Raw genomic sequence first — 56086 nt, 5'->3', positions numbered from 1 at the left:
GCTGGCTAGCGGTTACCTGTATATTGGCCGCCCCGCCAAGCAGGTGCGGCCGTTGACCGATGAGGAGCAACTTTATTTCAACTATTCCGCAGAACATTACATGAAACTCGCGCGGGATTATCAGCAGCCCTGATCATCCGGTATGCCCCGGCGGGCTCATACCATTCAGGTTTGCGGGATTTCGATTTTGACTTCAAGTACCTCGAGATTGTCCTGGCGCTCCAGGCTGACTTTGATATCATCCGCGCCGATCTTCACGTATTTCGAGATCACGGCCACCAGCTCTTTTTGCAGCGCCGGCAAATAATCGGCGGGCGCATGGCCGCCGGCACGTTCGTGCGCGATAATCAGTTGCAGGCGTTCCTTGGCGACTGAAGCGGTCTTCTTCTTTTCGCCAAGTAGAAACGAGAGTATGGACATCATGATTACTCCCTTATTTATTGCCGAACAGGCGTTTGAGCAAGCCCGGCTTCTGGTAGTCGGTAAAGCGTAGCGGCCTGTCTTCTCCGAGGAATCGGGCGACCACATCCTGATAGGCCATGGCTACATCGGTACCTTCGAGATGAACCGCCGGCACGCCCTGGTTCGAGCCATGCAGCACCGATTCCGACTCGGGCACGACGCCGATGAGTTGTATGCGCAGGATTTCCTGGATATCGGTCAGTGACAGCATTTCGCCTTCGCTGACCCGTTTCGGGTTGTAACGCGTAATCAGCAAATGCTCCTTGATCGGGTCCTTGCCATCGATCGCGCGTTTGGTTTTGGACGACAGCATGCCGAGTATCCGGTCCGAATCGCGTACCGATGACACTTCCGGATTGGTGACGATCAGGGCCTCATCGGCAAAATGCATCGCCAGCAGCGCGCCCGACTCGATACCCGCGGGTGAATCGCAGACGATGTACTCGAAGTCCATGCCGCGCAGATCGTTGATCACCTTTTCGACGCCTTCATGCGTTAGCGCGTCCTTGTCGCGAGTCTGCGAGGCGGGCAGGATGAACAGGTTTTCGCATTTCTTGTCCTTGATCAGTGCCTGATTGAGGTTGGCCTCTTCCTGGATCACATTGATCAGGTCATATACCACACGGCGCTCGCAACCCATGATCAGATCAAGATTGCGCAGACCCACGTCGAAATCAATCACCGCCGTCTTGTGGCCGCGCAACGCGAGACCTGCAGCGAAACTGGCGCTGGTGGTGGTCTTGCCGACGCCGCCTTTGCCTGAGGTCACCACGATGATTTTTGTCATACCTTGCCTTTAGTTAAATGGTTGGATTGCAGACGGAAACCGTTACGTGCTCAGTTGAGTTTCAACGGTTCGATGATTAATTTTTCCTGATCCAGTCTAACCTGAACCGGTTTGCCCAGCACATTGTCCGGCAAAGGGTTTTCCGCTGTGCGGTAGATGCCCGCAACGGCGATCAGTTCGGGTTCGAAACAGGTGCAGAAAATGCGTGCATCATGGTCGCCGTGGACGCCGGCCAGCGCGCGGCCGCGCAATGGCGCATAGATGTGAATGCTGCCGGCGGCGATAACTTCCGCGCCGAAACTGACTAGGCCCAGCACGACCAGATCGCCGGGTGCGTAAATCTGTTGCCCGGAACGCAACGGCTTGTCGATCACCATTGTGGTAGGCGCTGGCTTGATGATGGTTTCGTTGTCAGGCGGCTGCGGAGCGGGGGGTGGCGAGTCAGGCGCGTCTGGCACAGCGACCGGTTTGCCGGCTTCGCGCCGCTCGCGTAATTCGAGCAAGGGTAAATTCCCCTGCTCGGCCCATTCCTGCTGTGCTTCGTCGGCAACAACGCCGACCGGGTGCAAACGAAACTCGCTTAACAGCGCAGCGAGCCCGGCAACGGGAATGCGCTCGTTTTCCAGGCGGCGCAGGTCGATGGCGACAGCATCGTTGGCGAAAAATCCGGGCGTCGCCTCATAGCGGCGCGCCAACTCGGCGCGAAGCTCCGAGAGATCGGTTGATTTGACGATGAAAAGAAGGGTATCGACGGTGCTGTTGCGCAGTTCAAAATAGGGCAGTTTTTTGTGCGACATAAGCTGTATGCAGTAAGTTTTGCGTATTTTACCGCGTTCGAGCGAAAGAAAAGAACCTCATTTTTGAGAAATGCGGCAGCGCGCCTTCTGTCCAGTTTGTTCCAGGCGGCCGTGCAGGTGAGCCTTGCTAGGGTTGACGTGCGGATGTTCTTTTGTGCAGCTCGTAATAGGCAACCAATAGCAGAATAATGGGTGAGCCGAAACTGATCATAAACGGCGTGAGATTGACCAAGCGATTGATCCAGATTGTGCTCGCAGTCATTGTTGTCCAGATCATATAAATGATGGAAATAACCGTAAACAGCAGAGTTGGCAGGAGAAACCACGCGGAGTTTTTGCCGCCCGCTCTGACCAGATGCGCCGAAAAAAGGAAACCGCTATGACAACGACGGCGGAAACAACACCCCATGCCATGCCGAAAAATCCGGATATCAAGGTGCCGATCTGGAAAACCAGCAGCATGGCGATGACTGAGGCGACAATGTATTTGAGTGTTCTATCTGACATGAATGGTCCCTGATTTCATGAAGAACGCACCGTCTTCGACAGTAGTGCCTGCCTATTGGCTGGTGATGGTCCGGCGGCCATAGATGAAAAATACAAGGACAATCAACGTTACCAGCCATCCCATGACATATATTGCCATTGCATGTTTCGCTTTCTTTTTTTCCCACCAGGTGCGCGGGCGAATGCCTTTGATGAAAAAAACCACCTTGCTGGCCAAATTAACGCACACCAGATTGATAAGCAAAAGCAGGCCCGCGCCGGTAGCGAGGCTGGCATCCCCATGGCCCAGCATGAGACCGAAGGTGACTGCCGGTGGAAGCAATGCGACCGCGACCATCACGCCGACCAGTACGCTCGATAATCCGGTCATCAGCGAGAGCGCTGCCGCCGCGCCAGAAGCGAGCGCCAGGGCTATGGAATCCAGGCCCACTTGGGTACGTGCGATCAATTCCGGGCTGGAAACATCGAATAACACGAACATGCCTATCAGTACCGACAGGCTGATCGCCAACAGAATCCCGACAGAGTTGGTCAGCGCCGATTTACGCATTAATGACGTATCACCCAGGGCCGTACCCAGCCCGAAAGCCAGGTTGGGACCCAGTAATGGCGCAATCACCATTGCGCCGATGACTACTGCCACATTGTTTTCGATTAAGCCGATTGCGGCCACGGTCGTCGACAGGAATACCAGTACGATAAAATTCAGGTCCAGCCGCGCATTTTTTTCGACACCTGCGTATAGGGCTTCACGTGTGGCGGCCGCCTCATTCTCTTCCTTGCGCTCCTCTTCCGATGGTTTGGGCAGCGAAATTTCCACTGGCAACACGACGATGCGTGTGGCCGGGTGAGAACCAAGCAGGTTCTGCAGCGAATCGAGCACTGCCTGGATTTTGTCGTCGGCCACAAGTAGTCGCATCGGCTGCATTCCGTCTTCGCCGACAACACCGAGGCGGAAATCAGAAGCTTCAAGTTTTTCCGCGATGGCTGAAACAGTGTCGGCACTGCCCGCGGCAGTGACCACCTCAACGTATTTCATGTTCGCTCTTTCCGCGCTTCGTGAATATGGCCCGCATTTTCATTCGGGCACATAAGGTTTCAAATAGGCTTACATTGCTGCTTCACTTGTTCGGCCAAATGTAACAGGCTACTCATGGTTAGCGTGGGCTCGATTCCCCACGGATCGAATAAGGCTTCGGATGAACGCTTTATCCAGGCGGCCCGCATGCCTGCCGAGATGGCGCCGATTACATCGAAAGGGTTGCTTGAGATCAGCCAGGTATCAACCCCCGAAGCACCGGCACGGCGTAAAAAATGACTGTATACCCCGGGGTTGGGTTTGTACGATTTCATTTCATCCGTACTGACCACGCCGCTAAAATAGTTCCTGATTCCGGCATGGTCGAGCAATGTTTCCACGGCTTCGGCGCTGCCATTCGAAAACGCGAATAATTTAAAACCGGCATTTTTTGCCTGGGCCAATCCGGCTTCTACATCATCGAATGCAGGTAGGCGTTTATACGCTGCCATCAAGGCTTCCCTGTCCTGCTCGCCAAGGGCTAGTTTGAGGTATGAGCATGCATAATCGAGGGCATTCCGGGTACAGACGGCAAAGTTTTCATAATTCTGCATCAGGCCACGCCGAAACGAATATTCCAGCTGTTTCTCGCGCCAGATCCGCGAAAACGCCGGAGCCATATTGCCGGCATGTTTCTCGAGTGCAATCACGACGCCATGCGTATCAATTAGTGTCCCGTAAACATCAAATGCCAGTGTGATAGCCATTTTTTTCCTTGAGCGCCATGCTTATAGCATTGTATGCGATTGGCAGGGTGCGCATCTTTGTCCGATCGCTGAAGATGGCGATGAGCACAGTATGCAGAGACTTGAATTCATACGAAGTGCAGTCATGATTTTTTTTCGCCCAGCTTCGCAATAAACCGCTCCCTGTTGATGATGAATCGTTCGTGCCGTCCTTTTGAAATTAAATCCACCCCGTCGTGAGCCTCCACGGCAAAAACGAGTTTTCTGCCCTCAACGGCGATCAATTTTACCGTAGCCGTGACCTCCAGGCCGGGCGGTGTCGCTGCTTCATGGCTGACGTCAATGTGTGTTCCCACTGTTTGCTCGTGTGGCCAATCAATATGCGGATTGATTGCCTTGATGCATGCCCATTCCAGAAATCCCACCAGGAAGCCGGTAGCAGAAACCTCTGGCATCACCACAAATTCCGCTGCCTCCGGGTACAGCGCTGGTATGGTTTTCGATACGGGCACGATGAATTTGTGTTCGTAGCAGATACCGGGTTTGAGCGTTTCTTTCAATGGGCTCTCCTATTGTTATCAATCAGGCGGTATTTTTTGTTTTTCAAGAATCACCAGAGCGATGCCGCCGAGAATCGCCAGCGAGGCCAATAGCAGGCGCAGGGAAACAGCTTCGCCGAGGAAAGCAATACCGCCCAGCGCCGCGATCACCGGAACGCTCAACTGTATCGTGGCGGCACTCGTGGCTTTCAGGGCAGGTAATACGCTATACCATAAGGCATATCCTATTCCGGATGCCAGTGCTCCTGACGAAACCGCATACCAGAATCCGGCAATATCCCATGAGGTTCGGTCCAGCATAAGTGCGCCCAGTAAGATCGAGATAGGTGCGGCACGCAGGAAATTGCCCGCCGTTACGCTGACAGGATCGCCTGCCGTTTTCCCGCGCAAGGAATAGATGCCCCATGCCACGCCGGCACCCAGCATCAATATGGAACCAGGCAGTGGCGGCGCAGAGAGACCCGGCAACAGCAGGCCGACAATTCCTGTAAAAGCGAGCGCCAGTCCGAGGAGCTGCAGTCCGCGCAAACGCTCCCCAGACCAGATGCCGTGGCCGATCATCGTCGCTTGCACCGCGCCAAATAACAATAGTGCACCGGTCGCCGCCGGCAGGCTGACGTAAGCAAAAGAAAAACCGGCCGCATAAATAAGCAAGGCAATTGCCGATGGCCAGTTGCCCCGCCCACCGGGTGTGGTACGCCGCATTCGTACCAACAGCCAAAGCATCGCGGCGCCGGAAATCAGCCGAATGGCCGTAAAGCTGGTCGCATCAATGCTGGTATGTTTAAGCGCAGCCCGGCACAGCAGTGAATTGCCGGCAAATGCGATCATGGCGAGCACGGTCAGGGTAATGGTTCGGGTTATAGGCATGGAAAATCTTAAGATCATAAGTCGCCAGTCTGGATGTTCGAATTTTTCAGCATGGGTTCACTCCTTTTTTGCGGAGTCGTGCATCAGCGCAAGCTTAACCACTACCACCAGCCGTTTTCATCCAACACCATTTTCTTGTAGTAATCGATATTCGCGCGCATTGCGAATACAGCACTTACACCGTAGCCAAGCGAGCCTGCGATTTTGCCCAAGCCGAAATAACCAAGTGCGATACTCAGCACAACCACGACTGATACACCCGCCAATAAAATGGCAAGGCCTTTCTTCCACATGCCTTTTGCTATGTAGTAAAGCGGGCCGAAGAGGAACGCGAGTACATTAAAGCTGTACGCGTCGCGGCGCTCGTTCTTCGGCAGGTTTTTCAGGTTTGGAAATTTGGCGCCGCCCGCACGCGCGATTGCCTTGAATCGCGCTTTCCATTTCTCGGATACCGGAAGCGCCTCGATCGATTCATCCGAATACGTTTCCTCAACATCGGCTACATTTGATGCCGGGGGCGCGTAAGGGTTGTGTGACGGCATTAGGCTCTCCTCATAAGAAATATGCTGAATACTTGAATTTAATGGATTATTGATACGCATGCCGATCAGGAAAACGACAAAATCGTCTTCAAGCGTGGCGGTCAGTCGTTCTCGACGAATCATAAGCGATGGCTCCAGGGGTAAGCGACGATAGGCATGACCGGTCGGGAAGCATGAACGACAAAAGTTTAACCGATATGTGGATAGGTACCCGAGCCGTGCGGCGCTGCCTTGAACTCCGGCAGCAGCTCGGCGCGCGATGAAAGCGCACACAGGTTCGGGTAGCTCGCAGCGCTGATGACCTCCGGGAGCGCCATTTGAGTAAAGTGCCATGCGACTGCCGTGCTGATACCTGCCTGGCTGATTGTCTTGCTATTGATCGCCAAGGGCTTGCGATCAAGCTCGGCTTCCAGTGCGTCATACGCTGCCTGGAGCTGGCCTGTGACACGCGATACCCAAGGTTCGTGCTGTTTCTCCACGGGCCGGTGATTGCGCTCATAGATGATCTGGACGCTCTTCTCACAAGCGGCGAGGGCAAGGCCAATCACGCGGAGCGCGTGCTGGAACGCCGATATATCGATGGGCATAAGACTTCTGCGCGGGGTAGCAAGCGCCTCGGCATACTCGAGGATGAGTGTCGAATCCATCAGAACCTCGCCGTCATCACACACGAGCGACGGCGCTTTGACGACAGGGTTGATCTGCTGAAATTGGGCGAACGTGCTGAGCACCGAGATTGATCGGTGCTCGAAACGGAGATCAAGCAGTTGCAGCGAGATGGCTACGCGTCGGACGTAGGGTGAATCGAGCATACCGATGAGTTGCATGGCACCTCCGGATGGGCGTGGAAAGTGGGTGTTATCAGCCCGCCCCGGCAGACGCACGGGACATGGCGGCAAGCGCGATGAATGGAACAAGATTGAGCAGAAAGATCCCGAGCTTGCAGGTTGCCATGCTGGCGTAGTGGACAGTATCGAAAGTTTCGACCGATAGCCTGAACCAGCGCGTATGCAGGCGATACATCCAGTCGTGAGCGAGTACGAAGACCGCAAACCAGACAAACAGGATTGCATAGTTAATGGCCGCACACCAAAGCAGCATCGCCTTAATTTCGCCGATGGCCATGACTAACCTCCTTCGAATCGGGCATGCTCGAATAGCATGAAGTCCGGCAGCGCAAAGTACGAGCCCCGGATTGCCTGAATAGCATATCAGGCATCTGCATAAATTGACGACTGCGCGGAGGGTTACTTTACTACCCATGCACCTTCTACGATCAACCGCTCGTTTTCAAATATTTTTCCTGAAAATGTATCACCAGGATTAATCACGCCGACGCCTTTGGGTGTGCCGGTCATGATTAAATCACCATCCTCAAATGACAGAAAGCCCTTCATCTCGCTCAAGATATTATCCGGCTTGTTTAACATGAGCTCATAGCCGGACTTCTGGGCTAATCTATTGTTGATGTAAAGCGCCATGCGGAGCGCCTGGATATTGCCATTCAAGCTGACAAATTCGCTGAATACCGCAGATTTATCGAACGCCTTCGCCCGTTCCCATGGCAATCCCTCGGCCTTCAGTCTGGATTGCACCTCCCTTTTTGTCAGATCCAGTCCAAACCCGACGCCGCAGAGTTTTCCCGACCAAACCAGAAAGGCTATTTCTCCCTCGAAATGAATCGCATCGTTTTTGTTGTAACAGATATCGTTTGATATGGATGAATTGGGTTTGATAAAGATGACTGGCTCGGTCGGGACTGCGTTATTCAGCTCCTCGATATGATCCACATAATTTCTTCCGAGGCACACGATTTTTGAGGGATGAATCTCTTTGCCATCCCAGCGCACTGATTTCATAAATTAACGTCCAGGCAAGAATTGCCGGTTGGAAATATCGGCTTCGTTATGAAGCGATAGTGCTGTGGCTTCCCTGCGCGCAACGTCCAGCGTCCGAGCGTAATAATTTCAGGACACATGGCGCCGCAAAGTGATGGATCAGCCGTGTGCGGCCTGGCTATCTTCAGGCGCCTCGTTGCGCTCTTCTAATCCGTAGTCCCGCACAACATGTGCGACACGTATCCGGTATTCTGCGAATACGCTGTCCCGTCCTTTTGCCTGAACTTTTCGATGGCCCTCCATGTTTCGCCATGTGCGGATCGATTCCTCGTCTCTCCAGAAAGACAGCGACAGGTACTTCCCTTTTGTTGTCAGGCTCTCAAATCGTTCTATGGAAATGAACCCTTCAATTTCTTCCAGGAGAGGCCTGAGTTCCGCTGCCAGATCGAAATACTCCTTGGCGCTGCCTTCGGCTGGCCAGACTTCAAAGATTACTGCAATCATGATGATCTCCTGTGGAGGTGTACTACTCCGACCTCGTTCGTGTTGATGGATGGGTTGGGCCTCTACTCACTCATAGTGAGTCCACATACGCAGGACGCGAACCGTTTTCTCTTTGGCGAAGACTTCGTACACGATGCGGTGCTGGATATTGATGCGGCGAAAGTATGCGCCGGCCAGATCGCCGACCAACTTCTCGAAGGGGGGTGGATTTTGAAATGGGTCATTGGCAAGAACCGCGAGCAGTTCTTGCGCCTTTGATTTAAGACCGCTTGCAGAGAGCTTCTTTGCATCCTTCATTGCTTGCTTAGCATAAACAAGCGCCCAACTCACCACTTAAGCTCTGTCGAGCTTTTTACCAGGGACTCCGCCATCCCCGTCTTGATGGATTCGCGCATGCCAGGCACGGCCAGTAGGTACAGGGTTTCTTGAATGGCACTCCAATCTTCCGCAGAGAGAAGAACGGCACTGTTGCGCTTTCCGGAAATGATGATCGGCTCGTGTGATTCCACTGTTTGGTCAATAAGCCGGTACAGATTGGCGCGAGCTTCGCTGGCGGTAAGGGTGTTCATTTCGTGCTCCTTTAAGAGGCCTTAACGGTACGTTAACACGTACGTATTGTCAAGAGAAGCGCGCGAAGCGCGGGGTCAGGTCTAGATAAATAGCGCATCACCCACCCCTTCTAACAATTTTTCCTACCGTCGTGAAGTGCATGCCGAAGTGATCAGCGAGTTGTTGGTAAGAATACCCACCCGTTGCGTATGCCGCAACGATAGCCGTATTTCTGTCTAGCGCACGACGCGCTATTTCGGATAATAGCGGCGGCGGAGGACGTCGCTGCGCAAGGGGAATTTGCACATCGTCCTTGCCTGACTGGAGGTGCGCTTGCATGCGCTGCACAAACTGCTCATCCCCGAGGAATACCTGGCCTTTGAGATTCGACCAGGGCGAAGCCACCTGGATGCCCTCTGCGACAAATTGCGCATAACGCTGCTGTGCCAAGCTGCGCCGTTTGGCAAACTGCGCCAGCAAGCCATCAACTGCCAGCCAGGCGGCGATAGGCTCCAGCCCCACACTTGCCCGGTAGCTGCTCCATGGCCAGTCGGCTGGCTTTTTCACCATGCCTGCCCGGACGGGGTTGAGTACGACATAACGCGATAACTCCAGCAGATAGGCATCGCTGTCTACCAGAATGGCTTTGAAGCGGCCTTGAAATAAATGTCCCACGCGCTGGTGGCGCCGATTGCTGGCTTGGGTGTAAACGCCATTGAGTTGACGCATGCCCTTGGACAAATTGCCGTCCGGCGTTTGAATCAGCAAGTGGTAATGGTTATCCATCAGGCACCAGGCATGGCATGCCCAGTTGAACCGGGCAATGACCTGTTCCAGTGCCGATAGGAACATCCGCCTATCCTGGCCGTCCTCAAAAATGTCTTCGCGCCTATCCCCACGCGCGGTGACGTGATAAAGGGCACCTGGAAATTCTATGCGGACGGGGCGGGACATGATGGTGGGAATATAGCATGTAATGCGCTATGTATCTAGACCTGACCCCATTGTTTCAGAGTTATTGATTCGGCCAAGTGAAGTTTGAACTCTGATTAGTCAGCGAAACTTGCGAGTGCGGCAAGGGAGGCGCTGAGCGAGTTCAAACATATTCTGGCCGGATCAATAGGCCAGATAAGCGGCACAATGCTACGAATATAGACCTGACCCCGTATTTCCCGTTTCTTTGGACCCCGTATTTCTTTGGAACTTAAGCGGCTGTTGGCGCGAATGACCTTCTGCAGGATATCGCGAGCGCTCTTGGTCCAGATGAACGGCTTGGGATTGGCATTGTGGCGAGCGATGTATTGCTCAATAGCATATTAAATCGAGTCCGACCCCATTTCCATTTCCATTTCCACGGCTACGCATGACGAAAAAATCGTGTGCGCCTTGTTGATGAACCGCCCGGTGCGGACCCGCATGCCGGGTGGTGTGGGGAGGGCCGGCTAGAAGCCGGTCCTTACCCGATTATGCGGCATTTGTCCATACTGCATTGGTTATCTTGAGGTGCAAGAGGTATTCGAACCATATGTCGTGCAATTGGTTCTTACCGTAGACGTAGATGGAGCAGTGATCTTGTTGATCGATTGAATCGCGTTCATCGTAGCTTGGTCAGCATCTGATTGACGCTTCTGGGCCAACTGAGCTTCCGTCATTTCCTTTTGCGCGGCTACTTCCTGCGCGACCCTTCTATTTGCAAAATATTGCTTTTGCAACTCCAGTAGGCAATTGCCAAATTCGGGCGTATTGGGGACAAACCCAAAGTCTTGCTGGCACATCCGCTTGGAATTCTCGACTTCGGCTCTAACCTGCTGATTTTCCGCTTCAACCATTTTTTGCTGCCTCAGGCCAACATCGGCTGCCGTCATGCATTGGAAACTAATTTCTGCTTTGGCGTATCGAGCAGGGCCGGAAGGCGCACCAGTAATTTTTCCAATAATTGGCGGTGCGCCCTTGTTCTTACAGAACTCGTCAATTTCCTGTCGACAGGCGGCAATAGCACCATTAGGAGAAAAATCGAAGAACCCGCCGGTAGTTTGACATTGGTAGTTCGAATCTCCTTGTGGAAAGATGTCGGCGATTGCTTGCCCAGAAAGAACAATTAAAACGCTCATTGCAAGAAACTTCATTTTTCTCTCCCACAAATAATTGAAAGTTGATAACCATTAGCCGTACTTCGTGCGTGTGCTGCATAACGTAGGTTCGCTTAGCATATGTAACGGCTTCGGAGAATGTTAGAACCATTATGCCGAGGGCGGTCAGTTCTACGCGACTGCCAAGAATGCCACGTGGCTGCGTCTTGGAGTTGCCGTCTCGGGTGACAAGGACCGCTCCCGCGATCTTTGCTGTGAGAACAACTTCAACGTCATTTCGATCTGAGTCCGTGTTTACGCCCAAAGGAAATATCGCCTTCTCAATCTTCGCGCGCCAGTCAACTTCAAGTTCTGATTGCCCAGATAGGCCAGCCCAAGTGTAGTTTTCAGTCTTGGCCTGACGGGCGGAACTGCCGTGACCTGCCTCGATGTACGCAATTTCGGAGTACTCTAGGTCGACTTTTCCAAGAGCATCGAGACGTTCAAGCTCGTTCAGGCTGTCGTCGGCCTGTCGGGCGTTTACGGCATTTGCATCAAGATGGATTAGCATACGAGCCATGGATTGGCGACCCTAACGAATGAAAGGGACTTCCCCGTCCCGAAGCTGCGGCGAAGTTGCCGCGAACGGCATCAAAAGTGCCATGATGGAAATGGCGGTTTTCATCAATCACCAAGAGGGGAAAGTCATGAACATTATCAGCATAGGAATCGATCTCGCCAAGAACATTTTTGCCGTCCACAGCGTAGATGAAAACGAGCGCAAAATGGGGTCAGACTCGATAATTTATCTCCGCATAAGGCCGCCAGACGAGACTGTCGCGCGCGAGCAAACACAGGGCCGGTCGGGATTCTACTTGCGCCCCTGCCCATTCTCCGCCGCCTCAAACACCACATGCCCCTCCACCAGCGTGGCCGTTACCCTCCCCTGCATTTCATAACCCAAAAACGGTGTGTTCTTGCCTTGGCTTTTGAGTACGCTGGATGCGACTATCCACGCGGCTTCAGGGTCGAACACGCAGATGTCTGCGGCATGGCCGATAGCCAGATGCCCAGCGTCGAGGCCGAGGATATGGGCGGGTTGATGGGTGATGCGCGCTAGCGCCTGGCTGAGCGGGATGTCGTTTTCGCGCGCCCATTTCAGCGTCAATGGCAGCAACAGTTCCAGCCCGGTGGCGCCGGGTTGGGATTCGCCGAAGGGCATTTGCTTGCCGTCTTCGTCCACCGGCGTGTGGTCGGAGCACAGCGCGTCCACGGTGCCGTCGGCGAGGGCGGCACGGATCGCGTCGCGGTCGCGCAGGCCGCGCAACGGGGGCACGAGATGGTGGTTGGTGTCGAAATAGCCGATGTCCAGCTCGCTGAGGTGGACGTGGTTGATGCCGACGTCGCAGCTTACGTTGAGGCCTTCGGCCTTGGCGGTGCGTACCATCGCCAGGCTCTCGGCGGCGGAGAGGCGGCACAGATGCACGCGTGCGCCGGTTTCCTTTGCCAGCAGCAGGATGGTGGCGAGCGCGACGGTCTCGGCGCTGGTCGGGATGGCAGCCAGGCCCAGGCGCGTGGCGACAAAGCCGTCGTGCGCCACGCCGCCTTTGGCGAGGTAGGCGTCCTGCGGGCGCAGCCACACGGTGAAGCCGAAGGTGGCGGCGTATTCCAGCGCGCGCACCAGCACCTGGGTGTCGGTGATGGGGGCGTCGGCCTGGGAGAAGCCCACGCAGCCGGCGTCGCGCAGCTCGGCCATTTCGGTGAGGCGCGCACCTTCGAGTTTCTGGGTCAGCGCGCCGATGGGGTAGACGCGCGCCTGGTTGAGATTCTGGGCGCGGAACTTGAGCATTTCCACCAGGCCGGGTTCGTCCAGCGGCGGATCGGTGTCGGGCGGACAGGCCAGGCTGGTGATGCCGCCGGCGCACGCGGCATCCATTTCCGATTCGAGCGTCGCCTTGTATTCAAAGCCCGGTTCGCGCAGGCGCGCGGCGAGATCGACCAGGCCGGGACAGACGATGCAGTTGCTGGCGTCGATCACGCGGTTGGCTTGAAAGTCCTTGGGTGCGCTGCCGATGGCAGCGATTTTTCCGGCTGCGATATAGAGGTCGGCGTGGGTGTCGAGGCCATGCTTGGGGTCGATCAGGCGGCCGTTCTTGATGTGAATTTTCATGATTTTTTCAGCTTATTCATTAACGAGCCTTTGGTATCCGAACCCCAAAAAACTGGAACATGGCAGGGCGCAATAACCAACGGGCATTGCGCCGAATGCATGCGGTGCAATGCGCTGCGCTTATTGCACCCTACCAGGCGGCGCTCAACCAGCCCCCGGCGCAACGCTGAATTATTCAGGGACAATCTTAATTTCCCGCCAGGATGCTCATGACCGCCATGCGCACGGCGATGCCGTAGGTCACCTGCGGCAGGATGACCGATTGCTTGCCGTCGGCCACGGCCGAGTCGATTTCGACGCCGCGGTTCATCGGGCCGGGGTGCATGACGATGGCGTCGGGCCGGGCCAGTGTCAGCTTGTCCGGGGTCAGGCCGTAATATTTGAAGTATTCCTGCGCGCTGGGTAGGAGCGCGCCACGCATGCGCTCGTTTTGAAGGCGCAGCATGATGACCACGTCGACGTCTTTCAGCCCCTTCGCCATTTCGTGGTAGACGTGCACGCCCAGCTGCTCGACGCCGGTGGGCAGCAGCGTCTTGGGGGCGATGACGCGCACTTCGGGCACGCCCAGCGTGGTCAGCGCGTGGATTTGCGAGCGCGCCACGCGCGAGTGCAGTACGTCACCGACGATGGCGACGCGCAGGTTGTGAAATTCGCCCTTGTATTTGCGGATGGTGAACATGTCCAGCAAGCCCTGGGTAGGGTGGGCGTGGCGGCCATCGCCGGCATTGACGACATGGATGTGCGGCGCCACGTGGCGCGCAATCATGTGCGCGGCGCCGCTCTGGGCGTGGCGTACCACGAACATGTCGGCCTGCATGGCGGCGAGGTTGTCCACGGTGTCGAGCAGGGTTTCGCCCTTGCTCTGGCTGGAGGCGTTGATGTTGAGATTGATGACGTCGGCGGACAGGCGCTTGGCGGCGATCTCGAAGGTGGTGCGGGTGCGCGTCGAGGGTTCGAAAAACAGGTTGAAAATCGCCTTGCCGCGCAGCAGCGGCACCTTTTTGACCTCCTGCTCGCTGACTGCGATGAAGCCCTCGGCGGTGTCCAGGATGTGGGTAAGAATGGCGCGCGGCAGGCCGTCTATGGTGAGCAGATGCTTGAGCGCGCCGCCCTGGTTGAGTTGCGGGTTCAGGGTCATTTGAGATCAACCAGTTTGAGCTTGAGACGGCCCGCGTCGTCGCGGACAAGGTGGATATGCTGGTGTGGCGGGACGCTTGCCGTGGCGCCGACAAAATCCGCCATGATCGGCAGTTCGCGGTCGCCCACCCGATCCACTAGCACGGCCAGGCGGATGCGCGCCGGGCGGCCGTAGTCGAACAGCGCGTTCATGGCGGCGCGCACCGAGCGGCCGGTGTAGAGCACGTCGTCCACCAGCAGGATGTCGCGGCCTTCCACCTCGAACGGCAGGCGTGTCGGTTTGACCTGGGCGTGCAGGCCGATGCGGTCGAAGTCGTCGCGGTAAAAGGAGATGTCGAGGTCGCCATGCGGCATGTCCGGGTCAAGCAGCGCGTGCATTTGCTGTGCTGCCCACACGCCGCCGGTGTACATGCCGACCAGCACGGTGTTGGGCGTCAGGGTGGGTTTGATCGCTGCCGCCAGTTGAGCGACGAGCGTTTCTGCGTCAGGCAAGGTAATGATGGGCATGGTCGGGTTCGTCGAAATAATGTTGCAGGATGTGCTGGGCGGCGACCTGATCCAGCATGGTCTTTTGCTGGCGGCCATGAATACCGGATTCGTTCAGTGTGGAGCTGGCCGCAGCGGAACTGTAACTTTCGTCCACCAGCGCCACGTTCAAGCCGAAGCGTCCCTTGAGGCGCTGGGCGAAGCGCAGGCAGGTGGGGGCAAATTCGTGGGCGCTATCGTCGCCGCGGTGCGGAATGCCGACCACGGCCAGTGCCGGCTGCCATTCATCGATGAGTTTGCCGATGCGGGCGAAACGGGCGTCGGTGGTTTCAATGGCGATGGTCTCCAGCGGGTGGGCCAACTTGAGTTCCAGCGTACCGACGGCCACACCGATGCGCTTCAGGCCGAAGTCGAAGCCCAGCACGCTGCCCGAGCCCATCAGGCGTGGCCCGCGTCGTCCGACAGCATGGCAAAGTCGATGCCGAGAATTTTCATCGCGGCATTCAGGCGATCTTCCACCGGCAAGTCGAAAATCACCTGCGGATCGGCCTTGACCGACAGCCAGGCGTTTTGCCCAAGTTCGTCTTCCAGCTGCCCTGGCGACCAGCCAGAATAACCGAGCGACACCATCAGCTTGGCCGGGCCGTGGCCGCGACCGACGGCTTCGAGAATATCCTTGGAGGTGGTCAGCCCAAGGCGCTCGTTTACCGCCATGGTCGATTGCCACTCCCCCGCAGGCTGGTGCAGCACAAAGCCGCGTTCGGTCTGTACCGGGCCACCGTAGTAGACAGCTTGCCCCGCCAGATCGGTGCGTTCCAGCTCGATGCCGATCTGGTCGAACAAGGCCGCCATATCCAGATCGGTAGGCCGGTTCACGATCACACCGAGCGCCCCTTCTTCGTTGTGCTCGCAGATATAGGTCAGGGTTCTGGAAAAATTGGGATCAGCCATGTTGGGCATGGCGATCAGGAAATGGTCAGTGAGGTTAACGGTTTGCATGTGGCATCAATTGTAACGGCCTAACGTATCAATCACAATTTAGCCTGATAAATACTTTTCAAAATAGCATGCCCGAATTTGACACCGCGCTGGTCTGGCTGCGCAGTGACCTGCGTTTGGACGACCATGCTGCCGCGCGGGCACTGACTCTTGCCCTATACAAGGCGGCCGGAAAAAACTGAATGCCCAAATAAAAAAGGGCGCAGCCTGCGCTGCGCCCTTGATGTTTATTGCTGACCTGGAACTTAAGCTTCCTGGTGATAAGAAACCACTTTTTCCACTTCATTTTTCGAGCCGAGGATGACTGGCACGCGCTGGTGCAAACCTTCCGGTTGCAGCTCCAGAATCCGCTCGCGGCCGGTGCTGGACGCACCGCCGGCCTGCTCGACGATGAAGCTCATGGGGTTGGCCTCATACAGCAGGCGCAGTTTGCCGGCCTTGGCGGGGTCTTTGGTGTCCTTGGGGTACATGAAAATGCCGCCGCGTACCAGGATGCGATGCACTTCGGCCACCATGGAAGCGACCCAGCGCATGTTGAAGTCGCGCGCACGCGGCCCGGTCTTGCCTTCCAGGCATTCCTGCACGTAGCGCTTGACCGGGGCTTCCCAGAAGCGCTGGTTGGAGGCGTTGATGGCGAATTCCCTGGTGTCGGCAGGAATTTTCATGTTGGGATTGGTGAGAATGAACTCGCCGATGTCGCGGTCCAGCGTAAAGCCGTTGACGCCGTGGCCGGTGGTCAGCACCAGCATGGTGGAGGAGCCGTACAGCGCGTAACCGGCGGCAACCTGCCTGGTGCCCGGCTGCAGGAACGACTCGGCGGTCGGCGCATCGCCTTCGCCGGGGCAGCGCAGAATGGAGAAAATAGTGCCCACGGAAATGTTCACATCAACGTTGGACGAGCCGTCCAGCGGATCGAACACCAGCAGGTATTTGCCGCGCGGATACTGGCCGGGAATCTGGTAGACGTCGTCCATCTCCTCGGAGGCCATGGCGGCCAGGTGTCCTGCCCACTCGTTGGACTGGATGAAGATTTCGTTGGTGATGACGTCCAGCTTTTTCTGGGTTTCGCCCTGCACGTTTTCCGAATCGAGGCTGCCCATCACGCCGATCAGCGCGCCTTTGTTGACGGCGTTGGAGATGACCTTGCAAGCGGTGACAACGTCGTTCAGCAACGAAGTGAAATCACCCGTTGCGCCTTTGATCTGGCGTTGTTCTTCGATAATGAATTGGGTGATAGTTGTGCCGATATGCATGGCCAAGGCCTTTCCAGAATATTCAAAAGTACTAATTGTATCAGATTGATGGCCAGGCTCAGTCGCTGCTGCTATTGAGTTTGTCACCAGGCAGGAAATTCCAGGTGCGCGTGATGCTCAGGATATCAACCTGATTGCGCATGGCTTCCGGGAAGGGTGAAAAGGGCGCTGCGCGCCGAACAATGGCGACTGCGGCGGCATCCAGGATTTTGGAGCCGGAGCTGCGCGAGACCTCGATGCCATCAAGGCTGCCGTTCGATTTGATCGACACGGTGAGCTGCAGCTTGCCGTAGAGTTTTCGTAAACGTGCCGCCTCCGGGTAATACTGGTTGCCTATGCGTTCCACCTTGATGCGCCAGTCCTCGATATAACGCGCAAACACGTAGCTTTGCGTGCGTGCGCCGACAAACATGCGTTTCGGGCGCTTTTGATAAGCGCTGTATTCACGCGAGATCTGTGCTTCCAGCTTCGCCATTTCCTGATTGCGCGCGACCACGGTGGAGGGGGTGGGGTCTGCCTCAACCGGCTTGGTTTCAGTCGGCACCGGTTCATTTTGCATACTGGGCAGGCTTTGATCGGCCTTGAGCTGGGTCATGATCTGGCGCGCTTGCGCTTCCAGCTGCTTGACGCGTTGTTCCGCCTGCTCTGCGCCGGATTCGTGTTGATCCATTGCTGAAGAGGGCAACGGGCTCTTGGCGCGGAGGTCGAGATCAGTATTGCCGCCGCCATCCAGATTGGCTTGCGCGAGGGCGTCAGCCTTAAGCGGCTTGTGGGCGGACTTGCTATTGACCAGCACGACTTCCAGCGGTGGACTGCGGAAATTGTCAGTGCGTACCGGCGGCAGCATGAAGCTGAAGCCGAGCAGGAACAGGTGGATGCCCAGAGACGCCAGCAGCGCTATGCCGAGCAGCGGTGTAATGCCGAGGCGGGAAGCGATGGAAGGCAAACGGGAGGGTGCGTTCATGGCCGGTATTCTAGCCCGATTGAGCCGCTGGCTCCGTTGTGGCAGGCACAATATCGAGCCTGTGCTGAAAACTGCACAGCAACTCCACGTCGAACAGGTCTACGCCCTCCACTTTCAGGCTGACGCGGCTGCCCGGCGGCAATTCCGGCAACGAGTGCACGCGTGTCACAAACGGGATGCCATCCAGACGCACCAGGTTCTCCTTGATGACCCCCGCGTTGATTTCAGCAATGCCTTCCTGCACCAGCCAGCGCAGACACCAGTAGCGCTCCATGTTGCGCTGGAAGTCGTTGTAGGCGTCGTAAGCCACTTCGAAATCGCGCATTGCGGTATACAAAACTTCGGATTTCGCCGCATAGGGCGGTTCCACGCCTTGCGCCAGCGCCATGATCTGGCGCTGGTTGAGCAGATCCACATAACGCCGCAGCGGAGAGCTCGCCCAGGTGTATTGCGCCACGCCCAGCCCGACGTGCGGCGCGGGCTTGGTGCTCATTTTTACCTTGCCGTTCTGCTGGGTGCGGTATAGCGCCATGGTGTCGGTTTCCGCCAGCCAGCGCCCCCATTCCGAATTCACATAAATCATCAGTTCGGACACCACGCGGTCGATCGGATTGCCGCGTAGCCGGTCAGTGATGCTGACGTGATCGTTTTCCACCTTGAAATTGTAATCGGCGCGCTGCGTCATGTTGGGGTCGGGGGTTTTGCCGCGCGCGGCCTCCAGCGCGCCGGAAAAATGCCAGAGCATGTCGAGTTCGGTCTTGAACGGGTAATCGATGCTGTCGTCGGCGATGCTGCCGGTATGGAAATGCGGTTCCAGCGTCTCATGGCGCAGGTTGGCGGCGATGTGGACTTGCTCCAGGCGGGTTTCCTGGTTCAGTACTTTCCATTCGCCGTCGCTCACTTCCACATACATGGACAGCGCCGGGCAGGTGTGGGTCTCGCCCAGGGTGTAGTGGTGAATGGCGCTATCCGGCAGCATGGTGATCTTGGCGCCGGGGTAATACACCGTGGACAGGCGGCGCGCGGCGATTTCGTCGAGCGCCGAGGCCGGCACGATGCCCAGCGCGGGCACGGCGATATGGATGCCGACGCGCCAGTTGCCGTTGTCCAGACGCGTGACTGAAAAGGCATCGTCAATCTCGGTGGTGGCCGCGTCGTCCATGCTGAATGCCTGCACCCCCGCATCCGGCAACTGTGGCGGGTCGGGCAGTTCGTGGGCGTCGCCGAAACCGGTGCCGCGCGGGAAGTGCTCGCGCAGGAACGTACCCAGGTGGTAATCGTGGCTGGAAGGAATCGCGCCGCAGCGATCCAGCAGTTTGACCGGAGTCAGGCTGGTCGCCTTGCAGGCTTCGTCCAGGGCTTTCCATTCCAGCTGATTTTTGTCCGGCGCGTAGAGCAGCATGTCGAGATGCGCGGCGAATTCTTCCGGCAGCTGATACGCGCTTAGTTGCGTAACATAACGTGCCAGCGATTCCGCCTCGCGCTGCTTGCGTTCCACGCCGGCCTTGGCGGCAGCCAGCGCTTCAGGCGGCGCGGATTTGTAGCGGCCGTGCCCCTTTTTGTAGAAATACATCGGCGCTTCGTGCAAACGCATCAGAATGCCTGCCGCTTCTGCAGGCGCGGGTTCGTGGCCGAAGTATTCGCGTGCCAGATCGGTAAAGCCGAATTCCTCGCTGCCCGCAACTTCCCACAGAAAATCCGTGTCGGCCTCATCGCGCACGACGTGCGCGGCGTCCATGAATTCAGCCGGCGCCGGTGCGTTAAAGCGCATCATTACCGTGCCGGCTTTCACCTTGACGCGCTTGCCGTGCTGGGTATCCAGCTGCAAGGAGGAATCGTTGTCGGTAATGATGGTGCCGGCCTTGAAGCTGCCGCTTTCTTCGTAAAGTAGATACATATTGAGTAACGCGAGGGGCATGCACCCCTGCGTTCAGAACTCCAGAATGGTTTCGATATATTGAGGGAAGCTTTGGAATCCGTGATCGCCGCCTGGCACGACAATCTGTCGGCTGGCGGCGTAATAATTCACCGCCTCACGATAATCCAGCACTTCGTCGCCGGTTTCCACCAGCAGCAACAGGTTTTGCGGGCGCAACGGCGCGGGCTTGTCGAGTGCGGCAAGCTCATCCAGATGTTGCCGGGTAAACAGGTATTCCTCGCCGGTGTGGTAATTTTTTTGCGGGCCCAGCACGCTTTTGAGCCCGTCTTGTACATGCACTGCCGGGTTGATCAATGCCGCCTTGACGTCAAACCGGTCCGCCAGCCAGGTGGCATAGAAGCCACCCAGCGAGCTGCCAATCAGTTTTACCTGCGCGCGCGGCAATGCCGAGATCAGATCGGACAACAACGCGATGGCCGCCGCCGGACGATGTGGCAGGTCCGGGCAGATGAATTCCGCACCGCGGCCGCGGGCGTCAAGCCAGGCAGCCAGTTCGCGTGCCTTGCCCGAGCCGGCCGAGCTGTTGAAACCGTGGACATAAATGATCATTGCGGAAAAGAAATAGCAAATTTAATCACGCATTATAAGGCAGTGCTGGCCGACGCCGTTAAAAGCAGGTTAAATTGCACCGATGAAATGCTTCCCACTCTCCGCACCGGCCCGCGATCGCCTTGACTGGCTGAGCCAGATTGGCTATGTATCGGTGCAGCTGTTTTTGCGCAACGAGCTGGCGAACCATGCGGCGGCGATTTCGTTTTATTTTTTGTTGTCCATTGTTCCCATTGTGCTGCTGCTGTTGTATGCGGCCAATCTGCTTACCCAGTTGCCGCAACTGGCGGCGAATATGCCGCTCCTGTTTGTGGCGCTGTGGGATCAACTCAATCTGGGCGCGCTCAAGGCGCTGGGTGCATTGCCGGAACAAACCCGCGCGGTGGCCAGCGGCGCCAGTCTGCTCACCCTGGTGATGGCTTCGCGTGGCCTGCTGAACGCTTTGCAAAGCGCGTTCCGGGTGATTTTTTCCGGCGGCAAGCGCAGTTTCTGGCGCACCTGGCTGGTGTCGCTGCTGGCCATGCCGCTGGCGTTCGGACTGATAGTGCTGGCCATGGCGGGGCAGTACCTGCTGGGGTATTTCTCCCGCATGGAATTGCTCGGCGCGCATCTGGTAAACAACCTCAATCTGGCCAGTAGCGCGGTGACTTTTCTGATGTTGTGGTTGCTGATATTTACAGCATTCTGGCGTATGCCTATTCCGCGTCCGCCGCGCAAAACAGCCGCATGGGTAAGCCTGCTGTGCGTGCTCAGCATACTCGCGCTTAAAGCCGGATTTGGTTATTTCGTGCGCCTTGATAATTATCAGGCGATCTATGGCACTTTGGGCACGGTGGTCTTTTCGTTAATTTGGGTATACATCGTAGCGGTGATTTTTCTGGCATGGGCGCAGACGTTATATGCGGTTGGCAGGCTGGATGTATTGGGCCTGGAAAAACTGTTTCTGACCAAGAGCGGCAAGCAGACCACGCTGGCCGATCGCATTCTGTTCGGGCGCTCGCAACGTCTGCTGAATAAATACGGACATGCATTCAGCGCCGGGGCAGTCATTATCCGCGAGGGCGAAACCTCGCAACTCACGTATTTTTTGAAATCAGGCCAGGTTGCGCTATACAAGGACGTACAGGACCAGCAAATCAAGTTCACCAGCTTGCAGGCCGGTGAAATTTTCGGTGAAATGGCCTACCTGCTGGGGGAGCCGCGTACTGCGACAGTCATCGCCGAGACCGACGTGTATCTGGTTGCATTTCCGCCACACATACTGGAGGAACTGATGGCGACCAGCCCGGCACTGGCGCGCGAGATTATTGGCGCGCTTGCACAACGCCTGAAACGGATGAGTCAGGTGCAGGTTAAGGAGTAAATATTTTATGTAGTGTCAGATGTTCTTTATGAGGGGAGAAACCATGAAACGCACTGAAGTAACCGAACTGATCCTTGCCGCCAAACTGAAAAAAGGCTTGAAATGGGCGGACATCGCCAAAAAAATCGACCTGAGCAAGGAATGGACAACCGCCGCGCTATTGGGGCAGATGACACTGGATAAAAAACAGGCAACCACCATCGGCAAGTTGCTTGGCTTGCCGCCTGAAGCCGTGGCAGCGCTGCAAGTTGTGCCTTACAAAGGTTCGTTGCCCACCGCCGTCCCCACTGACCCCCTGATTTATCGGTTTTACGAGTTGATCAATGTTTATGGCGCCAGCATTAAAGAGTTAATCCACGAAGAGTTTGGCGATGGCATCATGAGCGCAATTGATTTCAGCATGGATATCCAGCGCGAGGCCGACCCCAAGGGTGACCGCGTCAAGATTGTGCTGAACGGAAAGTTTTTGCCGTATAAAACTTACTGAGTTGCACTGTCAAGCCTGCCTTTCCGCGAGTGAGTAACCTTGCAGGGCAGGATGATCGGCAATCGGCCGATCCAGAAAATAACCTTGCACGAGATCAACTCCGAAGCGATGCAGCAGTTCGAGAGTAGCCTCATCCTCGACGAACTCGGCTACCGTGATTTTGCCCATCCCTCTTGCCACGTCGGCAATGGATTTAACAAATAACTGATTGTCGTGATCATTGGGCAAATCGCGTATGAACAGGCCGTCGATTTTCAGCGTATCCACCTTGAGATATTTGAGGTAGGCAAAAGACGAGAAGCCGGTGCCGAAGTCGTCCAGGCAGGTCGCACAGCCGGTCTGGTGCAACGCCTCGATGAAGCGTCCAGCGTCATGCAGATCGCCAATCGCCGAGGTTTCGGTAATCTCGATCAGCAAGCGTTTTGGGTCGACATCATGCTGGATGAGGGTGTCCTTGATATAATCCGGCAATGACGGGTCTGCCAAAGAACGGCCGGACAAATTGATGGCCAGCGCGTGCAGCCTGGGGTGGCGGGCCAGGGTGGTGATTGCCTCGCTAATAACCCAGCGATCCAGTTCCAGTATCTTGCCGGATTTTTCGGCGACGGGAATGAATAAAGCGGGCATGATCATTTCGCCGGGTTTCTCCTCGTCGATCATGCGTATCAGCGCTTCAAGATGGGACAGGCTGCGGTCTGCAGTGCGATACACGCCCTGAAAATGCAGCTGGAACAGGTTGTGCTCGAAAGCATGCGACAGCCGGTCGTTCCAGGCAAGGCGGGCCACCATTTGCTTGCCCATGTCCAGTTCCGGGCGATATACCTGCCAGGTATTTTTGCCACACGCCTTGGCCTGATACATGGCGGTATCGGCATGCGCAATAAGTTCCTCAATCGTGGTGCCGTGCTGAGGATAAAGCGCGATTCCCAGGCTGATCGTGACGCGCAATGGCTGGTCTTCAAAAATGAGCGGGAGCCGGGCAATAGACTGTACGACGCGCTCAGCCAGGTCTTCAGTCTGCTTCAGATCGGTAATTTGCGGAATCAGCAGCGCGAATTCGTCGCCACCCAGGCGCGCAAGAATTTCGTTTCGCCGGATCAGGGTAGAAAGCTCCGTGGCAATACGGATCAATGTAGCGTCACCTGCATGGTGTCCGAAAGTGTCGTTGATGTATTTGAATTCGTCCAGGTCGAAGAACAGTAATGCCCCCGGCTTGCCTGAGCGTTCTGCTTCAGCGAGCAAAATTTCCATTTCTTCACGCAGGCGGTGGCGATTGAACAGCCCGGTGAGCGAGTCACGTTCGGCAAGATAGATTAACTGTTGTGCGGTTTGCTGCTCCTGGGTTACGTCCTCAAATATCCACAAATGGCCGATAAAATTTTTGGTGGCGTCATATACCGGGTGGCTGAGACGAGTGACCAGGTGCCCGTCCGACAAACGGATTTCTGCGGCAGGATACTCTTCATGGGGATTGACCGGGGGCGTCATCAACCCGATGAGCTGGCTCGGCTCAGCCAGTGTGCCGTCAGTCTGGGTGATGGCATCGACCGGATGCTTGCCATGTAAGGACGAGTTCGTTGGCAGCCTCCAGATATGCAGGAATGCCGGGTTGTAATAGAGAATGCGATTATCCGTGTCGGCAAACAGGATGCCCAGTTTCATGGCGTGCAGCAAAGCGACCAGTCGTGCCTGTTCTTCATGCAGCTGGCTGGTACTGGTCGTCAGCGCGCCAATCTGTCCTGCGATGGCATCCGCCATGAAATTGAAGGCATGGGTAAGCGTACCGACTTCGTCGTCGCTCTGCACAGGCAGGCGGATTTCCAGCTGCCCTTGCGCAAATGCTTCAGCGGCGCGCGTCAGGCTGGCCAGATGGCGGGTCAGCCAATATCCCAGAATCATGATCAGCAATGTCGACAGCAGGATTTCCACGCCTGCAATGACCGCGCTTTGCCGCACAAGATGCGCGCGCGCTTCCGTCAGAAATAACGTCGAGACACCATAGTGGAGCGTGCCGTATTGCTGCCCCGCGAGGATAATTTTCGTGGTTGTGTTGAACTGGTCGGGGTGGGTGTCGTTAAATCTGGTGGATAGGGTGGCGACGGGCAGTGTTCTCCCCTTGTTCCAGCCAGCCGATGCCACAATCAATCCCCCCCGGTCGACCAGTACTGCGTAGACAACACCCTCCTGGTGTACGCTTTCGGCCAGAATTTCATGCAGGGTCGCATAATCCCGCTGGGCCAGGGGGGCGGCGAGTGCTGCATTGAACAGGGTATTGAGCTCCGTATAGCGTACTTGTGCCTGCTCGATCAGGCTGTCCTGGCTCAGGCGTACGCTGTTCACGACGAGCAGTGTCAGCATCGCGACTTCCACGATTAGCAGGAGCAGCACCAGCTTGGAGCGTAATGACAGGTGGTGCGGTAATTTCAGCAAGGCTTATTGTCCCAGATTTTTCTGGAGATACCGGGTATAGGGATCCAGTGATTTCATTTCCTCCGGAGTTATTTCACGCATACCCTGGTAACCGGTCACCTGGAAAAACTGACTGCCTTCGGGAGAGTCCGGGGAAAAAGCGAGCAGAATTGATTTGAGGCGAGGCGCTTCACGTGCCAAGCGCGGGTTTGCCAGCCACATGAGCCCGGGTATGGGTGGCAGATTGGCGTAAATCTGGAGGCCTTCGCGAATATTTTCCGGCATTTGCCTCCAGCCGGCGGGCGCGATGATGGCCAGCGTACTTTCGCCACTCAGCACCGAATAGGCTGAGCTGTTATGGCTGGGTGTTTCCAGCAGGCGGAAATCAGCCCCCTCACGCAACCCCCGTTCTTCCAGCCAGGCCAGCGCTTGAGCGGTAATCAGCGCATAGCGATCCAGGGTGGCAACAGCATGACCACGCAGATCGCGAATGGATTCGAGCGGCGCCACCCGGGAGGTCATCAGCATGGCCCGGTTGGTGGATTTGTAGGTTGCCAGTGGAATATAGCCGCGTTCGGTTTCGGCGAGCCGGCCCAAATGGGCAGCCGTTACCACGATGTCGTAGTCACCGGCCAGGGTGCTCTTGTGAAAAGCCGCGAAATCCGTGGCGGTGACCATCTCCACCGGCCGATTCAGCGCATGTTCCAGATACACGCGAAACGGTTGATAGTTATTCAGCAGGACGCGCGGACTCAGCGTGGGCAGCACACCTACGATCAGCGTGTTTCCCTGTGCTGCGCCCAGTATGGGCCATACCATTAGCGCGCAGATCAGTAGCCGGCGCCTGGCAGATAAAAATTTTCCCATGCCATCTCTCCTCGGTGCATACAGCTTTATATTGGCTTTTTTCAGGGCGCTCCGTTCAATGCTATAGCGGTTTTCTGATACCAAACTTGAAATCCGGGCAATGGATGTTTTTGAGGAAGCCTTAACGTGTGGCCAGGCGTTCCAGCAGCTTGCCGTGTATGCCACCAAAACCGCCATTGCTCATGATCAGAACCTGATCGCCAGCACGGGCTTCACTGGCGACTGCGGCTACCAGGGTGTCGAGATTGTCATGTACCTGAGCGATATCGCCCATGGAGGTAAATACCGCTTTGGCATCCCAACCCAAGTTACCAGCATAGCAGAACACCTTGTCCGCATCCTTCAGGCTGGCGGGCAAGGCGTCTTTCATCGCGCCCAGCTTCATGGTGTTGGAGCGCGGTTCCAGTACAGCGAGAATGCGCGCCGCGCCCACCTTGCGGCGCAGGCCGCCCACCGTGGTGGCGATGGCGGTGGGGTGGTGAGCAAAGTCGTCATACACGGTGATGCCGTTGACGGTGCCGCGGATTTCCATGCGGCGTTTGACGTTTTCGAAGCGCCCCAGCGCCTCGCACGCGACTTGTGTGGAAACCCCGGCGTGGCGGGCGGCGGCAATGGCGGCCAGGGCATTGTGTACGTTATGCGCGCCCATCAGTCCCCATTCCACCCGGCCTTGCGGCTTGCCGTTGAATTGCACGTCGAAGCCGGCCTCGCCGCCGCTGGCGGTCCAGCCGTCCGCCACGCCCAGCCATTCCACCGGGGTCCAGCAGCCGCGTGCAATGACGCGTCGCAGGCTGTCTTCGCTGCCATTGGCGATGATCCGTCCCTGTCCCGGTACGGTGCGCACCAGGTGGTGGAACTGGGTCTCGATGGCGGGCAGGTCGGGAAAGATGTCGGCGTGATCGAATTCCAGGTTGTTGAGGATCGCAGTGCGCGGGCGATAGTGGACGAATTTGGAGCGCTTGTCGAAAAATGCGGTGTCGTATTCGTCCGCCTCAATCACGAAAAATGGCGATTCGGTCAGACGTGCAGAGATGCCGAAATTCTGCGGGATGCCGCCTACCAGAAAGCCCGGCGTCAGACCGGCATCTTCCAGTATCCACGCCAGCATGGAGGTGGTGGTGGTTTTGCCGTGGGTACCCGCGACGGCCAGCACCCATTTGCCGTGCAGCACGTTTTCCGCCAGCCATTGCGGGCCGGAAATGTATGGCAGCCCGCGATCGAGTATCGCTTCCATCAAGGGGTTGCCGCGCGTGACCACATTGCCGATGACGAATACGTCGGGTTTGAGATCGAGCTGGGCGGGGTCGAATCCTTCAATCAGTTCTATGCCCAGTGCGCGCAACTGGTCGGACATGGGCGGATAGACGTTGCTGTCGCAGCCGGTAACAGTGTGCCCGGCGGCGCGGGCAATGGCGGCAATGCCGCCCATGAAGGTGCCGCAGATACCCAGAATGTGCAGATGCATGGAATCGCTATCGTAAAATTGGTTCGGTTAAAAGTTCAGCTGAGCCCTGCGCCGTCGCTAATCGTGCCTTTACCTAAATCCACGAGGATATTGCGTCCCGGCATCAGCGTGGCGACCGCCAGCAGGAAGATTTCGACGAACTCATTACGTTCATCCTCAGGCAGCTTGGTGACTCGGTTGAAGGTGCCGAACATGGAATCGTGAAACGCGGCAATGTAGAGAATGCGGCGCTTGTTTTCGGCCACGTCGTCGGGATCGGCGCTTTCCGTTACTTGTGTGATGACCACTTCACCCAGCTTTTCGCGGATCGACTGGAACAGATGATGGATATATTCGGCCGCGCTCTGGCGGCCTTTATCGTCTTGCAGGGTAAGGTCCGCGCTGACCATTTCGCCGGAGCGGGTTTTCAGGGTAACGCGTTTTTCCTGCGGCGGGACGGGTGGTGCATTGGGATTGATGATGAGGCTCATTGCTGTCCTTTTTCGTGCAATTGTGCATGATAGCCTGTTCAGCGGGCATAAAAAAAGCCACAATCAGCTTGCGGCCATTAATTGTACTACCCAAATTTCAACTGAACAGCTTGCCTTTGAGTAAAGCCGCGCCTTGTTGCATTAAATCCCCGGACGGCACTTCGCCATTGGGGGTGAGCTTGTCGACCACGCCGGGCAATAATTGCGCCAGTCCCGCTGAAAGTGCATCGGTCGAGATGTCGGCTTGCGCGGCGAGTTCCTGAATCTTGTCACTGCCCAGCGCTTGTTGAATGGCGTCGCCTGAAACCGGCTGGTTTTCACCAGTGCCCACCCAGGACGATACGGCATTGCTCAAGCCGCCCTGTGAAAGCAACCCGGCCAGCCACCGGACTGCGGGTTGTTGATCAGCTGCATTACAATTCCCATCAGGCCGCTTTGGCCTTCTGCTTCGCCACCCATTTGACTTTTGACCATATTCAGTGCTTCATCAAACAGTTCCATGGCGTACCCCCTGTTTATGATTGTGTGAAGACTTCACTGCAGCGTATTTTAAAAGCAGCACGATTGGAATTTTGCTGCGCTCATCGGGCCATGCGAACAAACAGGCGCCATTGATGTGCGCCCAATCCGAGCAGGATCAGGGCGGTACCGAGCCATACATCCAGACTGGGGCGTTCGCCATTGAGCGCCTGTCCCAGCAGCAATGCGCTTACCGGCGTGATCAGGGTAATCAGCGCGACCTGTCCGGCTTGCAGGTGTTTGGTGACGTAAAAATACAGGCTAAAGCCCGCCACCGAGCCGAAAATTCCCAGATACAGCGTGGACAGCCCGGTGCGCAAACTCCATTGGGGTACGTGACCAAACAGCATCAGCCACAACGGTAACAACAGCCCCACCACCAGGGTCAGCGCACCGGTCGTCAGAGCCAATACAGGTACCGTGGCACCGGTGCGTTTGACCCATACCAGACTGGTGGCCTGAATGGCGACTGCAACAAGAATGGCCGCAATGGCGGGCATAGCCTGCGCGCTTATTTTTGCACCAGCGCTAAAAATGACGATCAGCCCGGCCAGACCCAGCGCAATCCCTGCCAGCTTGGCTGGGGTCAGGCGTTCTGCGTCACTCATCCACACACCGATCAGGCCGGTAAACAGCGGAATCAGGCCAAACAGCACGGCAATCAGGCCGGATGGCACATAGCGCGCACCCCAGTACACCAGCAACATGGCACCGAAAATACCGGAGCCGGCAGCCACGTAGGCGTTGATTGCGGCACGCGTGAGCACCATTTTGACGCGTAATCCGCGCATCAGCATCAGACATACCACCAGACCGATGAGCATGCGTACCAATAACGGAAATATGAAGTCGGCCCCCGTCCCGCTCCATTGAATCGCCAGCGGGGTGGTAGACCAGATCAGGATTACGCCCAGATAGGCGGCAGGGATAGACATGGTATTAATCGGGCGTAAATATTGCTTGTAATTTGGGTGCCAGGCAGCATATCAGGCATGAGCAGTTTCACTACGGAGGTGCATCATGATTGTATTCGACATCGAATCCGGACGCATTGACTCCCCCAGTTTTAATCATCTTTCCACCGTGCCGGCGCAGTCCGGGACTGACGGAATGCGGCACGATATGACTTTTGCCGTACCCCGCTTGATGACGCTGGAAGAAGCGATGTGGATAGAGTCGCTGCATACCGGCGCCAGTACCCGGGCGGGAATGTAAAACTTATCGACGGTCGTATTGTGCCGATTTCGGTGAGCTCATCTCGTCATTATTGACGATACGATTGATTAACCCCGCTTTAGTAGGCCAAGCGGGTGGCTTGAGCTGTTGAAAATAGCATTGTTTATGCTATCCACACCCCGTACTTCAAAGCGTTACGGGGGTATTTCTGCCCGCGGAATCTTGCCCGATATCACATGGATGTTATTTTCGCGAGATATTTATTCCCGCCCGCCTTCCTTGAGAAGGACCGGGACGGGCACGTGCGCGCCACCCGGTTTCCGATTAATATTTACGCATGGAATTCTTTGCCACGACAATTATTCCCGCTTCGGCTGCTGATCTGCAGCGCCGGCTGACGATCAGCGAATTGCCGCACTGGTGTGCGTCTATCGAAGAGGTGCTGAGCGACGCGAAGTCGAGCGGTGAAATCTATTGCGTGTGGGGGACGTTCCATACGCACCGCGAGGATTTGAGTCATGGCGTGCGCTTTTCATTGCCTGGCTGTCCCAATGCCCTGCAATGGACCGTGACCACAGGACATCTACCTAACCCGCAGCATACCGTTATTCATCTCACCATCAACCGTACCGGACAGGATCAGGACTTCATCGACTCAATCCAGCAGTTCGTGGATGACTGGAAGACCGGGCTGGAGGCGCATTGGTAATCAGGCGAGGGTCACTCGAGGAGCGAATCGGTGCCGGTTCAACGTGGGTGCAACCACTTGGGCAGAAGTTCATAGGGGTCGGTCTTGACTGACGGGTCGATGGTGCCCCCGTGTTTTTGCAGGCGAGTGTGCAGCTGGCCTGACTTCAGGCTGTTGAACGCGTCGGTGCAGCCGCCTTCGAAGTCTCCGCCGATGAAGATCTGAGGCAAGGTGAAAGATCCGGTCCGCCGCTTGAGAACCTCGAATATCTTGATGCCGCGGTCGCCTTGCTGGTAGGCGACCGAATCGAGATCGACCGAGGTGTAGGCGATGCCGTACTCCGAGAACACCTTGCGGACCGCGTTGCAGAACTCGCACCACTCGTAGGCGAACATGACGACAGGCCGGCCCGGGTCGCGCAACATGGCATCGACCTCGCTGGTGGCCGCTTCGTCCAGGGCATCCGCCGCTTCCACTGACGCCGGTGTGGCTGCCGGGGTGACATCGAATCGAAATCCCGGCGTCGACCTCGACAGTTCAATCTCCTCCTCGGTCATCTCGACGGCAATGTCGTCGAACAGCGGTGTGGAAAGGTAGCGCTCGCCGGTATCGGGCAGCATGCACAGGATGTTGGCGCCCTGCGGCGCGGCCTGGGCGACCCGCAGCGCACCCGAAAACGTGGCGCCCGCCGAGATGCCGACGAAGATGCCTTCCTGCCGCGCCAGCTCCCTGGCACAGCGCAGCGCGTCCTGGCCGTCGATCAACACAAAGCCGTCAATGCGGCTGGCCGCAGTGACCTGTTCCACGAGCCGGGGGATGAAGTCCGGGGACCATCCCTGCATCAGGTGCGGCCGCGATCGGGGATGGCTCGCGCGGTGGGATCCGTCGTCGTGCCTCGCCTGCGCAATGCCGCTGGCCAGCATGGCCGAATTGTCCGGCTCGCAGACGATGATCTGCGTATGCGGACTTTTCTCCTTCAGCACCCGCGACACGCCGTTCAGCGTGCCGCCGGTGCCGAAGCCGGTGACCCAGTAGTCGAGCGAGATATCGGCGAAATCCTCGAGGATCTCCACGGCGGTGGTTCGGGCGTGGGTCTCCGCGTTGGCGGGGTTCTCGAACTGGCGCGGCTGCCACCAGCCATGCGCCCTGGCCAACTCCTCGGCCTTCGCCACCATCCCCGAGCCCTTCTGGGCGGCCGGCGTCAGAACGACCCTGGCGCCGAGAAATCGCATCAGCTTGCGCCGCTCCACGCTGAAGTTCTCGGCCATGGTGACGACCAGGGGATAGCCCTTCTGGGCGCAGACCATGGCCAGGCCGATGCCGGTATTGCCACTCGTGGCCTCGACGATCGTCTGTCCGGGCTTGAGTTCTCCGCGCCGTTCGGCGTCCTCGATCACCCCCAGGGCCAGCCGGTCCTTTACCGACCCCATCGGATTGAAGGACTCCACCTTGACGTAGAGGTTGACGCCCTTGGGACCCAACTTGTTGATGCGAATCACCGGCGTGTTGCCGATGGTGTCCAGAATGCTGTCGAATCGCTTGCCCATGGCCGTTCTCCTCTGTTTCCTTTGCCTGGCCACCGATTCTTGTCGGCGGCGGCGTCCACGATATGCGGTCAGCATCCTGAATCTGAGGCCGCGCCCGCGCGCGCCCAACGATCAGGCATCCTCACGCACGAGCCGGATGTCAACTTCTCGCTCAACATACTTCCACTCCTCTATTGCGCGCAGCTCGGTAAGCAGTTTGTTGAACGCCGCCTCTTGAGCTGGCTCGTACTCGAACCAGGTGAGAAAATCGAATGGCTCATGCTCCGAGAGATCCCGGCAGTGGTGAAGTCTTCGCGCCAACGTAGGAAAATACTGAAGCCCGATTTTGGTGTGGTGAGACTGGTCTTTAAAAATACTCAGGCGTTCGTCTTGCGTAAGCGCCCACCAGGCTTCGTTCTTTCGAATGGCGATCAGCGCCCCGTACGTCGCCTCGGGGCGCCCGAGACCCAGCAGCTTGGCCACGATCTGGCTCCTTTCCTCGCGAACGGTATATCTCTCATTACTGGTTATGCCACGAAAAACCCAGGCCGCATGTGAATCGGATGGAATTTCTGAGCCAGTAGCGATTGCCAGCCTTCTCGCAGCAGGCAATGGTTCCCCAGCAAGCACTTTCATACCGGCGACACGCCAGAGTCCTGTGTTGCCACCAATGAACGAAAACAATCGCGTTGACATGGTAATTTTCCTTGATAAAGCTTACTTTCAAGTTGGGCTTCGCCCACTTGCGCCCCGTGCGCGGATTGCCCACATTTACTACCTGTTCCGTGACGGGTCATCAGCGTTACTCGCGGCAGTTTTGGCGGAATATGCGATGCAACTTCTTATGAAAACCAGCGTAAAAAAGCTGCCGCCGTCAGGGCGACAGCACCCAGCGCGGCAAGGCTCCTGAAGGTGCGCATCACGCTCCCACGATCCCATCCCTTACCGCGACTGAGGTAGAAGGCGGCCAGCAGAAATCCGCTGATGGCCGCAGTAACTTTGACTGCAAGTGCGGCTATGGCAACGCTGCTTAAATCCGGTGTTTCGCCGTAGTAGTAAAGGCTGGTGAGGCCGAACAATCCCCCGCTGAGAATTTGTGCGCCCCAGGCGATGAGAATCAACCATGCGTATGTCCGAGCATATTCCAGGCGGGGTACGGGCCACAAAGCGAATATCGCGCCGCCCACGATCACGGTGGCACCGAAGTTATGCAACACTTGGATCAGGGCGTAGGCAAGGTTTTCTGAACCCATGATTTATTTCACCGTGGCTTATTACGCCGTGGCCTATTCCACTGTGACCTGGATGCACTGTCCAATGCCAATCGGCACGTGATTCTTGTTCACGATCTTGACACAGAGGCTGTGCTTGCCGGCCGCCGGGGTTTCCAGCGGGTAGCTGCCCTTGAGTTTGCGCAGTATCGCCACTTCCTTGTTATCGACATAGAGATGGGCGTGATCCCCGCGCGGGCCGGGATCCACTTCATAGGCCACCCGGATCTCGTTCATCGCGTCCAGGGTTGCGCCGTCTGCTGGCGACGTGATCTGTACCTTGCCCTCCCCAAGTGCGGTCAAGGGAATGGCCAGAAGCAGCCCGAGTACAAGGTCGGCAGGAAAATGTTTTCTGTTCATGGGGATCTCCTTTTCGGGGGTGAAAAAACACGTTCACGAACAACTCCACTTCTGTTTATAGCAAGTCGCTGCGTACAGAGGTCTGACGTGGGGTCAGCACTGCCAGGACAGCCGCGACGGCAAGCAAAGCTGCAACGTCGCCAAAGAGATGCCCCATGTGCATGGGATTAACGATAGATTGAACACCCATGATCCCGCCGTGCACGATACTCGACCAGATCGTAAACCAGATTAGGCTTCTGTGCGCCATCGGATCACGCGAGGCAATCATCAGGAACACGCCGAGCGTGGCATAAATGCCGAGGATCATCTCCAGATATTCCGATCGCCCACCTTCATGCCACGCCCAGCCGGACGGCCAGACGATGCCAAGCGGCCAGATGCCGAATGTGAAGGTCAGCCCCACGAGTAGCAGAGCGATGCGCAAATATTTGATGCGATCAGTTTCAGTCATGTTGTTCTCCTTTAGGTTAGCCACTTGATTTCTATATTTGCCGGCAACACACCGCGATGCGCCACCGAGGTCGCCTTGTTTACATACCTACGAGCTGTGCGGTATAGCCTGCTGCCCGTGCCTTCTCCAACAAGACCGCCGTGTTGGTTTTTTCCGTGTCATAGGTGATCAAAAGAAGATGCTCCTTGCCTTCGTTAAACCCTGGCGAAACGACTCCCTCGACCTTTCTCATTTCATTTTCGAGAGACGAGCGCGCTTCTTTGCTCAGGGACTCATTGATGTGAATCATGACATCGCTAATGTTCATGTTGTAGCTCCTTCATATAATGACGCGTGGATGCGCCTGTTTACTTGTTCAAGTGAAAGACATAACGCCGCATGCGATGATGTTCATGGCCATATCCACTAACTACTTACGCTTGATAACCACCTCAAGGTATTCGCCCGGGGCCACTAGCGTGCCATCGGTCGCGCGATTGAAGCGTTCTGCCAGGGCAATTAGGTCGGCGGCGAGCGCTTCCTGTTTCTCGGCGTCGAGCGCCCCGAACGCCTTGTGCACCGGGCCGTAGAAGGTGCGAAAGACTTCCAGCCAATGAGCCGCGCTGTGGTAGCGGAACACGAAGTCCCTGCGCTCGATCGCAATCGAGTCGAGCCGCGCGCCGAACAGCTCGCACAGCCGCGCTTCGGTGCCCCAGAGCGCGGGCGACTTCACGCCGGCCGCCGGGGGCAGGTACTTGCCTATCAGCTTGAAGATCTCGCCGACAAAACTGGTCGGCGTCCAGTTTGCGAGGCCGATCCGGCCGCCGGGTTTGCAGGCGCGCGCCATTTCCGCCGCGGCCTTATCCTGGTCGGGCGTGAACATTACGCCGAAGGTGGACATCACCACATCGAAGCTGTGGTCGGGGTACGGCAGATTCTCGGCGTCCGCCGGCTCGAACTGCACCGGCAGGCCTTCGGCGCTAGCCCGGGCACGGCCGCGCTCAAGCAGCGTCGAGACGTAATCGGTCGATACGACATCACACCAACGGCGCGCGGCGGCAAGTGTCGCATTGCCGTTGCCGGCGGCGACGTCGAGCACGCGCTCGCCGGCATGCAGATCGAGCGCCTCGCAAAGCGATTCGCCGACGATCTGCAGCGTGGTGCCGACGACGGCGTAGTCACCAGCCGACCAGGCCAGGTGCTGCTTGTTCTTTACGGCCGCAAGGTCAATGGCGGGGATGGAAGTGGAAATGACTGCTGACATGGCGTTCTCCTATATTGTGTTAGGACTGCTAATCGGACTTTAATGATTCATTTCTTCCGCGGATCGTCCGCCGGATTGACGTACGTGATGCCCCACGGCCCGACGCCATGCAACTGGACGACGGTTTCTTCCTTGGTCCAGGCGAAATGGTTGGTCTTGGGCTGCATGATGGCGACGGCGCCGGGCGGCAATGCATGGGTTTTGGAAGTGTCCAGCTTGTCGCCAGTGCCCATGTTGAACGTGCCCGAGATGACTGTGACATGCTCGATCGCTGGATGCCAATGTGCCGGCAATTTATAGTTCGCGGGGAACTTCAGTCGCACAGTGAAGGGAGCGGGTTCGTTCATCGGGCCTTCGATGACGGCGATCATTGCCCCGGGCGGTATCGAGGGTACCTCGGCCCACTTGAGATCGCCTGGCGTTACCATCACATGAGTCGCGGGATCCGCGTCGGCTATCCCTGCGCCTAGAACCCCAAACGCAAGTGCCAACGACAGTGCTAGAAGCTTCAGAGTACTCATGGCTATCTCTCCTTAATGATGTGGATTAGGACTTGTCTGGGTGTGGCAACGCGGTCCAATTGCGCATCGTCGGCCTTGGTTCTGGCATTGCCGAACGACGTGCCTATTTCACTTCATGGGAGACGGCATGGGGTACCGCAAAACGGGACAAAAAGCGGGACAAAAGCGGGGACTAAGCTGTTAGACTCAAGCGTGCAGGATGCTACGGAGGGCCAAGCGACATGGAGGACAGGACACATTCATTTGGTTACTGGTTGCGGCGCCGCCGCAAATCGCTGGATCTCACCCAGGAGGCGCTTGCCCAGCGGGTCTGCTGCTCGGGTTTCACCATCAGAAAGATCGAGGCCGACGAGCGTCGCCCCTCACGGCGGCTCGCTGAACGGCTCGCCGTATCGCTCGCCATACCCGAGGTGGAGCGGCGCGATTTCCTCGATGCGGCACGTGCGCTGCACGCCACGAACCGTCTGCAACTGGACCTCACGCCGGTCGGCGTCGGCGCGCGTACCGCTGCACCTGCCACATCGATTCTTCACCCGCCTGATTCGGCCATTGGCGCTGCGAGCGATACCGCGCCCTTCGTTGGTCGCAGTAACGAGTACGGCTTGCTAATCGGACTCATCGCGCGGCTCACCGCCGGCGCCGGGTACACCGTCCTGATCGAAGGCGAGCCAGGAATCGGCAAGAGCCGTTTGCTGCGCGAGGTCACGCGCTATGCGCACGCTCAGGACTTACCGACGCTCGCGACGAACTGCTACGAGATCGAACGCGCGATGCCGTACCAGCCCGTGATTGGCCTCGTGACGCGCGCGCTCGACCGCGTATCGGACGCGGTGTTGCGCGCCATGTCGCCCGTGTCTCTCGCCGAACTCGCCGCCCTGGTGCCCGAGGTTGGCGAGCGTATTCCGGACCTGCCGCAGTTGTCGAAGGATTTTCCCGAGGCGCGGCAGGCGCGCTTGTCCCGTGCCGTGGATCAACTGCTTGAGGCATCGCGAAGCGGTCGCCCGGCTGTTTTCATGGTGGACGACATCCAGTGGGCCGACGATGCCAGCGCGCAAGTGCTGCATTATCTCGCGCGCCACGCTGCGCAGCGCGCGGTGCTTGTGATCTACGCCTATCGTGACGAAGCTGTCGACAGCGACGAGCGGTTCGCACAGCTGGTTGAGAGCTTGCGCCGCGACACCGATGCGCGCCGTATGCCACTCGCCCGACTGGGTTATGCGGATACCGAGAGTCTGGTCGCGGCGCTCGCCGATGCGAACCTCGGTGTACCCGGCCTGGCCGAGCGCCTGCATCGCGAAACAGAAGGCAATCCGTTCTTCCTGATGTCGATCCTGCAATCCTTGAGCGATGGCGAGACGCAGCTGGAGCCGCACGCGAGCGGCGCACCGGGATTGCTCCCGGACGCGTTGCGTGCCGCCGTGCGCGTGCGACTCGCGCACGTGCCCAAGGCGATCAGGCCGCTGCTCGAAACCGCCGCAGTCCTCGGCCGGCGTTTCGACTTCGATACGCTTCTCGACGTGACACGCGAGCCCGAAGCGCCGCTGCTCGACGCGGTGGAGGCGTTCGTCAAGCGTCGTTTGCTGCGCGAGGAGCCGGAGGGCGGCGTATACGACTTCAGCCACGACAAGCTTCGCGAGGTGCTCTATCGTGACATCGGCGGTGCACGGCGCAGGCTGCTGCATCAGTCGGTGGCGGAGGCTCTGGAACGCCGCGGTGACGACGCAATGCACGAACGCGATGCCGAGCTGGCGGAACACTACGAGCGCGCACACGTCTGGTCGAAGGCGCTCCATTACCTGGTCCTCGCCGGAGAACACTCGCAGATGCTGTTCGCGATGCGCGATGCCTTGCACTGGCTGGATCGCGCGGTCGCGCTGTCCGAGGCGCACCCGGAATCGCTGGACGCGCGGCAACGCCTTGCGATCTACGAGCAGCGCGGTGCGGCGCGCGCACAGGCCGGACAGACCCAAGGTGCCGTCGTCGACATGCGCCGCGTCATTGATGTGTTGCGTGCCGGCGGCGAACGCGCAAAGACGCGTGACGCGCTGATCCAGCTGGGCATGGCCTATCGGCGCGCAGACCAATATGAAGAGGCGACGTCGTGCCTCACCGAAGCGCTGGCCGAGTCCCGCGCAATGAACGATGAGCGCCATGCGGCCGACACCCTTTATCACCTAGGGACGGTCGCGTGGAGCACCGGGCAGAACAATCAGGCAATCGGATTCCACCAACAGGCGGTCGAGATCTGCGAGCGCACGGGTTTCACCGATCTCGTCGCGGTGCAGGCTTATCATGGCCGCGGCGAGGCGCACTTCGCGAACGCGGAGCCCGCGGCGGCGATCGCGTGCTACACCCGCTCTCTCGCGCTGGCCCGCGGCATCGGCGACAAGAGTTACGAGTCCGAGAACCTGATGATGATCGGGCACGCCTGCATCGGGACCAGGGGACTCGGCGACTACCCGCGCGCCACGGCAAGCTTCGAGGCGGCGCTCGACATCGCGCGTGCCGCGGACTTGCAGTGGCATTTTGGACCCACGCTGCTCGGGCTCGACCATGCCCGGGCGTGCACCGGCCGCTACGGCGAAGCGTGGATTAGCATGCAAAAGACCCTGCACTGGCTCGAGAGTCTCAGTCAGGTGCGCTACCAGCTCATCGCCTTCGACTGCATCGGCCATCTCCTGCTCGACCTCGGCTTGAACGAACTGGCGGTCGAACACTTGGAGCACGGGCTCGCACTCGGGCGCGACACCGGCATTCTGTTCTGGCGCGCCGCGATCGACACACACCTTGTCGTCGCGCGGTCGAGGCTCGGGCAAAAGCTTAGTACGCAGGCGCTGCAGACCACGCTCGAACAAGCATGCCGCACTTCGGAGCGTTACATGATGGTCCGGTGTCTTGACGGGTTGGCGGAGATCGCACTCGCGGCGGGCGACGCGAGCCGCTGCCGCGCGTATGGTGGCGAGCTGCTCGCAATCGCCGAACCGAACGGCCTGCGCGAACTCGAGGCGGTCGCGCGACGGTGGCGTGGTGAAGCGATGTTGATGGAGGAAGAATACAGGGAGGCGCAGGTAGAATTGTCCCGCGCCGCTGCGCTGGCGCAGGATATCGGCCGTGTGCGACTACAGATGGATGTGCAGGCCGCGCTGGCTCGTCTGCTTGCTGCGCAGGGTCAGCGCGATGCCGCGCAGTGTCACGATGCCAAGGTGCGCGCGATTGCAGAGGCCATCGAGAAAAGTCTGGAATACTCCGGGCTCGAGGCGCGGCTCCGCATGAATTGACCGCCAGCATCTCTGACAAGGCCGGTAACGCTTTTTTTAAGGCGGCCTCAAAAGTCGCTGTCTTTATACTTCGCCGTCATAGCCCAGGTTGGGTGCCAGCCAGCGCTCGGCGGTTGCGATATCCCAGTCCTTGCGTTGCGCATAATCTTCCAGTTGGTCACGATCAATCTTGGCAACGGCAAAGTAGCTGGATTCCGGATGAGAGAAATAAAATCCGGACACGCTTGAGGCTGGCAGCATGGCGTAGCTTTCAGTCAGTTGCATACCGGTGTTTTCGGTGGCATGCAGCAGTTCAAATAACGCTGCTTTTTCGCTGTGCTCGGGGCAGGCTGGATATCCCGGCGCAGGGCGAATACCGCGATATTTTTCATCGATCAGTTCTTCGTCGCCAAGCGTTTCGTCGCCGGCATAGCCCCAGAATTCGCGCCGCACACGGGCGTGCATGCACTCGGCGAAAGCCTCCGCAAAGCGGTCGGCGAGTGACTTGAACAGGATGGCATTGTAGTCGTCCAGATTTTTTTCGTAGGCCGCCACACGCTCGTCCATGCCAAGCCCGGCGGTGACGGCGAAGGCGCCGATGTAATCTTTCACGCCGCTGTCTTTGGGTGCGATGAAGTCGGCCAGGCACATGTTCGGGCGGCCCGGCGGCTTTTCCATCTGCTGGCGCAGCGCATGGTAGGTCATCGCCACCTGGGTGCGCGTTTCGTCAGTGTAGATTTCGATGTTGTCGCCTACGCGGTTGGCGGGGAACAGGCTGATCACGCCGTTGGCGTGCAGCCAGTTTTCGTCAATGATGCGTTTCAGCATGGCCTTGGCGTCGGCAAACAGTTTGCGCGCCTCTTCCCCCACCACTTCATCCTGAAGGATTTTCGGGTAGCGTCCGTGCAGTTCCCAGGTCTGGAAGAATGGCGTCCAATCGATATAATGGGCGATCTCCGCCAGCGGGTAATTTTTGAATACTTGCAATCCCAGCTGTTTGGGAACCGGTGGCGTATACGCGCCCCAGTCGGTGACCAGCGCGTTGGCGCGTGCCTGCGCCAGCGTGGCGCGTTTGGATTGGGCGCGCTTGCCTTTGTGGCTTTCGCGGATGCGGATGTAATCGGCCTTGACCTCGGCCATGTAGGCGTCGCGCAGCTCAGGCGAGAGCAACTGCGTACATACCCCCACCGCGCGCGAGGCGTCTTTCACATACACGGTGGTGCCACTGTAATGGGGCTCGATTTTAACCGCGGTGTGGGCCAGCGAAGTGGTGGCGCCGCCGATCAGCAGCGGCAGCTTGATGCCGAGGCGCTCCATCTCTTTGGCGACGTGAGCCATTTCCTCCAGCGAAGGGGTGATCAGCCCGGACAGGCCGATAAAGTCGGCCTTTTCATCGATTGCGGCTTGCAGAATTTTGGCGGCGGGCACCATCACGCCCAGATCCACCACGTCGTAGTTGTTGCACGCCAGTACCACGCCGACGATGTTCTTGCCGATATCGTGCACGTCACCCTTTACCGTGGCCATGACGATCTTTCCCTTGGCTTCGGTGGCCACCCCGCTTAGCGCCTTTTCTGCCTCGATGAACGGGATCAGGTGCGCTACCGCCAGCTTCATCACGCGCGCGGATTTCACCACCTGCGGCAGAAACATCTTACCCGCGCCGAACAGGTCGCCGACCACGTTCATGCCATCCATCAGCGCGCCTTCGATGACGTGGATCGGGCGCGCTGCCTGCTGGCGCGCCTCTTCGGTGTCCTCAATGATGTAGGCGGTGATGCCTTTTACCAGCGCATGGGTGAGGCGTGCGCCCACTGGCGCTTCACGCCAGGACAAGTCTTCCACCAGTTCCCTGGCGGAGCCTTTGACGCTGTCGGCAAATTCCACCATGCGCTCGGTGGCGTCGGGGCGGCGGTTCAAAATTATATCTTCAACGTGTTCGAGCAAGTCGGCCGGAATCTGATCGTACACGCCCAGTTGCCCGGCATTGACGATGCCCATGTCCATGCCGGCCTGGATCGCATGATAGAGAAATACGGTATGAATCGCCGCGCGCACCGGCTCGTTGCCGCGGAACGAGAACGACACGTTGGATACGCCGCCGGAAATTTTCGCAAACGGCAAGGTGCGTTTGATCTCGCGCACCGCCTCGATGAAGTCCACCGCGTAGTTGTTGTGCTCTTCAATACCTGTGGCGATGGCAAAAATATTGGGGTCAAAAATGATGTCTTCAGGCGGAAAATCGAGCTGTTTGGTGAGGATTTTGTAGGCGCGCGCGCAGATTTCCACCTTGCGCGCCTGGGTGTCGGCCTGCCCCGCTTCATCGAACGCCATCACGATCACCGCCGCGCCGTAGCGCTGGCATAGTTTGGCGCGTTCGATGAACTCGGCCTCGCCTTCCTTCATCGAGATCGAATTGACGATGCACTTGCCCTGCACGCATTTCAGGCCGGCCTCAATGATCGACCATTTGCTCGAGTCGATCATGATCGGCACGCGCGCGATGTCGGGTTCCGAGGCGATCAGGTTGAGGAAGCGTACCATCGCTGCTTCCGCGTCGAGCATGCCCTCGTCCATGTTGATGTCGATGATCTGCGCACCCGCTTCCACCTGGGTGCGCGCCACTGCCAGCGCCTCATCGTACTGACCGTTGATGATGAGGCGCGCGAACATTTTGGAGCCGGTGACATTGGTGCGTTCGCCGGCGTTGACGAACAGATCGCCCTCACCCAGATTGAAAGGCTCCAGCCCGGAGATGCGCAGTTTTTTCTCGATCTCGGGGATCACGCGCGGCGGGTAGGTTTCCACCGCCTCGCGGATCGCCTTGATATGCGCCGGTGTGGTACCGCAGCAGCCGCCGATGACATTGAGCATGCCGGCCGCTGCCCAGGGGCGGATCTGATCGACCATCGCCGCCGGCGTTTCATCGTATTCGCCAAATGCGTTGGGCAAGCCGGCGTTGGGGTGGGCGGAGACAAAACAGTCCGCCTTGTTGGATAACTCCTCGACATACTGGCGCAGTTCGCTCGCACCCAGCGCGCAGTTAAGCCCGATCGACAATGGCCGTACATGGCGCACCGAATTCAGGAACGCCTCGGTGGTCTGGCCCGACAGGGTGCGGCCGGAGGCATCGGTAATCGTGCCGGAGATCATGATGGGCAGACGCAGCCCGTGCTCGTCGAAATATTTTTCCACCGCAAACAATGCAGCCTTGGCGTTGAGCGTGTCGAAAATGGTTTCCACCATCAGGATGTCCGCGCCGCCATCCACCAGGCCACGCGTCGCTTCGGTGTAGGCGACGACCAGTTCGTCAAAGCTGACGTTGCGATAACCGGGATCGTTGACATCCGGCGACATGCTGGCGGTGCGGCTGGTGGGGCCCAGAATACCGGCGACAAAGCGCGGCTTGTCAGGGGTTTTGGCCGAGTACTCATCCGCTGCGCTGCGCGCCAGTCTGGCCGCCTCGACGTTGAGCTCGTAGACCAGGTCCTGCATGTGGTAATCCGCCATCGAAATGGACGTGGCGTTGAAGCTGTTGGTCTCCAGAATATCCGCACCGGCCTCCAGATAGGCTGCGTGTATGGCGCGAATAATGTGCGGCTGGGTAAGCGCCAGCAGGTCGTTGTTGCCCTTCAGGTCATGCGGAAAATCGGCAAAACGCATACCGCGATAATCGGCCTCCTCCAGCTTGTAACTCTGGATCATGGTGCCCATGGCACCATCAAGGATCAGGATGCGTTTTTTGAGAGCGGCAAGGAGCGAATCAGTGCGAGTGGTCATGGCGGTATACGATACGGCGGAAAGGCGGTTATGATACGTGGAATCAGGGGCTTGAGCCAATGCGAATCGTAGGCTTTAGCGCCATTCATATTCAAGGAGGCGCTTAATGCAACACCTCAGCCCGAAAGATGCTCACTCGTTTCTACAGGCGCACCCAGATGCAGTATTCATCGATGTGCGTTCAGAAATGGAGTTCTTGTTTATTGGCCACCCGAAGGACAGCATCCATATCCCCTGGAACGAATTCCCTGATTGGGATGTGAACCCGAACTTTCTGGCGCAGGTGCGGCGTGCGACTTCGGTTGACCGTGCGCTGGTGCTGATCTGTCGCAGCGGCAATCGTTCTGCTGAAGCAGGCCTGTTTCTCGAACAGCATGGCTACACTGAAGTGTACAACGTACTGCATGGTTTTGAGGGGCCGCTTGACGATCATCATCACCGCGGGAGCCTTTCGGGCTGGCGTTTTGAAGGGCTGCCCTGGGAGCAGTGCTGAGCAACATAAAAAAGGTGCTTTTCAACGCTTTAATCCTGAGCTAACATGCGCGCTTTATTTAAACGGGGAGTCTTTGTGGGTACTAGTTCAGGTGACAGTTGCCGCCAGTGCATCACTGGCGATCGCCCGGTTAGATAACCCGCAGAATCTCCTCTGCCGCTATCTCGTCGAGCGCGAGAGGCGGTCAACCCTGGTCAATCTCTGACCGGTGTCTTTTACCTCCGACCCCCTACAACTTAGCTTGCGACTCTGAGCCAGCACGTGGCGCGGATTTCATTCTCGCGGCGCATGGTCTCATGCCTCATCGACTCGGTCGGGAGGCGCATGGGTCGACGTAAGCTGCGTGACAGCCTGCGACGACATAATGCGCGAACCCAGGTTGGTTGTCTCACGGAAGAAGAGAAAATGAACTTCACGATCCTGAAACGAGTTGTTACCGGACTGGTGCGTACCCGCGCCATGGGACGTCACTTTCGGCGCCGGGCCATACTTGAGGCGCTGACCGGTAGCGGGGTGAGCAATGAAGTACCCGCATCGCTGGCGCAGACATTGACAGCAGCTGCCAGAAGCGATGTCGATGCCCTGTTGGCCAGTCTGACAACTCACCCGGACGGGCTGACCGAACACGAAGCCGAAGCCATTCGCGAACGCGTAGGCAGCAACGAGGTTGAGCAGGAAAAACCCATGCCATGGTGGCTGCACCTATGGCACAGCTACAGCAATCCGTTCAATTTGCTGCTGACCCTGCTCGCGCTGGTATCTTATCTGACCCAGGACATGAAGGGCGCTATCGTCATCGCGACCATGGTGGTGTTGTCCACGCTGCTGCGTTTCTGGCAGGAGTCTAAATCCAATCAGGCGGCGGATAAATTAAAGGCAATGGTACGTAATACCGCCACGGTAATCCGTCGCGACCCGGTGGAAGAGGCGGCCGAGGAAGCACGCCTGTACTTCAATGCGGTGCTGCATCCGAAAGGCCCACGTCGTACTGAAGTGCCCATCAGCCAACTGGTGCCCGGCGATCTGGTGGTGCTGTCTGCGGGCGACATGATCCCTGCCGATTTACGCGTGTTGACCGCCAAGGATCTGTTTCTGAGCCAGTCGGCAATGACCGGCGAATCGCTGCCCGTGGAGAAATTTGCACAGCCGCGTAATCCGGCGATCACCAATACGCTGGATCTGGAAAATATCCTGTTCATGGGTACCAACGTGGTGAGCGGTGCAGCCAGCGCGGTGGTGGTAACGACGGGCAGCCGTACCTATTTCGGCGCATTGGCGCAGCGGGTAATGACCACCGACCGTGCGCCTACGGCATTCCAGACAGGGGTGAACAGGGTCAGCTGGTTGCTGATCCGTTTCATGTTCGTGATGGCACCCCTGGTACTGTTCATTAATGGCTTTACCAAGGGCGATTGGGTCGAGGCATTCCTGTTTGCATTGTCAGTGGCGGTGGGTTTGACACCGGAAATGCTGCCGATGATCGTCACTTCCACGCTGGCCAAGGGTGCGGTGATCCTGTCGCGTAAAAAAGTCATCGTCAAACGACTGGACGCGATTCAGAACTTCGGCGCCATGAACGTACTATGTACTGACAAGACCGGTACCCTGACGCAAGACAGGATTTTTCTGGCGCGCCACACCGACGTGTTCGGCGAAGTGTCGGACCAGGTGCTGCAGTATGCCTATCTGAATAGCTACTACCAGACCGGACTGAAAAACCTGCTTGATGTGGCGGTGCTGGAACACGCTGAGGTACATCGTGAACTCAATGTGGCGCAGCATTTCCGCAAAGTGGACGAAATCCCGTTCGATTTTCAGCGCCGGCGCATGTCTGTGGTCGTGTCGGAACGCGATGATCATCACGAACTGATCTGCAAGGGTGCAGTGGAAGAGATTCTCGGCGTGTGCAACCGCGTCCAGCACGGGGATGCGATCGAGCCGCTGACTGCCGAATTGCTGGAACAGGTAAACAGTCTCACCGCTGCCCTCAATGAAGAAGGCCTGCGCGTGGTGGCGGTCGCGATGAAAGAAACATCAGCCACCCAGAAAGTTTATAGCCTGGCGGATGAGTCCGGCCTGATCCTGGTGGGTTACATCGCTTTCCTCGATCCGCCCAAGGAATCGACTGCACCGGCGCTTGCCGCACTGCAGGCGTATGGTGTGGCAGTTAAGGTGCTGACCGGCGATAACGAACTGGTCACGGCCAAAATCTGCCGTGAGGTGGGTCTGCCGACGCAGGGGGTGGTCCTGGGCAGCCAGATCGAGGTGTTCAGCGATGCCGAGATGGCGGTCGCGGTGGAACAGCACAATGTGTTTGCCAAACTGTCGCCCGCGCACAAGGAACGCATCGTGCGCGCGCTCAAGTCCAATGGTCATGTGGTGGGTTTCATGGGGGATGGCATCAACGACGCGCCGGCTCTGCGTGCAGCGGACATCGGCATTTCAGTCGATACGGCAGTGGATATTGCCAAGGAAGCTGCCGACATCATCCTGCTGGAAAAAGGCCTGATGGTGCTGGAGCAAGGCGTGATCGAAGGCCGCAAGACCTTTGCCAACATGCTCAAGTACATCAAGATGACGGCCAGCTCCAACTTCGGCAATGTGTTCTCGGTGCTGGTGGCGAGCGCATTCCTGCCGTTTTTGCCGATGCTGCCATTGCAGCTGTTGCTGCAAAACCTGCTGTATGACATTTCGCAGATTGCGATCCCGTTCGATAACGTGGATGAGGAGCTGATAAAACATCCGCAGCGCTGGAATCCGGGTGAGATCGGCCGCTTCATGGTGTTTTTCGGGCCGGTCAGCTCGATTTTCGACATTACGACGTTCGGCTTGATGTGGTTCGTGTTCAACGCCAATAGCGTGGCGCATCAAACCCTGTTCCAGTCAGGCTGGTTTATTGAAGGGCTGCTGTCGCAGACCTTGATTGTGCACATGATCCGCACGCGCAAGGTGCCGTTTCTGCAAAGCCGCGCATCCTGGCCGCTGATCGCCATGACCGCAGCCATTATGGCGTTCGGAATTTTTATTCCGATGGGACCGTTTGCGCATTACCTCAGGCTGGAAGCATTGCCGTTGAGCTACTTTCCGTTCCTGATTGCAATCCTGCTGGGCTATGTCGTGCTGATCCAGGCGATGAAGGGGTTCTATACGCGCCGCTACGGCTGGCAGTAAGCAAGGGCTTGCCGACTACAACCCCAGCCGCTGCCAGATGGCAGTGGTGAGTGCTGCCTGATTCATGGTGTAGAAGTGCAGGCCCGGCGCGCCTGCCTTGAGCAGGCGCTCGCACAAATCGGTCACCACATCCAGACCGAAGGCGCGGATGGATTCGATGTCGTCGCTGTAGCCTTCCAGCTGCTTGCGCATCCAGCGCGGAATTTCAGCGCCGCAAGCATCGGAGAAACGCGCCAGTTGCGAGAAATTGCCGATCGGCATGATGCCGGGGACAATGGGAAGGTTCACTCCCAATGCAGAACATTCGTCAACGAAATTGAAATAGGCGTCGGCGTTGAAAAAATACTGGGTGATCGCGGAATTGGCGCCCGCGTCCACCTTGCGCTTGAAGTTGAGCAGATCGTCACGCGCGCTGCGGGCTTGTGGATGGTATTCCGGATACGCCGCCACTTCGATGTTGAACCAGTCGCCGGTTTCGCTGCGGATGAATTCCACCAGTTCGTTGGCGTAGCGAAACTCGCCGGTGCTGGCCATGCCGGAAGGCAGGTCGCCGCGCAGGGCGATGATGTGACGAATACCGTGCGTCCGGTATTCCTGCAGGATGGCGCGGATATTGTCATGGGTGGAGCCGATGCAGGACAGATGCGGTGCAGCAGCATAGCCCGCGCGCTGGATGTCGAGCACTGTTTCCAGCGAGTGATCGCGGGTGGAACCGCCGGCGCCAAACGTCACCGAGAAAAACTTGGGTTTCAGCAACGCAAGCTGATCGCGGGTGGCGCGTAGTTTGTCCATGCCTTCCGGCGTTTTGGGCGGGAAAAATTCAAAGCTGAAAGTACGTGTAGTCATATGCGAGTCTAATCCTTATTGCCGGGTATGAGTGCAGAGAGCACCCAGGCAATCACGCCATACAGGATGGCACCGACAAACGCGGTACCGAAATTGCTGACATGAAATCCCGGCAGCAAACTGCCGGCCAGCCAGAATAACAAGCCGTTCAACACAAAATAAAACAGGCCCAGCGTCAGCAGCGTAATCGGCAGCGTCAATAGGGCCAGCACCGGCCGCACCACGCTGTTGATCAAACCCAGCACCAGCGCGGCCACCAGGGCCCAGCCAAAACTGGCCACCTGGATGGCCGGCAGCAGGTAAGCAACTGCCAGCAAAGCCACGGCATTCAATAACCACAGTAACAATATACGCATTGTCGTTCTCCGGTTGTCGTATGTTTGCCGCCTTGATCCCGTTTAATAGCGGTAATGCGTTGCTTTGTACGGCCCGTTTTTATCCACGCCGATGTAAGCGGCCTGTTTATCGGTCAGTTCGGTCAATTGCACATTCAGCGTTTTCAATTGCAGGCGTGCGACCTTTTCGTCCAGATGCTTGGGCAGCGTGTACACGCCGATTGGGTAGTCGGCTGTACGGGTGAACAGATCGATCTGGGCAATGGTCTGGTTGGCGAAGGACGAACTCATCACGTAAGACGGATGGCCGGTGGCGCAACCCAGGTTTACCAAGCGGCCCTTGGCAAGCAGAATGATGCGTTTGCCATCCGGGAAAATCACGTGATCCACTTGCGGCTTGATTTCTTCCCACTGATATTTTTCGATACCGGCGACGTCGATCTCGTTATCGAAGTGGCCGATATTGCAGACGATGGCCTGGTTTTTCATTTTCACCATGTGGTCATGGGTAATGACATTGTAGTTGCCGGTGGCGGTGACGAAGATGTCGGCCTTGTCCACGGCGTAGTCCATGGTCACCACGCGATAGCCTTCCATGGCGGCCTGCAAGGCACAAATCGGGTCGATCTCGGTCACCCAGACCTGCGCGGACAGAGCCCGTAGCGCCTGCGCCGAGCCTTTGCCGACGTCGCCATAGCCTGCAACCACCGCGACCTTGCCTGCAATCATCACGTCGGTGGCGCGCTTGATGCCATCCACCAGCGATTCGCGGCAGCCGTACAGGTTGTCGAACTTGGATTTGGTCACCGAATCGTTGACGTTGATCGCCGGGAATTTCAGCTCACCGCGCTCAAACATCTGGTACAGGCGGTGCACGCCGGTGGTGGTTTCCTCGGTGACACCCCTGATTTGCGCCAGACGGGTGGAATACCACGTCGCATCAATGGCCAGTTTGGCCTTGATGGCTGCGAACAGCACGCGTTCTTCTTCGCTGCCGGGTTTGTCCAGCACACTGATGTCGGATTCCGCGCGCGTGCCCAGATGCAGCAGAATGGTGGCATCGCCGCCATCATCCAGAATCATGTTGGAATAACCGCCGTCCGGCCATTCGAAAATGCGGTGGGTGTAATCCCAGTATTCGGCCAACGACTCGCCCTTGACGGCAAATACCGGTGTGCCGGTCGCCACAATCGCGGCGGCCGCATGGTCCTGCGTGGAGAAAATGTTGCACGATGCCCAGCGCACTTCGGCACCCAGCGCCTGCAGGGTTTCGATCAGCACTGCGGTCTGGATGGTCATATGCAGCGAGCCGGTGATACGCGCACCTTTGAGCGGCTGGCTGGTGGCGAATTCCTCGCGGATCGCCATCAGGCCGGGCATTTCGATTTCGGCGATGTTGATTTCCTTGCGTCCCCAGCCGGCCAGCGACAGGTCGGCAATAACGTAATCGGGGGTAGTACTGGAATGGGTGACGGCGTTCATCACGCCCTCCTTTCTGTAATAAAGACCAAAAAAGCAAGACGTGAGCGCGGTTTCAAATTGAAACGCCTTGAGCCTGGCGGGATGGATACCCGTCGCAACGCTCCTCAAGGCTGGTTGGTAATTCTACCGCAGAGGGCGGGTTGAGGGCAGCAATTTTTGCTGCCCTCCCCTGAACGGCTTACAAGCAGGCATCCGCACGCAGTGCCTCGGCCTTGTCGACGGATTCCCAGGTGAATTCCGGTTCGTCGCGGCCGAAATGACCGTAACTGGCGGTGCGGGTGTAAATTGGCCGCAGCAGGTTGAGGGTCTGGATAATCGCTTTGGGGCGCAGGTCGAAGTGCGCTTCCACCAGCTTGGCAATTTTTTCGTCGGCGATTTTGCCGGTGCCAAAAGTGTTGACCATCAGCGATACCGGGCGTGCCACGCCGATGGCATAGGCCACCTGCACCAGGCACTTGCTGGCGAGACCGGCGGCGACGATATTCTTTGCCACATAGCGTCCGGCATAGGCGGCGGAACGATCCACCTTGCTCGGATCCTTGCCGGAGAATGCGCCGCCGCCGTGCGGCGCAGCGCCGCCGTAAGTGTCGACGATGATCTTGCGGCCGGTCAAACCGGCATCACCCATCGGGCCGCCGATGACGAAACGCCCGGTCGGGTTGACCAGATAGCGCACGTCGTTTTTGAGCAGATCGCCGGAAATCACCGGCTTGATGATTTCCTCGATGACCGCTTCTTCAATTTGCGCATGCGAGACGTCAGGATCGTGCTGGGTGGAAACCACCACCGTATCCACGTGTTGCGGAATGCCATCCACATAGCGGATGGACACCTGGGATTTGGCGTCCGGGCGCAGCCACGGCAAACGGCCATCCTTGCGTAATTCGGACTGACGCTCCATCAGGCGATGAGCGAGATAAATCGGTAGCGGCATCAATGAAGCTGTTTCATCGCAGGCATAGCCGAACATCAGCCCCTGATCGCCGGCGCCCTGGTCGAGGTCAAGACCTTCGCCTTCATTGACGCCCTGGGCGATATCCACCGATTGCTTGCCGAAGGTGGTGAGGACCGAACAGGTATGATAATCGAAGCCGATTTCCGAACTATTGTAACCAATGCGCTTGACCGCTTCGCGCGCCACCAGATTGTAGTCTACTGTGGCGTGGGTGGTGATTTCACCGGCGATCACCACCAGTCCGGTAGTGACCAGCGTCTCGCAAGCTACACGCGCATGCGGATCCTGGGTTAGAATCGCATCCAGTACCGCATCGGAAATCTGGTCGGCGACCTTGTCCGGATGACCTTCTGACACGGATTCCGAGGTAAAAATAAATTCTTTCATGGCACCATTCCGACATTTCAATAGGCGGGGATGGTAGCAAACTTTAGCGCTGCCTGACACCATTTCTCCACCATGACGCAATTTCTGCTTCGCTTATTCGCCCGCTTGCCGCTACGTTGGTGGCACCTTGTGGGCGCGTTGGGTGGACGCCTGACGTACCGCTACAGCACGCGCTATGCCAAGCGTCTGGCGGAAAATTTACGGCAAAGTGGTATTGCCGGGGAGCCAGGCGAGTATCGGCGACTGTTGCGTCAGTGCGCGGTTGAAATTGGCAAAGGCGGCGCTGAAGTCATTCCGATCTGGATGCGCCCTTATGAACAGACGCTCAAACTGGTCAAGGACTGTCAGGGCTGGGAGCACGTCGAAGCGGCTGTTAGCCAGGGCAAGGGCGTACTGGCGATGACCCCGCATCTGGGCTGCTTCGAGATTGTCAGCCTGTACTATGCGGCACGTCTGCCGATGACAGTGTTGTACCGTCCGCCACGCCAGCAATGGCTGGAAGGCATCATGCGCGCTGGACGCGGGCGCGGCAAAGTCAATCTCGCCAAAACCGATGTCAAAGGCGTGCGCGCACTGCTCACTGCGCTTAAAAAGGGTGAAGCGGTAGGCATTTTGCCCGATCAGGTGGCCAGCAAGGGCGAAGGCGCGTGGGCGAGTTTTTTTGGTCGCCAAGCCTATACGCCGACACTGGTCGCGCGCCTGCACCAGTCCACCGGTGCGGTGCCGCTATTGATGTTCGGCGAACGCCTGCCCAGGGGGCAGGGCTATCGCATCCACATCGAACCGCTGAATGCGGATCTGACCGGCAGCAAGGAACACACTGCCGCACAACTCAACGCCGCACTGGAAGTGCTGATCCGCAAGTATCCGGCGCAATACCTGTGGAGCTACAACCGCTACAAGCGTCCCGGCGGAGTCGAACCGCCGCCGGAGCAGTAGGCCATGTCCCGTATCGGCATATTTTTTCTGTGGCTCGTGCATTGGCTGCCATTATCTGCGCAGGCGGCACTGGGCAATGTGCTGGGCGGCCTATTGTATCGCTTTGCTGGCAGACGCCGCCGCATCGGTGCAATCAATCTGCAATTGTGTTTCCCGCACTGGGATCAGCAGCGTCGCGACGCGGTGTTGCGCGACCACTTTCGCAGTGCCGCCCGTGCTGCACTGGAGCACGGCATTTTGTGGTGGTCACCGGTGGAACGGGTGAAACGCCTGGTGCATTTTGCCGGGCTGGAACATTTCCAGCCGCTAAGCGGTCAACCGGTGATTTTGCTGGCGCCGCATTTTATCGGCCTGGATATGGGTGGCGTGCGTTTTACCGCCAGTTATGCGCCGATTGTGTCGATGTACAGCCGCCTGAAAAATCCCTATTTCGACCGGCTCATGTTGCATTCGCGTACCCGTTTTGGCAATTCGAAAATGTTTTCCCGCCATGATGGCGTGCGTCCGCTGGTGCGCGAGGTACGTCAGGGTTTGCCGCTTTATTATTTGCCGGATCAGGATTTCGGTGCCAAGGATGCCGCATTTGTGCCTTTCTTCGGTGTTCCGGCAGCTACCGTGACCGCGCTGCCGCGCATCGCGCGCGTGGCGGGCGCCCGCGTGGTGCCCTGCGTCACCCGTCAGTTACCCGGCGGGAAGGGTTATGTGGCGCAGTTCTATCCGGCCTGGGACAATTTCCCGAGCGAGGATGTGGAAGCCGATACCCGCCGCATGAACGCCTTCATCGAAGACCGCGTGCGTGAAATGCCCGAGCAGTATTTCTGGCTGCACAAGCGCTTCAAGACACGACCGCCGGGCGAACCGAAGCTGTATCCATGATTGCGTCCAGCTGGCACATTGCCGCGCTGCAAGCCGGCCAGGCCGAGGCGCTGGGCGCGCTGGCACGTCACATCTGGCAACGGCATTATCCGGGCATCATCAGCCAGGCCCAGATAGATTACATGCTGGATCAACGCTATGGCGCTGCGCTTGTCCGGCAACAGCTTGTCCAACCCGGCAACTGGTGGAAAGTGGCGCAGAATGACGCCGGGATGATTGGTTTTGTACATTATTTCCTGGATAGCGACCCGCAGCGCATCAAGCTCGACAAGCTCTATGTGCACCCTGCCTGGCAGCGCCGCGGTGTGGGCGCTGCGCTGCTTGACAGCGTCGAATCCGAGGCGCGCAGACAAGGCCGCACCACCCTCACGTTACGCACCAACAAACACAACCACACCGCGCTCGCCGCGTATCAAAAATACGGTTTTGCCGTCACGGCGCAGGTGATCACCGAGATTGGCGCAGGGTTTGTGATGGATGACTACATGCTGGAAAAAACGCTGGATTGAGAAAAGCTCACCCGGATCAGGGTGCCGCGGCCCGCTGGTGGTGCGAGGATTTCCAGCGTGGCGTCGTGCACCCGCGCAATTTCCTGCACAATCGCCAGCCCCAGACCGCAGCCGTCACCTGGGCTGCCTTCCACCCGATGAAAACGTTCCAGCACCTTGTCGCGCTGCGACTCGGGGATGCCGATGCCGTTGTCCTCTACTTCCAGCACCGCAGCACCAGCCTGAAGGCAGCGCACGGTGACGCTGCCGCCCGCCGGGGTATAACGCAGGGCATTGTCGATCAGGTTGGCGAGCAGTTCACGAATCAACAGCGGCTCGCCCACCAGGGATGTGTTTTTCATATCGAAGCCGAGATCAATTTGCCGCTCCATGGCGCGTGGCACCCATTCACGCGCAGCATCTTCGACTACATTGCGCAGATCCAGCGGCTGCATGGCATCGGGCGGCATGGCGCCGGGTTCGGCGCGCGCCAGCGTGAGCAGCTGGTTGGCAAGATGCGCAGTGCGCACGGTGGCGTCCAGGAGATGCATGAGCGTGGCGCGCAGTTCAGCCGACATGGTGCCGCGCAAGGCAAGCTCAACTTGCGTTTGCAGTCCTGACAGCGGCGTGCGCAACTGGTGCGCAGCGTTGGCCAGAAAGCGCTGCTGGCCATTCATGGAATCGTTGAGTCGCGCCAGCAGCGCGTTGAGCGAGGCGACCACCGGCCGTACTTCGTCAGGTGCATGATGTTCGGGTACCGGGCGCAGGTCGCGGTGTGAGCGTGCTGCGATTTCTTCTTGCAGGCTTTGCAGCGGTGCGAGGCCGCGGCGGATGCCGAACCACACTAGCAGCACTGCAGCCAGTGCAATCACCACGGCTGGCGCGAGCATCTCGGCCAGAATGCCAGCCAGGTGATGGTCGCGTTTGTTCAGTGTTTCCGCCACCTGTAAATAGGCACTGCTGCCATTGGGCAAATGCATCTTTAATGCGGCGATGCGGATATCGCGTCCGCGAAACGCGCTGTTGTAGAAAACTGGTTTGTCGCTGATCTGCGCCGGTACCGGCAAGTACAGGTTGCCCGCCAGGCGCGTGCCATCGGCGGCGACAAGCTGATAGTAGATATTGTCGTAGGCATTCACCAGCAGCAGGTCGCGGGCACTGGGCGGCAGGTTCAACACCGGTTTGCCGTTCACTACCTGGATATACTGCGCCAGCGCGAGCATGGGATCGAGCAGCTCCTTGTCGTAGGCGTCATTAGCCGCGTTGCGGGCCATGAAAAAGGTCCCCACCGATCCCAACGCAAGCAACACCAGCAGTGGGATCAGCAGCCAGCCAAGCAGCAGGCGGCGCAGGCTACGAGTGTGCACTTTTTGCTTCTTCGAGTAGATAACCGAAACCGCGTACGGTACGAATTTTAATGTCGGCCGGCTCGAGTTTGGCACGCAGGCGCGACATATACACCTCCACGGCATTGGTGCTGATTTCCTCGTCCCAGTTGCAGACTGCCTGCATGATTTTGTCTTTGCTCAATACCTGCCCCTGGCGCATCAGCAGGTATTCCAGCACGCCCCATTCGCGCGCAGTGAGTCCGAGCTGTGTGTCTCCCAGCCACGCCCGGTGAGCCAGGGTATCCATGGTGAGGCGCCCGCAACTGAGTCGGGCGCTCTGCGCGTGATGCCCGCGGCGCAGCAAGGCGCGCACACGGGCTTCGAATTCGCCCAGTGCAAACGGCTTGACCATGTAGTCATCCGCTCCCAGATCGAGGCCGCTTACCCGGTCGGCTACAGCATCACGTGCCGTGAGGATCAGCACCGGCACCGTCAGCCCGCGTTCGCGCAGTTTGCGCAAAACCGCAAAGCCATCCTGGCCGGGCAGACCAATATCCAGCACCACCAGATCGTAATTTTCGGTGCCGAGCGACAACAATGCTTTTTCGCCGCTGACCGCACGATCCACGGCATAACCCGGCAGCGCCAGCGAAATTGCCAGTCCGGCGGCGAGTAACTCGTCATCTTCAACTATCAGAATACGCATGGAATTTTTCCTTATTAAAGGGTTGCCTGCCGGGCATCGACACAGCGATTAAACCACCGGAACGCCAATGGTAGCAGCCACAGGGTAAACAACGCGCCAGATACAATTCCGCCGGCAATGACCACCGCAGGATGCGGGCGCAGGCGTTGCACCGCCCCATCCATGATACTGGCTTGCAGTTCGGCGCCGCTTTTGAGTAATGCAATGATCTGTTCCATCATGATGACGCCGTTCTGTACTGAAATGCCCGCCACGGCAATGAAGCCGACCGCCGCTGATACGGAAAGATGCAGCCCGGCGATGCCGCCGATAAGGGTGAAGGGCACCATCATCAGCACCAAAGCGGCCTGCTTGACTGATTGAAATGCCCAGAACAGCCGACGCATGCCATGCACGCATCGGGACGATGTTAGGGCAGGCCTATCGAAAGCCAGTATGATCCGGGCTTTGCCTTGCAGGCATCTGACGGAGTCGCACAGAATTAAAAAAAATCGGGAACGGGTGTTAAAGGCCGGATATCGGGCCTTTTATGCCATGGTTGCCGGCTATCGAGCACAATGCATCAAGTCGATATGGTGTTTGAGATGCTGTTTAGCGTACTTAAGATGGCGCGCAGATCGGTGGCCGGTTTGGGCCGGCTGAAAAAATAGCCCTGATATTCATCACACCCATGTTCGCGCAGAAAGGCAAGCTGGGCTCCGGTCTCGACGCCTTCAGCGACCACCCGGATATTCAGCTGATGGGCCATGACAATAATGGCGGCGACCAAACCTTCATCATCGGCGTCGGTCGTGATATCACGGACGAAAGACTGATCGATTTTGAGTTTATCAATGGGAAAACGTTTGAGATAGCTGAGGCTGGAATAGCCCGTGCCGAAGTCATCCAGCGACAGCTCGATCCCCAGTGCCTTCAACTCTCCCAACACGGCAATGGCCTCTTCCGGATTTTCCATAATCACGTTCTCGGTAACTTCCAGACCGAGCCAGTGTGGGTCCACGCCGGTTTCCTTCAGTATCTGAACAAAATTCTGCACCAAGTATTTCTGACGGAATTGGCGCGGCGACAGATTGACGATCATGCGCGGTAACGGTACGCCCTGTTCGCGCCATTGTTTTAGCTGGCTGCAAGCGTGTCTGAGCACCCAGTCGCCGACTGGCACAATCATGCCGGAGTCTTCGGCGACGGGAATAAACCGGGCCGGCGCAATCAGGCCCAGTTCGGGATGATTCCAGCGTACCAGCGCTTCGGCTGCAACGATATTGCCATTCGCGATATTCACCAGCGGCTGATAGTGAAGCAGCAGTTCGTCGCGGCCAATGGCCTCGCGCAAGCCGCTTTCCAGCAGCGAGTGCTCGGCCGCTACCGCATTCATCTCCTGTGCGAAGAACTGGTAATTGCTGCGCCCGGCTTCTTTTGCATGGTACATGGCAGTGTCGCTGTTCTTGAGCAGCGTTTCGATATCATCGCCGTCTTGC

60 protein-coding genes, 1 pseudogene and 1 riboswitch (2 of these 62 running past the window's edge) are annotated in these 56086 nt (G+C 57.8%); of the genes and pseudogenes, 12 read left to right on the top strand and 49 right to left on the bottom strand.

Annotated elements, in window-relative coordinates:
• Positions 1-133, top strand: partial view of a gamma carbonic anhydrase family protein gene (locus tag ACYCZJ_RS06415; RefSeq protein WP_461553393.1) — the final stretch only. 419 nt of this gene lie to the left of the window's left edge; 133 of the gene's 552 nt are visible here — the last part of the coding sequence; its start codon lies beyond the left edge, outside the window; it ends in the stop codon at positions 131-133.
• 32 nt (positions 134-165) lie between these two features.
• Here ACYCZJ_RS06415 and minE read toward each other — a convergent pair whose 3' ends face one another.
• Genes minE through minC form a run of 3 tightly spaced genes read right to left on the bottom strand, consistent with a single transcriptional unit; the run spans position 166 to position 2046 of the window.
• On the bottom strand, positions 166-420 hold the full coding sequence (minE, locus tag ACYCZJ_RS06410) for a cell division topological specificity factor MinE (RefSeq protein ID WP_124703810.1): 255 nt from the start codon (positions 418-420) through the stop codon (positions 166-168).
• Positions 421-433: 13 nt separating this feature from the next.
• On the bottom strand, positions 434-1249 hold the full coding sequence (gene minD / locus ACYCZJ_RS06405) for a septum site-determining protein MinD (RefSeq protein ID WP_461553392.1): 816 nt from the start codon (positions 1247-1249) through the stop codon (positions 434-436).
• A 50-nt stretch (positions 1250-1299) separates the two neighbouring features.
• On the bottom strand, positions 1300-2046 hold the full coding sequence (gene minC / locus ACYCZJ_RS06400; RefSeq protein WP_461553391.1) for a septum site-determining protein MinC: 747 nt from the start codon (positions 2044-2046) through the stop codon (positions 1300-1302).
• Positions 2047-2425: 379 nt separating this feature from the next.
• Here minC and ACYCZJ_RS06395 point away from each other — a divergent pair, with 379 nt between their 5' ends.
• The gene (locus ACYCZJ_RS06395; protein WP_461553390.1) at positions 2426-2566 is read left to right on the top strand and encodes a hypothetical protein; all 141 of its coding nucleotides are present in this window, start codon (positions 2426-2428) and stop codon (positions 2564-2566) included.
• A gap of 39 nt (positions 2567-2605) precedes the next feature.
• Here the strand turns inward: ACYCZJ_RS06395 and ACYCZJ_RS06390 are convergent, their stop codons facing one another.
• The 22 genes from ACYCZJ_RS06390 to ACYCZJ_RS06285 form a co-directional block, all read right to left on the bottom strand.
• A complete protein-coding gene (locus tag ACYCZJ_RS06390) occupies positions 2606-3592 on the bottom strand; it encodes a TIGR00341 family protein (protein ID WP_461553389.1) in 987 nt (328 codons plus the stop codon).
• Positions 3593-3651: 59 nt separating this feature from the next.
• Positions 3652-4338 (bottom strand): haloacid dehalogenase type II, encoded by a 687-nt coding sequence (locus tag ACYCZJ_RS06385; protein WP_461553388.1) that lies wholly within the window; start codon positions 4336-4338, stop codon positions 3652-3654.
• A gap of 122 nt (positions 4339-4460) precedes the next feature.
• Positions 4461-4877: a thioesterase family protein gene (locus tag ACYCZJ_RS06380; RefSeq protein ID WP_461553387.1), complete on the bottom strand. Its 417-nt coding sequence runs from the start codon at positions 4875-4877 to the stop codon at positions 4461-4463.
• Positions 4878-4895: 18 nt separating this feature from the next.
• Positions 4896-5747 (bottom strand): DMT family transporter, encoded by an 852-nt coding sequence (locus tag ACYCZJ_RS06375; protein WP_461553386.1) that lies wholly within the window; start codon positions 5745-5747, stop codon positions 4896-4898.
• A 101-nt stretch (positions 5748-5848) separates the two neighbouring features.
• The gene (locus ACYCZJ_RS06370; protein ID WP_461553385.1) at positions 5849-6412 is read right to left on the bottom strand and encodes a DUF2628 domain-containing protein; all 564 of its coding nucleotides are present in this window, start codon (positions 6410-6412) and stop codon (positions 5849-5851) included.
• A gap of 65 nt (positions 6413-6477) precedes the next feature.
• On the bottom strand, positions 6478-7116 hold the full coding sequence (locus ACYCZJ_RS06365; RefSeq protein ID WP_461553384.1) for a glutathione S-transferase: 639 nt from the start codon (positions 7114-7116) through the stop codon (positions 6478-6480).
• Positions 7117-7150: 34 nt separating this feature from the next.
• Entirely contained in the window at positions 7151-7414 is a 264-nt protein-coding gene (locus ACYCZJ_RS06360; protein ID WP_461553383.1) for a DUF6868 family protein, read from the bottom strand.
• Positions 7415-7536: 122 nt separating this feature from the next.
• Entirely contained in the window at positions 7537-8148 is a 612-nt protein-coding gene (locus ACYCZJ_RS06355) for a fumarylacetoacetate hydrolase family protein (protein WP_461553382.1), read from the bottom strand.
• A 138-nt stretch (positions 8149-8286) separates the two neighbouring features.
• Positions 8287-8631: an antibiotic biosynthesis monooxygenase family protein gene (locus tag ACYCZJ_RS06350; RefSeq protein WP_461553381.1), complete on the bottom strand. Its 345-nt coding sequence runs from the start codon at positions 8629-8631 to the stop codon at positions 8287-8289.
• A 66-nt stretch (positions 8632-8697) separates the two neighbouring features.
• Entirely contained in the window at positions 8698-8961 is a 264-nt protein-coding gene (locus tag ACYCZJ_RS06345; RefSeq protein WP_461553380.1) for a Txe/YoeB family addiction module toxin, read from the bottom strand.
• Positions 8958-9200: a type II toxin-antitoxin system Phd/YefM family antitoxin gene (locus ACYCZJ_RS06340; protein WP_461553379.1), complete on the bottom strand. Its 243-nt coding sequence runs from the start codon at positions 9198-9200 to the stop codon at positions 8958-8960. The genes ACYCZJ_RS06345 and ACYCZJ_RS06340 overlap by 4 nt, the downstream gene beginning before the upstream one ends.
• 97 nt (positions 9201-9297) lie before the next feature.
• Positions 9298-10134, bottom strand: coding sequence for an REP-associated tyrosine transposase (locus ACYCZJ_RS06335; RefSeq protein WP_461553378.1), 837 nt, complete (start codon positions 10132-10134; stop codon positions 9298-9300).
• A gap of 539 nt (positions 10135-10673) precedes the next feature.
• Positions 10674-11306 carry a hypothetical protein gene (locus ACYCZJ_RS06330; protein ID WP_461553377.1) on the bottom strand — a complete coding sequence of 211 codons (633 nt, stop codon included), beginning with the start codon at positions 11304-11306 and terminating at the stop codon, positions 10674-10676.
• 814 nt (positions 11307-12120) lie between these two features.
• Entirely contained in the window at positions 12121-13419 is a 1299-nt protein-coding gene (locus tag ACYCZJ_RS06325; protein ID WP_461553376.1) for a dihydroorotase, read from the bottom strand.
• 187 nt (positions 13420-13606) lie between these two features.
• Positions 13607-14557: an aspartate carbamoyltransferase catalytic subunit gene (locus tag ACYCZJ_RS06320; RefSeq protein WP_461553375.1), complete on the bottom strand. Its 951-nt coding sequence runs from the start codon at positions 14555-14557 to the stop codon at positions 13607-13609.
• The gene (pyrR, locus tag ACYCZJ_RS06315) at positions 14554-15054 is read right to left on the bottom strand and encodes a bifunctional pyr operon transcriptional regulator/uracil phosphoribosyltransferase PyrR (protein ID WP_461553397.1); all 501 of its coding nucleotides are present in this window, start codon (positions 15052-15054) and stop codon (positions 14554-14556) included. The genes ACYCZJ_RS06320 and pyrR overlap by 4 nt, the downstream gene beginning before the upstream one ends.
• On the bottom strand, positions 15041-15481 hold the full coding sequence (gene ruvX / locus ACYCZJ_RS06310; RefSeq protein ID WP_461553374.1) for a Holliday junction resolvase RuvX: 441 nt from the start codon (positions 15479-15481) through the stop codon (positions 15041-15043). The genes pyrR and ruvX overlap by 14 nt, the downstream gene beginning before the upstream one ends.
• Positions 15481-16041, bottom strand: a complete 561-nt coding sequence (locus ACYCZJ_RS06305; protein ID WP_461553373.1) for a YqgE/AlgH family protein — start codon at positions 16039-16041, stop codon at positions 15481-15483. The genes ruvX and ACYCZJ_RS06305 overlap by 1 nt, the downstream gene beginning before the upstream one ends.
• Positions 16042-16286: 245 nt before the next feature.
• Positions 16287-17294: a class 1 fructose-bisphosphatase gene (locus ACYCZJ_RS06300; protein ID WP_461553372.1), complete on the bottom strand. Its 1008-nt coding sequence runs from the start codon at positions 17292-17294 to the stop codon at positions 16287-16289.
• 58 nt (positions 17295-17352) lie between these two features.
• Positions 17353-18258, bottom strand: coding sequence for a TonB family protein (locus ACYCZJ_RS06295; protein ID WP_461553371.1), 906 nt, complete (start codon positions 18256-18258; stop codon positions 17353-17355).
• A 10-nt stretch (positions 18259-18268) separates the two neighbouring features.
• Positions 18269-20176, bottom strand: a complete 1908-nt coding sequence (locus ACYCZJ_RS06290) for a ribonuclease catalytic domain-containing protein (RefSeq protein ID WP_461553370.1) — start codon at positions 20174-20176, stop codon at positions 18269-18271.
• Positions 20177-20188: 12 nt separating this feature from the next.
• Positions 20189-20746 carry a YqiA/YcfP family alpha/beta fold hydrolase gene (locus ACYCZJ_RS06285; protein ID WP_461553369.1) on the bottom strand — a complete coding sequence of 186 codons (558 nt, stop codon included), beginning with the start codon at positions 20744-20746 and terminating at the stop codon, positions 20189-20191.
• Positions 20747-20828: 82 nt separating this feature from the next.
• Here ACYCZJ_RS06285 and ACYCZJ_RS06280 point away from each other — a divergent pair, with 82 nt between their 5' ends.
• Positions 20829-22109 carry a YhjD/YihY/BrkB family envelope integrity protein gene (locus ACYCZJ_RS06280; protein WP_461553368.1) on the top strand — a complete coding sequence of 427 codons (1281 nt, stop codon included), beginning with the start codon at positions 20829-20831 and terminating at the stop codon, positions 22107-22109.
• Positions 22110-22152: 43 nt separating this feature from the next.
• The gene (gene cynS / locus ACYCZJ_RS06275) at positions 22153-22596 is read left to right on the top strand and encodes a cyanase (RefSeq protein WP_461553367.1); all 444 of its coding nucleotides are present in this window, start codon (positions 22153-22155) and stop codon (positions 22594-22596) included.
• A gap of 9 nt (positions 22597-22605) precedes the next feature.
• Here cynS and ACYCZJ_RS06270 read toward each other — a convergent pair whose 3' ends face one another.
• The 7 genes from ACYCZJ_RS06270 to ACYCZJ_RS06240 all read right to left on the bottom strand — a co-directional run bounded on the left by ACYCZJ_RS06270 (position 22606) and on the right by ACYCZJ_RS06240 (position 29261).
• Positions 22606-25026 (bottom strand): putative bifunctional diguanylate cyclase/phosphodiesterase, encoded by a 2421-nt coding sequence (locus ACYCZJ_RS06270; protein ID WP_461553366.1) that lies wholly within the window; start codon positions 25024-25026, stop codon positions 22606-22608.
• A 3-nt stretch (positions 25027-25029) separates the two neighbouring features.
• Positions 25030-25872: a phosphate/phosphite/phosphonate ABC transporter substrate-binding protein gene (locus tag ACYCZJ_RS06265; RefSeq protein WP_461553365.1), complete on the bottom strand. Its 843-nt coding sequence runs from the start codon at positions 25870-25872 to the stop codon at positions 25030-25032.
• Between the two features lie 121 nt (positions 25873-25993).
• A complete protein-coding gene (mpl, locus tag ACYCZJ_RS06260; protein WP_461553364.1) occupies positions 25994-27337 on the bottom strand; it encodes a UDP-N-acetylmuramate:L-alanyl-gamma-D-glutamyl-meso-diaminopimelate ligase in 1344 nt (447 codons plus the stop codon).
• Between the two features lie 35 nt (positions 27338-27372).
• Positions 27373-27807: a hypothetical protein gene (locus ACYCZJ_RS06255; RefSeq protein ID WP_461553363.1), complete on the bottom strand. Its 435-nt coding sequence runs from the start codon at positions 27805-27807 to the stop codon at positions 27373-27375.
• Positions 27808-27904: 97 nt separating this feature from the next.
• A complete protein-coding gene (locus ACYCZJ_RS06250; protein ID WP_461553362.1) occupies positions 27905-28162 on the bottom strand; it encodes a YidB family protein in 258 nt (85 codons plus the stop codon).
• On the bottom strand, positions 28159-28308 hold the full coding sequence (locus ACYCZJ_RS06245) for a hypothetical protein (protein ID WP_461553361.1): 150 nt from the start codon (positions 28306-28308) through the stop codon (positions 28159-28161). Before ACYCZJ_RS06245 ends, ACYCZJ_RS06250 begins: the two co-directional genes overlap by 4 nt.
• 80 nt (positions 28309-28388) lie before the next feature.
• Positions 28389-29261, bottom strand: a complete 873-nt coding sequence (locus ACYCZJ_RS06240; RefSeq protein ID WP_461553360.1) for a DMT family transporter — start codon at positions 29259-29261, stop codon at positions 28389-28391.
• A gap of 85 nt (positions 29262-29346) precedes the next feature.
• Here ACYCZJ_RS06240 and ACYCZJ_RS06235 point away from each other — a divergent pair, with 85 nt between their 5' ends.
• Together ACYCZJ_RS06235 and ACYCZJ_RS06230 are read left to right on the top strand one after the other, a co-directional pair.
• Positions 29347-29541: a hypothetical protein gene (locus ACYCZJ_RS06235; protein ID WP_461553359.1), complete on the top strand. Its 195-nt coding sequence runs from the start codon at positions 29347-29349 to the stop codon at positions 29539-29541.
• Between the two features lie 298 nt (positions 29542-29839).
• A complete protein-coding gene (locus tag ACYCZJ_RS06230) occupies positions 29840-30211 on the top strand; it encodes a hypothetical protein (RefSeq protein WP_461553358.1) in 372 nt (123 codons plus the stop codon).
• 38 nt (positions 30212-30249) lie between these two features.
• Here ACYCZJ_RS06230 and cysK read toward each other — a convergent pair whose 3' ends face one another.
• The 8 genes from cysK to ACYCZJ_RS06190 all read right to left on the bottom strand — a co-directional run bounded on the left by cysK (position 30250) and on the right by ACYCZJ_RS06190 (position 35565).
• Positions 30250-31737: a cysteine synthase A gene (gene cysK / locus ACYCZJ_RS06225; RefSeq protein WP_461553357.1), complete on the bottom strand. Its 1488-nt coding sequence runs from the start codon at positions 31735-31737 to the stop codon at positions 30250-30252.
• A gap of 111 nt (positions 31738-31848) precedes the next feature.
• On the bottom strand, positions 31849-32412 hold the full coding sequence (locus ACYCZJ_RS06220) for a chlorite dismutase family protein (protein ID WP_461553356.1): 564 nt from the start codon (positions 32410-32412) through the stop codon (positions 31849-31851).
• Between the two features lie 146 nt (positions 32413-32558).
• On the bottom strand, positions 32559-32969 hold the full coding sequence (locus ACYCZJ_RS06215) for a hypothetical protein (protein ID WP_461553355.1): 411 nt from the start codon (positions 32967-32969) through the stop codon (positions 32559-32561).
• Positions 32970-33002: 33 nt separating this feature from the next.
• Positions 33003-33347 (bottom strand): hypothetical protein, encoded by a 345-nt coding sequence (locus tag ACYCZJ_RS06210; RefSeq protein WP_461553354.1) that lies wholly within the window; start codon positions 33345-33347, stop codon positions 33003-33005.
• Positions 33348-33402: 55 nt separating this feature from the next.
• Positions 33403-33801 (bottom strand): DUF6632 domain-containing protein, encoded by a 399-nt coding sequence (locus tag ACYCZJ_RS06205; RefSeq protein WP_461553353.1) that lies wholly within the window; start codon positions 33799-33801, stop codon positions 33403-33405.
• Between the two features lie 79 nt (positions 33802-33880).
• Positions 33881-34108 (bottom strand): hypothetical protein, encoded by a 228-nt coding sequence (locus ACYCZJ_RS06200; RefSeq protein WP_461553352.1) that lies wholly within the window; start codon positions 34106-34108, stop codon positions 33881-33883.
• Positions 34109-34210: 102 nt separating this feature from the next.
• Positions 34211-35044 carry a class I SAM-dependent methyltransferase gene (locus tag ACYCZJ_RS06195; RefSeq protein ID WP_461553351.1) on the bottom strand — a complete coding sequence of 278 codons (834 nt, stop codon included), beginning with the start codon at positions 35042-35044 and terminating at the stop codon, positions 34211-34213.
• Positions 35045-35091: 47 nt separating this feature from the next.
• Positions 35092-35565: a cupin domain-containing protein gene (locus ACYCZJ_RS06190; protein ID WP_461553350.1), complete on the bottom strand. Its 474-nt coding sequence runs from the start codon at positions 35563-35565 to the stop codon at positions 35092-35094.
• 221 nt (positions 35566-35786) lie between these two features.
• Here ACYCZJ_RS06190 and ACYCZJ_RS06185 point away from each other — a divergent pair, with 221 nt between their 5' ends.
• Positions 35787-38843, top strand: coding sequence for an ATP-binding protein (locus ACYCZJ_RS06185; protein ID WP_461553349.1), 3057 nt, complete (start codon positions 35787-35789; stop codon positions 38841-38843).
• A 63-nt stretch (positions 38844-38906) separates the two neighbouring features.
• Here ACYCZJ_RS06185 and metH read toward each other — a convergent pair whose 3' ends face one another.
• On the bottom strand, positions 38907-42602 hold the full coding sequence (gene metH / locus ACYCZJ_RS06180; protein WP_461553348.1) for a methionine synthase: 3696 nt from the start codon (positions 42600-42602) through the stop codon (positions 38907-38909).
• A gap of 106 nt (positions 42603-42708) precedes the next feature.
• Here metH and ACYCZJ_RS06175 point away from each other — a divergent pair, with 106 nt between their 5' ends.
• Entirely contained in the window at positions 42709-43095 is a 387-nt protein-coding gene (locus tag ACYCZJ_RS06175) for a rhodanese-like domain-containing protein (RefSeq protein WP_461553347.1), read from the top strand.
• Positions 43096-43500: 405 nt separating this feature from the next.
• Positions 43501-46266 carry a magnesium-translocating P-type ATPase gene (gene mgtA / locus ACYCZJ_RS06170; RefSeq protein ID WP_461553346.1) on the top strand — a complete coding sequence of 922 codons (2766 nt, stop codon included), beginning with the start codon at positions 43501-43503 and terminating at the stop codon, positions 46264-46266.
• Positions 46267-46281: 15 nt separating this feature from the next.
• Here mgtA and metF read toward each other — a convergent pair whose 3' ends face one another.
• From metF to metK, 4 genes are all read right to left on the bottom strand, one after another.
• Positions 46282-47112, bottom strand: coding sequence for a methylenetetrahydrofolate reductase [NAD(P)H] (metF, locus tag ACYCZJ_RS06165; RefSeq protein ID WP_461553345.1), 831 nt, complete (start codon positions 47110-47112; stop codon positions 46282-46284).
• Between the two features lie 8 nt (positions 47113-47120).
• Positions 47121-47468, bottom strand: coding sequence for a phage holin family protein (locus ACYCZJ_RS06160; RefSeq protein ID WP_461553344.1), 348 nt, complete (start codon positions 47466-47468; stop codon positions 47121-47123).
• Positions 47469-47510: 42 nt separating this feature from the next.
• Positions 47511-48929: an adenosylhomocysteinase gene (ahcY, locus tag ACYCZJ_RS06155; RefSeq protein WP_461553343.1), complete on the bottom strand. Its 1419-nt coding sequence runs from the start codon at positions 48927-48929 to the stop codon at positions 47511-47513.
• Between the two features lie 35 nt (positions 48930-48964).
• A riboswitch (S-adenosyl-L-homocysteine riboswitch) is annotated at positions 48965-49041 on the bottom strand.
• Between the two features lie 66 nt (positions 49042-49107).
• Positions 49108-50271 (bottom strand): methionine adenosyltransferase, encoded by a 1164-nt coding sequence (gene metK, locus ACYCZJ_RS06150; protein WP_461553342.1) that lies wholly within the window; start codon positions 50269-50271, stop codon positions 49108-49110.
• A 72-nt stretch (positions 50272-50343) separates the two neighbouring features.
• Here metK and ACYCZJ_RS06145 point away from each other — a divergent pair, with 72 nt between their 5' ends.
• The 3 genes from ACYCZJ_RS06145 to ACYCZJ_RS06135 are packed head-to-tail and all read left to right on the top strand — an operon-like array spanning position 50344 to position 52595.
• Positions 50344-51210 (top strand): lysophospholipid acyltransferase family protein, encoded by an 867-nt coding sequence (locus tag ACYCZJ_RS06145; protein ID WP_461553341.1) that lies wholly within the window; start codon positions 50344-50346, stop codon positions 51208-51210.
• Positions 51211-51213: 3 nt separating this feature from the next.
• On the top strand, positions 51214-52086 hold the full coding sequence (locus ACYCZJ_RS06140) for a lysophospholipid acyltransferase family protein (protein WP_461553340.1): 873 nt from the start codon (positions 51214-51216) through the stop codon (positions 52084-52086).
• On the top strand, positions 52083-52595 hold the full coding sequence (locus ACYCZJ_RS06135; protein WP_461553339.1) for a GNAT family N-acetyltransferase: 513 nt from the start codon (positions 52083-52085) through the stop codon (positions 52593-52595). Before ACYCZJ_RS06140 ends, ACYCZJ_RS06135 begins: the two co-directional genes overlap by 4 nt.
• Here ACYCZJ_RS06135 and ACYCZJ_RS06130 read toward each other — a convergent pair.
• From ACYCZJ_RS06130 to ACYCZJ_RS06115, 4 genes and pseudogenes are all read right to left on the bottom strand, one after another.
• A complete protein-coding gene (locus tag ACYCZJ_RS06130; protein ID WP_461553338.1) occupies positions 52568-53941 on the bottom strand; it encodes a sensor histidine kinase in 1374 nt (457 codons plus the stop codon). The two genes, ACYCZJ_RS06135 and ACYCZJ_RS06130, sit on opposite strands and share 28 nt — an antisense overlap.
• Positions 53928-54608, bottom strand: coding sequence for a response regulator (locus ACYCZJ_RS06125; protein ID WP_461553337.1), 681 nt, complete (start codon positions 54606-54608; stop codon positions 53928-53930). Before ACYCZJ_RS06125 ends, ACYCZJ_RS06130 begins: the two co-directional genes overlap by 14 nt.
• A gap of 14 nt (positions 54609-54622) precedes the next feature.
• Positions 54623-54985: pseudogene (locus ACYCZJ_RS06120) on the bottom strand (efflux RND transporter permease subunit); the annotation flags it as partial.
• 185 nt (positions 54986-55170) lie between these two features.
• A protein-coding gene (locus ACYCZJ_RS06115) for a putative bifunctional diguanylate cyclase/phosphodiesterase (protein WP_461553336.1) crosses the window boundary here: on the bottom strand, positions 55171-56086 show its 3' portion. The gene runs 1763 nt beyond the window's last position; only the last 916 of its 2679 coding nucleotides appear in the window; its start codon lies off the right edge, out of view; it ends in the stop codon at positions 55171-55173.

Source organism: Sulfuriferula sp. (assembly GCF_054605375.1).
Note: the sequence above shows the minus strand (reverse complement) of the source record. Positions and strands in the feature narration are given on the sequence as shown.

Coding starts and splice junctions, on each gene's coding strand:
- minE (WP_124703810.1), bottom strand. CDS start 420: ATGTCCATACTCTCGTTTCTACTTGGCGAAAAGAAGAAGACCGCTTCA.
- minD (WP_461553392.1), bottom strand. CDS start 1,249: ATGACAAAAATCATCGTGGTGACCTCAGGCAAAGGCGGCGTCGGCAAG.
- minC (WP_461553391.1), bottom strand. CDS start 2,046: ATGTCGCACAAAAAACTGCCCTATTTTGAACTGCGCAACAGCACCGTC.
- ACYCZJ_RS06395 (WP_461553390.1), top strand. CDS start 2,426: ATGACAACGACGGCGGAAACAACACCCCATGCCATGCCGAAAAATCCG.
- ACYCZJ_RS06390 (WP_461553389.1), bottom strand. CDS start 3,592: ATGAAATACGTTGAGGTGGTCACTGCCGCGGGCAGTGCCGACACTGTT.
- ACYCZJ_RS06385 (WP_461553388.1), bottom strand. CDS start 4,338: ATGGCTATCACACTGGCATTTGATGTTTACGGGACACTAATTGATACG.
- ACYCZJ_RS06375 (WP_461553386.1), bottom strand. CDS start 5,747: ATGCCTATAACCCGAACCATTACCCTGACCGTGCTCGCCATGATCGCA.
- ACYCZJ_RS06370 (WP_461553385.1), bottom strand. CDS start 6,412: ATGATTCGTCGAGAACGACTGACCGCCACGCTTGAAGACGATTTTGTC.
- ACYCZJ_RS06365 (WP_461553384.1), bottom strand. CDS start 7,116: ATGCAACTCATCGGTATGCTCGATTCACCCTACGTCCGACGCGTAGCC.
- ACYCZJ_RS06360 (WP_461553383.1), bottom strand. CDS start 7,414: ATGGCCATCGGCGAAATTAAGGCGATGCTGCTTTGGTGTGCGGCCATT.
- ACYCZJ_RS06355 (WP_461553382.1), bottom strand. CDS start 8,148: ATGAAATCAGTGCGCTGGGATGGCAAAGAGATTCATCCCTCAAAAATC.
- ACYCZJ_RS06350 (WP_461553381.1), bottom strand. CDS start 8,631: ATGATTGCAGTAATCTTTGAAGTCTGGCCAGCCGAAGGCAGCGCCAAG.
- ACYCZJ_RS06340 (WP_461553379.1), bottom strand. CDS start 9,200: ATGAACACCCTTACCGCCAGCGAAGCTCGCGCCAATCTGTACCGGCTT.
- ACYCZJ_RS06335 (WP_461553378.1), bottom strand. CDS start 10,134: ATGTCCCGCCCCGTCCGCATAGAATTTCCAGGTGCCCTTTATCACGTC.
- ACYCZJ_RS06330 (WP_461553377.1), bottom strand. CDS start 11,306: ATGAAGTTTCTTGCAATGAGCGTTTTAATTGTTCTTTCTGGGCAAGCA.
- ACYCZJ_RS06325 (WP_461553376.1), bottom strand. CDS start 13,419: ATGAAAATTCACATCAAGAACGGCCGCCTGATCGACCCCAAGCATGGC.
- ACYCZJ_RS06320 (WP_461553375.1), bottom strand. CDS start 14,557: ATGACCCTGAACCCGCAACTCAACCAGGGCGGCGCGCTCAAGCATCTG.
- ruvX (WP_461553374.1), bottom strand. CDS start 15,481: ATGGGCTCGGGCAGCGTGCTGGGCTTCGACTTCGGCCTGAAGCGCATC.
- ACYCZJ_RS06305 (WP_461553373.1), bottom strand. CDS start 16,041: ATGCAAACCGTTAACCTCACTGACCATTTCCTGATCGCCATGCCCAAC.
- ACYCZJ_RS06300 (WP_461553372.1), bottom strand. CDS start 17,294: ATGCATATCGGCACAACTATCACCCAATTCATTATCGAAGAACAACGC.
- ACYCZJ_RS06295 (WP_461553371.1), bottom strand. CDS start 18,258: ATGAACGCACCCTCCCGTTTGCCTTCCATCGCTTCCCGCCTCGGCATT.
- ACYCZJ_RS06290 (WP_461553370.1), bottom strand. CDS start 20,176: ATGCCCCTCGCGTTACTCAATATGTATCTACTTTACGAAGAAAGCGGC.
- ACYCZJ_RS06285 (WP_461553369.1), bottom strand. CDS start 20,746: ATGATCATTTATGTCCACGGTTTCAACAGCTCGGCCGGCTCGGGCAAG.
- ACYCZJ_RS06280 (WP_461553368.1), top strand. CDS start 20,829: ATGAAATGCTTCCCACTCTCCGCACCGGCCCGCGATCGCCTTGACTGG.
- cynS (WP_461553367.1), top strand. CDS start 22,153: ATGAAACGCACTGAAGTAACCGAACTGATCCTTGCCGCCAAACTGAAA.
- ACYCZJ_RS06265 (WP_461553365.1), bottom strand. CDS start 25,872: ATGGGAAAATTTTTATCTGCCAGGCGCCGGCTACTGATCTGCGCGCTA.
- mpl (WP_461553364.1), bottom strand. CDS start 27,337: ATGCATCTGCACATTCTGGGTATCTGCGGCACCTTCATGGGCGGCATT.
- ACYCZJ_RS06255 (WP_461553363.1), bottom strand. CDS start 27,807: ATGAGCCTCATCATCAATCCCAATGCACCACCCGTCCCGCCGCAGGAA.
- ACYCZJ_RS06245 (WP_461553361.1), bottom strand. CDS start 28,308: ATGGAACTGTTTGATGAAGCACTGAATATGGTCAAAAGTCAAATGGGT.
- ACYCZJ_RS06240 (WP_461553360.1), bottom strand. CDS start 29,261: ATGTCTATCCCTGCCGCCTATCTGGGCGTAATCCTGATCTGGTCTACC.
- ACYCZJ_RS06235 (WP_461553359.1), top strand. CDS start 29,347: ATGATTGTATTCGACATCGAATCCGGACGCATTGACTCCCCCAGTTTT.
- ACYCZJ_RS06230 (WP_461553358.1), top strand. CDS start 29,840: ATGGAATTCTTTGCCACGACAATTATTCCCGCTTCGGCTGCTGATCTG.
- cysK (WP_461553357.1), bottom strand. CDS start 31,737: ATGGGCAAGCGATTCGACAGCATTCTGGACACCATCGGCAACACGCCG.
- ACYCZJ_RS06220 (WP_461553356.1), bottom strand. CDS start 32,412: ATGTCAACGCGATTGTTTTCGTTCATTGGTGGCAACACAGGACTCTGG.
- ACYCZJ_RS06215 (WP_461553355.1), bottom strand. CDS start 32,969: ATGGGTTCAGAAAACCTTGCCTACGCCCTGATCCAAGTGTTGCATAAC.
- ACYCZJ_RS06210 (WP_461553354.1), bottom strand. CDS start 33,347: ATGAACAGAAAACATTTTCCTGCCGACCTTGTACTCGGGCTGCTTCTG.
- ACYCZJ_RS06205 (WP_461553353.1), bottom strand. CDS start 33,801: ATGACTGAAACTGATCGCATCAAATATTTGCGCATCGCTCTGCTACTC.
- ACYCZJ_RS06200 (WP_461553352.1), bottom strand. CDS start 34,108: ATGAACATTAGCGATGTCATGATTCACATCAATGAGTCCCTGAGCAAA.
- ACYCZJ_RS06195 (WP_461553351.1), bottom strand. CDS start 35,044: ATGTCAGCAGTCATTTCCACTTCCATCCCCGCCATTGACCTTGCGGCC.
- ACYCZJ_RS06190 (WP_461553350.1), bottom strand. CDS start 35,565: ATGAGTACTCTGAAGCTTCTAGCACTGTCGTTGGCACTTGCGTTTGGG.
- ACYCZJ_RS06185 (WP_461553349.1), top strand. CDS start 35,787: ATGGAGGACAGGACACATTCATTTGGTTACTGGTTGCGGCGCCGCCGC.
- metH (WP_461553348.1), bottom strand. CDS start 42,602: ATGACCACTCGCACTGATTCGCTCCTTGCCGCTCTCAAAAAACGCATC.
- ACYCZJ_RS06175 (WP_461553347.1), top strand. CDS start 42,709: ATGCAACACCTCAGCCCGAAAGATGCTCACTCGTTTCTACAGGCGCAC.
- mgtA (WP_461553346.1), top strand. CDS start 43,501: ATGAACTTCACGATCCTGAAACGAGTTGTTACCGGACTGGTGCGTACC.
- metF (WP_461553345.1), bottom strand. CDS start 47,112: ATGACTACACGTACTTTCAGCTTTGAATTTTTCCCGCCCAAAACGCCG.
- ACYCZJ_RS06160 (WP_461553344.1), bottom strand. CDS start 47,468: ATGCGTATATTGTTACTGTGGTTATTGAATGCCGTGGCTTTGCTGGCA.
- ahcY (WP_461553343.1), bottom strand. CDS start 48,929: ATGAACGCCGTCACCCATTCCAGTACTACCCCCGATTACGTTATTGCC.
- metK (WP_461553342.1), bottom strand. CDS start 50,271: ATGAAAGAATTTATTTTTACCTCGGAATCCGTGTCAGAAGGTCATCCG.
- ACYCZJ_RS06145 (WP_461553341.1), top strand. CDS start 50,344: ATGACGCAATTTCTGCTTCGCTTATTCGCCCGCTTGCCGCTACGTTGG.
- ACYCZJ_RS06140 (WP_461553340.1), top strand. CDS start 51,214: ATGTCCCGTATCGGCATATTTTTTCTGTGGCTCGTGCATTGGCTGCCA.
- ACYCZJ_RS06135 (WP_461553339.1), top strand. CDS start 52,083: ATGATTGCGTCCAGCTGGCACATTGCCGCGCTGCAAGCCGGCCAGGCC.
- ACYCZJ_RS06125 (WP_461553337.1), bottom strand. CDS start 54,608: ATGCGTATTCTGATAGTTGAAGATGACGAGTTACTCGCCGCCGGACTG.